The following is a 57,671-nucleotide window of genomic DNA, read 5'->3' as shown; positions in this document are numbered from 1 at the left end:
CTGCAGGGGTGTTTACTGTTAAATTATATGAATTATTTAAAGGTCAGTTTACATCACCAATTAAATCAAGTAGCGCAACTTCAACTTTAGATGAGTTTGTAAAAGTAGCTACAAGTTACGATTATTTTGTAACCTATGCGGATGAGGCTGTATTTACAGACATCACATTAGATGCAAATGGAGTGTTAACTTACAAAGTAAATCCAAACGCTATTATAAAAACAGGTTCTTTCATGAATATTGTATTAAAGGTTAAGTAATTAACAACGGTTAATCATTTATAAATCTTTAAAATACTACAATATGAAATTTAATATAAAAAAACAATTTATTACCCTGCTTGGCTTGGTTGCGTTGCAACAAACTAATGCTCAGGTAATATTTAAAGAAGATTTTGGAACCGTTACAGGAACGGAGAGAAGATCTTCTCCATATGTGCCTCAAACAGGTAAGGATACAGGATTAAATAAATTTGATCACGGAACCGCTTTTTACAAATTTGCTCAATATTTTACAGGAACTGGTCTTTCAACTGGGCAAACACAATCAAATCAGGTTCACGATGGACATTATGCAATTTTAAAACCTTATGGCAATACTACATTGCCTAATTGGTTTCCTACAAATGTGTACGACCATACTATAGGTAATACAGGTGCAAAGAATGGAGGTTTAATGGTTGTAAATTGTGGCGGAACGTTTAATCAATACTACAGAAGGGCAGTGTCTTTGACTTCTGGTAAAACATATAAATTATCTATATGGATATTTAATATTGCAGCTGGAAACGGAGCACATAAGTTTAAAATGGAAGCTCAGAACATTTTAACAGAAACAGTTCTAGGCTCTTCAGGTGTTCAAACAGCTACTACAACAGGTAGTTGGGTACAATATTCTTTTAAATTCAAAGTGCCCGATAGCGCTTCTTGTAATTCGGATGTGGCCGTTTCTTTTAGAAATCAGTCAACAGTTACTTCAGGAAATGATATTTACATTGATGATATTTCTTTAGAAGAAATTCCCGACGAAAACCTTACACCAATTGATTGTAATAATGATCCTTCTACAATGGATAGTATCATTAAAGCAAATGATGATGCAATTACAACAACATTACTTGGTGGTACCTATTCTATTCTTACAAACGATTCGCAATCAAATGCAGTGGGTACAGTAGTGGTTAGCGGCACAGGTGTTAATGCTTCAATTGTTCCTGTGGGAACATGGCCAGTAGGGTATAGTATTGATGCAACAGGTAAATTAGTGGTTGCACCAGGTGCTGTCCCATTAACACAACCTTTACAGTATCAAATTACTAATTTATTGGGAGTATCATCTATTGCAAATATTACCATAACTTATGATTCTGGTACGCCTATTAAAGGAAATGCAGATGTATATAACTGGCAAACAGGCTCAGGAACAAAAACATATCCTAGTGTAATTATTAATGATAGTTATAATAATGGAGCTGCAGGGCAAGGATTTGTTCTTACCGGAACTGGTAAAAACACAACCATTTCTCAAAAAGGAACATGGCCTACTGGTATTACATTAGATCCTAACACAGGTGTAATTACTGCTACATCGAATGCTTCAAAACCAACAACACCAATTTATTACACTATTTGTAATATGGCGGGCGTATGTGAAGATGTTGCAGTAACATTTTTAGGAGTCGAAGGGGTTTTTAATCCTGGTACTATTTCATTATCAACACCTATAGTGTGTTTTGATGGTTCGGCAACAGTAACAAGTACAAGTAAAGCTAATTCTGGACCGTTAGATCTTTATGCGTATTCTTATGATTGGCAATTTAGCTATAATAATGGAGTAACATGGACAAATGTTGGAGATGCTGCAGAAGGAAGTGACGGATCTACGGGGGATTTTGGTGAGTTTAATGTAGATGGTAGTAATAGTATCACAGTAGGTAGTTTAAAAAAGCCTATTTTAATTCGTAGAAAAGCGAAACGTTGGTCTATTCCCCAAGTAAATGCTTTCACAGCTCCTGTGTTAATAACTCCGCAAACCGAGAATATAATTATTTTTCCAAATAATATCAATGCGTTTACAGTAGAACAAGGCGGTAGTTTTACATTTCCTACATTCACATCAACTCATGCGTCAACATATACAATTACCGATACAAGTGGAAATACAGTTGCCAATACACTAACAAATCTGCAAAAAGGTGAATACTACTTCACAATAAAAGCAACTACAACATCTGGTGTAACAGGCTGTGTAAGTTATGCAACTATTCAATTGATTGTTTATGATTTAGCAGATTGTAACATATCAGTTAAAAAACACTATGCTACCCATAAACAATCTTGGACATCTGGTTTATCTGGTGTGGCAAATCCTGAAAAGGCCGTAAATGGAGATCGTTCGCAATATGCAACTATTACTGGTGGTGTAGTAATTTTAGGTATTGGTACAGTAGGTATTGATTTGTATTTTACTAAACCTGATGGTACTTTATATACCGGAGCTGAATTAAAAGGTAAAAAAGTAACTGTAAAATTAGGTGAGCAATATTCGGGCTTAAAACTGGCTGGTGGTGTAACCATTGTAGGTCGTAAAATTAATAGTTTAAGCGATATATCTGGTACAGTTCCTCCATTAGCTAATGTGGGTAAGACATTTGGTGTAAAAGGTGGTGTGTTAGATTTGTTAAAAGGAGATAATGTGTTTGAATTTTCTTTTACACCAACAAATAACTCAGGGGCAACAATTGATTACAATGGTATTCGCGTTCAGTTAGGATCTTTATTAGGAGTAGCCGATTTAGCAACAGTGTTTCATGCGTTTGTTGAAGAAGAAATAACAGTTGATCCGTTAAACAACCCGTGCACAAATGGAGGAATAATTACGGTAACACCAGCTGCGTCTTTAGTGTATCCTACTACACAAAAAGGTCATACAGTTTCAAATAATCCAATTACCTTAAATCAGTTTGCCGAAGATGCAACTTGGGGTAATTATACTGAAGTTTTAAATGTTGCAACAGGTTTATCATCAGTTACATTTCCTTATTATGCCATTGATAATAATTACAATAGTTATGCAATTTTTAATACAACAGCTGGGGTTTTAAATAAGCAATTTTTAAATGCTCGTTTACGTCAAAAAGCACGTCCAGGTGATCAAGTTCAAATTACTTTAGGTACAGAAAATGTAAATGTTTTAAATTTAGGTCTTTTAAATCTAATTGATTATAAAATCAAATATTACTTAGGAGATACCAAAGTGGGTGAGCAAACCTTAGATCGTTTTAAAGTTCTTGATTTAGGTTTGTTAAATTTTAGTAACGAACAAAAAGTTGTAATATCTACCCCAATTACAGTTCCGTTTGATCGTGTTCAATTAGAACAATGGAATACAGTAAATGTAAATTTAGGAAACCAATTATATATTTATGATATTCGCGTAAATCCGCAAATGTTGTTTGAAGGACAGGTAGATACCAAAAATAAAGTAACACTTTGCGCTGCCGACTTCCTAGGCATTCAAAAAATGGATTTATGTACAACTTACGAAGTTTCATTTGCTAAAGTTATAGAATATGGAGATCAATTACGTGATGAAAAAGGAAAGTTAATGGTTGATGAACAAGGAAATCCTGTTTTAAGTATCAAGGCGGTAGCAGATATTACAAATTCACAATTAGCTTTTAGTCATTCTCAGAACAAGGTTGATTATTACGAAATCAATAAATTATACCCAGAGCACGGGAATGATTTGTTAGTGAAAATTCAAACAAAACGTCAAGGTTGTAGTTATGGCGATGCACAATATTTAAGAGTAAAACTTGAAAATTGTAACGATGCTATTGTGAATCCAGTAATCAAGTCGGGTGCTAAAAAGTAATTCAATAAGTATGAAAAGAAACGTGTTAAAATTAATAGCAGCTTTAGCTCTATTTATTGGTTATAATAGTTTTTCCCAAACCACGAACCACGGCAATTTAAAGGTAAGTTCAGGAACAGAAGTATCCACTTATTTTGATTTTGTCAACACCAAGGACGGGAATGTTTTAAACGATGGCTCAATGTACTTTTACGGCGATTACCAAAACCAAGGCTTGTTTAGTTACACAACCAACAGTCGTACGGGTTATGTAGTTTTCGAGGGTAAGAACAAAGCTATTCAAAGCATCTCGGGTAGTTCACCAAGTAGCTTTTACGATGTTTTGTTCAACAAAAGCGGAGGCGATTATGCCTTTCACTTAACCAACGATATCGCTACACAAGGCACAGTAAACCTGGCCGATGGTATCGTGTATATGGACAAAGCCAACGGCGGTGCCTTTGTATTCTTAAAAGGCGCAACCCATGTAAGCACCAGCGATAAAAGCCACGTAGACGGAGAAGTAACCAAAAAAGGTACCGATGCCTTTAAATATCCAATAGGCGATAAAGGCTACTACCGTTTTGCCAGCATTTCCGCACCAGCACAAGAAGCCGAAATCTATACAGGCGAGTATCTTTTAGAAGATTCCAACAACAAATACCCACACGCTAGTCGTACAGGGGTATTACAAGCTATAGACAACAAAGAATATTGGGTGATCAACCAAAGCGAAAAAAGCAACAATTCAGTAATTGTTAGCTTGTCTTATGACAAACGCACCACCCCGCAAGACTTTGTAAACAATGCAGAGCTTTTGCACGTAGTACGTTGGGACGAAAAACAAAAACTTTGGGTAGATGAAGGCGGCGTGGTTGATTTAGCCAATCAAACCGTAACCACCCCTGTAAAAGTAGAAGGCTTTGGTATTTTTACCTTAGGTACGGTTAAAAAACCATTACTTAACCCAGGCGATGTGGTTATTTACAACGGGGTAACCCCAGATGGCGATGGCATGAACGATTATTTCATCATTGATAACATCAACTACTTCCCAAACAACCACGTAAGCATTTACAACCGTTGGGGAAGAAAAGTGTATGAAACTCAAGGCTATGACAGCAAAGGCAATGTGTTTAAAGGCATGGCCGAAGGCGTAGACGTAGTAGGCAAAGGCGAAAAACTACCAACAGGTACCTACTATTACGTAGTAGAATACTTGTACGATAGAGATGGTCAAAGCCAATGGGTTAAAAAAGTAGGGTATTTACATTTAGAAAATAACGACTAAACCTAAAAAGCAATGAAAACAACAAAAATCATAGTGGCTTTATTAGCTTTAGTAAGCCTTACAGCCACCGCGCAACAAGACCCACAGTACACCAATTATATGTACAACACCATTAACATCAACCCCGCGTATGCAGGTAGCCGTGGATCGTTAAGCATCTTTGGATTACACCGCAGCCAATGGGTAGGTATTGATGGCGCACCAACAACGAATTCGTTTTCAGTAAACACACCACTGGGCGATAACAAAGTAGGATTAGGAGTAAGTTTTGTAAACGATGCCTTAGGTGTAATGGATGAAAACACCATTAGCGTAGATTTCTCGTACACCTTAGATCTAAACAACCAAGGCAGCAAATTAAGCTTTGGATTAAAAGGATCGGCAAATTTACTAAGCGTAGCCTATTCCGATTTAAACAAGTACAACCCCAATGATCCACAGATATTAAACGATATCTCAAGTGAGTTCACGCCCAACATAGGTGCAGGTATCTATTGGCATAATGAGAAAAGCTATTTAGGTTTCTCAGTACCCAATTTCCTAGAAACCACGCGTTATGACAATAATGTACAAAGTACCATGCAACAAAAAATGCATTACTACTTAATGGGAGGTCATGTATTTGAAATCAATCCAACCTTGAAATTCAAACCCGCGTTTTTATTCAAGGCAGTAAGTGGAGCACCATTACAAGCTGATGTCACTGCGAATTTCCTAATTCACGATAAGTTTACCTTAGGAGCGGCTTATCGATGGGATGCCGCATGGAGTGCCTTGGCTGGCTTTCAAATCACCAACGGATTGTTTGTAGGCTATAGTTATGATAACGATATCAAAGCGTTATCCAACTACAACAGCGGCTCACATGAGATCTTTTTACGCTTTGAATTGTTTAACAAATACCGTCGCGTGAATTCGCCACGCTTCTTCTAAAACCACAAGGACATGAAAAAAGGAATCAGCACAATTGCCCTGGTATCCGCCTTATTTTTAGGGAATACCGTGGCACAAGCACAAGCCGGTTTAAAGAAAGCCGACAAGCAGTATGATCAATGGGCGTATGTAGACGCATTGGATATTTATGAAAAAGTAGAAAATCGTGGTTACAGCAGCCAAAGCTTGCATGAAAACTTAGGCAACGCCAACTATTTTAATGCCCGCTACACAGCAGCAGAAAAGCAGTATGAGCGTTTGTTTGCAGAATACAGCAATGAAGACATAGCCCCAGAGTATTACTACCGCTACGCGCAAACCCTACAACACGTAGGTAAGGAAACCGAAGCCAAGCAATACTACAACACCTTTGTAAGCAAAGTAGGTAAGAGCCAAATAGGTGAAATACGCAAAAACGAAGCCGAATTAAAAGCACAAATTCAGGCCAATTCGGGTCGTTACAGCCAAATAACCAATTTAAGCATCAACACACCTTTTGCCGATTATGGTAGCTATGTACACAACAACAATTTGTACTTTACCAGCGCACGCGATACCGGTAGTTTAAGCAAAAAAGTACACACCTGGACAGGCGCAGCCTTTACCAGTTTGTACCAATATTCATTGCAAAACGAAACCGATAACGGTAAAAATCAAAAAGTACAACGCATTAAAGGCGATGTAAAAAGCAAGTTAAACGAGTCTACGGCAGTTATCACCAAAGACGGGCAAACCATGTATTTTACAAGAAACAACATTGTAAAAGGTACCCGTAAGTACGATGCCGACAAAAACACCCGTTTAAAAATATACCGTGCTGAGTTGCAAAACGGCAAATGGGTAAAGGTAACCGAATTGCCTTTTAACAGCGATGATTATTCTACCGCACACCCAACGCTAAGCGCCGATGAACGCACGATGTACTTTGCATCCGATCGTCCAGGAGGCTTTGGTGAAAGCGATTTATGGCAAGTAAGCATCAATAACGGTAGCTTTGGCACCCCTCAAAACCTGGGGCCACAAATCAATACCGAAGCTCGTGAGAGCTTTCCGTATATGAACGATGCCAACGAGTTGTATTTTTCAAGCGATGGCAGAGTAGGCTTAGGTGGTTTGGATGTGTATGCAACCAAATTAGACAAAAACAATCAGTTTGAAGCCGTACAAAACCTAGGTGCACCAGTGAACTCTAACGCAGACGATTTTGCGTATTACATCAACCACAGCACCAAAGAAGGCTTCTTTTCATCAAACAGAGAAGGCGGAATGGGTAACGATGACATCTACAGTTTTGTAGAAGACAAAGAAATCAATCGTTGTCAGCAAGATTTGGTAGTAACAGTGGTAGATGCCAAAACGCGCAATATTTTAACCGATGTTGAAATTACCTTGTACGATAGGCTGTACAACAGCTTAGGCACATCGCATCCAACCAGCAAAGGCAATCAGTTCACAGCCGATTATGTTTGCGGTGAAATGTATCGTTTAAAAGTAGCAAAAGCCGATTATATCATCAAAGAAGAAACGGTAACGCTAGACACAACAACGGGCATTACAGAGAAAACAGTTGTTTTAGAGCGTAAGAAAGTAGAAGTGAAAAAGAACGACGATTTGTTTAAAGTACTTCAATTAAACCCAATTTATTTTGATTTAGACAAAGACAACATCCGTCCGGATGCAGCAGTAGAGCTAGCCAAAGTAGTAGAAGTGTTGAAAGAGTACCCACGCATGAAAATAGATGTACGTTCACACACCGATAGTCGCGCAAGCGATGCTTACAACTTAAAACTATCTCAGCGTAGAGCCAAATCAACCGCTAATTGGATGATTGCTCAAGGCATAGACGCTGCAAGAATTACCTACAAAGGTTATGGTGAAACCCAATTAGAAAACCGCTGTAGCAACGGTGTTAAATGTTCTGAAGAAGAACATCAACAAAACCGTAGATCTGAATTTATTGTGTTGGATATGTAGGCTTATTTAAGTAAGAACAGAGTTAGTAAGAAACGGGGAGTAATCCCCGTTTTTTTAATCAAAGGGATATGAATTTTAAAGACATACATATTTAGGATGTAAATTTTAAAATTTATATTCAAATACTTTTACAGTTATTATAAATTAAAGACTTGTGTAAGTAAAATCAATCTTCTTTCAACTTGAAAAAAAAAGTTAAGGAATCATTAAAAATAATAAGGAGTTTGGGTATGTTAAAAAAAGCTTTTAAATTTGTACCACAAGTCTTATAAAAATGAGAAAACTAAGTTTAAATACTAAAATGTGCATGTGGTCTTTTTCTGATTAAAGGAAAAGTAACCGTTTTATTTATTTAAATGTCCGGCGAACTTCCTATAGTAGGAGGTTTTTTTTGTATCAAATTTTAAAAATACGATGTTATCAAAAAAATGTAAATATGCATTAAAAGCAATGGTAGGTTTGGCGACTGTATATCAAAAAGGTCACTTAACAACGGCTGCTATTGCTGAAAATGAAAACATACCCAGAAAATTTTTAGAACAAATTTTGTTAGAACTTAAGCGCCACAAATTAGTAAACAGCAAACAAGGAATAGGTGGGGGCTATTATTTATTAAAAGATCCCAACGAGGTTTCATTAGCTGATTTGTACCGTATTTTTGACGGACCTATATCATTGGTTCCTTGTATATCAATGAATTATTATGAAAAATGTAGAGATTGTGAGGATGAAGTTAAGTGCTACCTTAGAAAACAATTGACAGAAGTACGCGATAAAACACGTTTAAGTATGATGGAGGCTACGCTTCAATCATTTTTAAATGATAAATAATATTTTTTTTAATCAAAACACTACTAGTTAGATAGAATTTATATAGTATTAGTTTTTTAAGATTAATTAAAAAGAAAAATGTTTAAAATATAAAAAAAGATAGCGTTATAAATACTGTCTAAATAATACATTATGATAGAAAATATTTTTAATAAAAAGCAACAATTTAAAATTCCGAATAAGAAAAAGGTCGCTTCATGGGTTGATGATTTATTTGAATGGCTTTTTTTAAATGAAAGTCAAGTTACATTCACCAGTTTTAATGAGAAAGCAAAAGTATTACAAGAAAATTTAAATGAAATTATTAGCACTACAATTGATTCAGAGCAAGCAACACAAATTGTAACGCGCCTTTTTTCAAAAATGGATGCTTTGTATAAAAATTTAATTGAAGATGCCGAATATATTGTGCAATACGATCCTGCTGCAAAATCAATTAATGAAGTTTTAGTTGCTTATCCGGGGTTTTATGCAGTTACTTTTCATAGAATAGCTCATATCCTTTGGAAAGAAGAAGTGCCTATAATTCCCAGATTAATATCAGAATATATTCACAGTAAAGCAGGAATAGATATTCATCCAGGTGCAACCATTGGTATGCATTTTATTATTGATCACGGAACCGGTGTTGTTATAGGAGAAACTGCTGTAATTGGCAACAATGTAAAAATTTATCAAGGTGTTACGCTGGGTGCTTTAAGTGTAAGTAAAGAGGAAGCCGAAGTAAAAAGACATCCAACCATAAAAAATAACGTAACCATTTATGCCAACGCAACAATTTTAGGGGGTAATACCATTATTGAAGATCATGTGGTTATTGGTGGTAATGTTTGGGTTACATCATCTATTGCTGCCCATGCTTTAGTATATCATAAAAGTGAAGTGGTTATTAAACACAAACAAAAATTTCCAGAACCTATTAATTATGTAATATAAATAAAAATGAAAGCAAATAACATTTTAGAAACAATAGGAAATACACCTGTTGTAAACCTTAAAAAATTGTATCCAACTGTTAAAAACGTATGGATAAAATTAGAGCGTACCAATCCAGGCAGTAGTATTAAAGATAGAATTGCCTTAGCAATGATTGAAGATGCAGAAGCAAAAGGGTTGCTAAAACCAGACAGCGTAATTATTGAACCTACATCGGGTAATACTGGTATTGGTTTAGCTTTAGTTGGTGCTGTAAAAGGATACAAAGTTATTTTAGTAATGCCTGAATCAATGAGTATTGAGCGTAGAAAGTTGATGGAAATTTATGGAGCAACTTTTGAATTAACACCTCGTGAAAAAGGAATGAAAGGAGCCATTGAAAAAGCAAACGAGCTTGTAAAAAGTATTCCTAATGCATGGTCGCCTCAACAATTTGACAATCCTGCAAATGTAGCTGTACACGAGAAAACAACGGCTCAAGAGTTAATTAACGATTTTCCTGAAGGAATAGACTATTTAATTTCGGGTGTAGGTACAGGCGGTCATTTAACCGGTGTAGCTAAGGTTTTAAAAGTAACGTTTCCCAATATAAAAATTATTGCGGTAGAGCCTGAATTATCACCTGTTTTAAGTGGAGGACAAGCAGGTCCGCACCCATTACAAGGGATAGGAGCAGGCTTTGTACCATCAATCTTTCAACAACAATTAATTGATGAAGTAGTACAAATTAATAAAGATGAAGCTTATGAATTTGCCCGAAACATTGCAAAGAAAGAAGGTATTTTGGTGGGTATTTCTACAGGAGCTTCTTTAGCTGCCGTTGCAAAAAAAATGAACGAAATTCCTACAGATGCTACTGTTGTTACGTTTAATTATGATACAGGAGAGAGATACCTTTCTACTGAAGGTTTGTTTTAATTAAATAGCGAAGATTCGCGGAGATGAATAAAATTTATAATTATTTAATTCCGACGAATCTTCTTTTAAATTTATATAATGTTTAATCTACTATTTTTAAAAGAGTTTTGTATTCTTCAAAACGATGTTCGCGAATTGGTTTTATAAATGGTTCTGTATCAAAATACAAAAGCAAACAAGGACTGATATTTTTGTACTTTTCAACAAACTCATAACGCACTAACTCGCCATTTTTGATTCGTTGTCTTATTTTATTATGATACGGATACATAAAAACTAATTACAAACTACCTTCAACAGGTTCATTTAAAACTCCTTTTACATCATAAATAACGCCGTGAGGTTTTAAAAAGCTTCTAATTGATGCATCTAAAAACTGATCATGTGCAACGGCTAAAACAACCGCATCGTACGTATTCAATTCTAAATGAGTTGCAACTTGAATTCCCTCTGGAACTCTTCTTTTATTCCAATCAACCCAAGGATCGTATACATTTAACTCACAGCCATAATCGGTTAATCTATTTACAACATCCCAAACCTTAGAATTACGCATATCAGGGCAATTTTCTTTAAAAGTAACTCCCATAACCAAAATTTTGGCATCTTTGATTTTTAAATCGTTTTGTATCATCAGTTTTATAACCTGAGCTGCTACAAAAGATCCCATAGAATCATTTAAACGGCGCGCTGATAAAATAAGCTCAGAATAATAACCAATTTCTTGCGCTTTTTGAGCTAAATAAAAAGGATCTACACCAATACAGTGTCCACCTACTAAACCTGGCTTAAAAGGCATAAAATTCCATTTTGTCCCTGCGGCAGCCAAGACTTCCTTAGTATCAATATTCATTAAAGCAAAAATCTTAGCCAACTCATTCACAAAAGCAATGTTGATATCTCGTTGCGCATTTTCAATTACTTTAGCAGCCTCAGCAACTTTAATGGAAGAAGCCAAATGCGTACCAGCTGTAATAATGTTTTGATATAATTGATCAATTTCTTGAGCGATTTCAGGAGTAGAACCCGAAGTTACTTTTTTAATTTTATCGATTGTTTTTTCTTTATCGCCTGGATTAACTCGTTCAGGAGAATATCCAGCAAAAAAATCTACATTGAATTTCAAACCTGAAACGTTTTCCAAGACAGGAGCACATTCTTCTTCGGTAACACCCGGATATACTGTAGATTCATAAATAACTATATCTCCTTTTTTTAAGACTTTACCTATGGTTTCCGAAGCTTTTTTTAAAGGAGTTAAATCGGGACTGTTGTTTTTATCTACAGGTGTTGGTACCGTTACAATGTAAACATTTGCTGTTTGCAAATCTGATGCATCTGATGTAAAAAACAATCCATTACTATCTAAATTGTCGATTTTATGTACTTTTTGTAGCTCTTCTGTACTAACCTCTAAAGTTCCGTCATTACCATTCTTAAGTTCTTCAACTCGTTTTTGGTTAATATCGAAACCTATAACCGAATATTTTGAAGCAAACAATGTGGCTAATGGTAACCCTACATAACCCAAGCCTATAACAGCTATTTTATATTTTTTATTCATCTTTCTTTTTTAATAGCTAAACTACTTTTTTACTCAATTAAAACTTTATTGATTATAATAAAATTAACAGACAGTAACTTGAAAAAATATATAGTTAGTATTAATTATCCTTTAAAAACAATTCTATTTGAGTAACCAACTCTTTTAAACCAATATCTTTATTGTTAATTTTTTGAGCTTGTTTATAATAGTTTAAAGCATTATTGTAAACTGTTTTTTTACTTTCCATTAAGTCATTGCGCTTTTTGTTTGAAGAAGTAGTATTTGGCAATGCGTTTATTTTATTTGTAATATCGGCATCTTTTTGTAATTCAATGTTACCTAAAGCTTTTAACGATTCGAAATGATTTGGGTTATTTTTAATAATTTTCTCAAAATAACTTTTAGCAAGTTCTAATTTGTTGTTTTCAAAATGAATTACAGCCAAATTGTATAATAAAGTTTCGTTATCAGGAAATTGCTCCAATCCTTTGTTTGCAAATTCCTCGTATTTATCCATACGATTCGTCTTATAATACAGCAACAACACATTCATTAAAGTGTTGATATTGTTTTTATCTAAACTATAAGCTTTTAAAGCAAAAGATTCGGCTTCTGAATAGTTTTCTTTATTCAAAAGAATCAATGTAATGTTGTTGTAAATTTCAGGTTTTACACTTTTTGTTGTAATGGTTTCAGGTTTTACATGAGTACCATTTTTAATGGCTAAATCTCTAGCTTTTTTATCAATTCCGAACGATTGCGCTTTACCTGTTATTTGAGATGTAGCGACATAAGTTTCTGATTTTCCATCATAATTTAGTTTAGCTAACTCTTTGTATTTACTCTCGGCATAGTCAAAATCTTTTCCGTTTGAAGCATCGCTTGCTGCATAAAAAAGATAAACTGTATCGGTTGGGCTTATTTGATAAGCTTGTTCAAATAAACGACTTGATTTATTAAACTCTTTTTTTTGATTATTTTCAACAGCTTCGTTTACAAGCATTGCTAAAAAATCGTTTTTTAAAGTAGTAGCTTCTGTTGTATACTTTTTGGTCTTGGTTTCGTTTTCTAAGGCAAATAACTTTTTTAAGGTTTCAATAGCCTTTGATCTATTTTCAGAAATATTAGTACCATTGTTTGCTAAAGTAATCTCGTTTTGAGCTTTAAAGTAGTAAAAAGCAGCTTTTTGATCATCAGTTGCGCTAGCCATTAAAGGATCTAATTGTACTAAAAGAGAGGTAATTTCTTCCGTATTGTTCTTTTTTATAGCTTTTTCAAGATCTTTTAACTCGTTTTTTTGAGCAAAAGAAAAGCATGTTAAAAAAAACATGCTTATCAGTATTAATTTATTCTTCATTTGTTTCATCTTCTTCTTGATCGATATCATCATCGTCATCTTCTTCTACATCATCCACAACATCTTCTAAAATGTCGTTTTCATCAACAGCTAATAAATCTTTTTTCAATTCATCATCCATTTCTTCCTCATCTTCATCGCGCATTACTTTAGCAACTGCAGCAATAGAATCGGTTCCTTTTATGTTGATTAAACGAACACCTTGCGTATTACGACCCATTACACGTAAATCAGATACTCGTAAACGAATGGTTAAACCTGATTTGTTGATAATCATTAAATCATCGGTATCGGTAACAGAATTAATTGAAATTAAAGCTCCTGTTTTATCAGTAATATTCATTGCTTTAACACCTTTACCACCACGATTTGTTTCACGGTAAGCGTCTAAAGCAGAGCGTTTTCCGTAACCGTTTTCTGAAACAACTAAAATTTCAGAGTTTAAATCAGACACGGTTACTAAACCAATAACTTCATCTTTTTCATCGGCTAATTTAATACCACGAACTCCAGATGCTGTTCTACCCATTGGGCGGGTTTTAGACTCATCAAAACGAACCATTTTACCATTACGCGCAGCAATTAAAACTTTAGAATTACCATCGGTTAATTTAGCTTCTAACAACTCATCGCCTTCTTTAATAGTAATAGCGTTGATACCATTTTGGCGTGGACGAGAATATTGGTCTAAACCTGTTTTCTTAACCTGACCTTGTTTTGTACACATAACAATGAAGTGGTTTTTGATGTACTCTTCATCGCGTAAATCTTGCGTACAAATAAATGCTTTTACTTTATCATCGTTTTCAATGTTGATTAAGTTTTGAATAGCGCGACCTTTTGCTTGCTTGCTTCCTTCAGGAATTTCATAAACACGCAACCAGAAACATTTTCCTTTTTGTGTAAAGAATAACATGTATTGATGGTTGGTTGCCACATACATATGCTCAAGGAAATCTTGATCACGTGTACCTGCCGATTTTTGACCAACACCACCACGGTTTTGTGTTTTGTACTCGCTTAAAGGTGTACGTTTGATATAACCAGCATGAGAAATTGTAATAACTACTTGATCATCAGCAATTAAATCTTCAATATTCATTTCACCACCAGCATACTCGATATGAGAACGACGTGCATCTCCGTACTTATCACGAATTTCGTTTAATTCCTCTTTAATCAAGTTCATTCGCATTTCTTTGCTAGCCAATAATTCTTGTAAATGAGCAATTAATTTCATGATTTCATCAAACTCTGCACGTAATTTTTCTTGTTCAAGACCTGTTAACTGACGTAAACGCATCTCAACAATAGCACGCGCTTGAATTTCTGATAAAGAAAAACGTTCAATTAAGCGTTCACGCGCTTCATCAGCATTTTTAGAGCTACGAATAATGGCAATAACTTCATCAATATTATCAGAAGCAATGATTAATCCTTCTAAAATATGCGCACGTTCTTGTGCTTTACGTAATTCATACTCTGCACGACGCGTAACTACTTCATGACGGTGCTCTACAAAGTAATGAATTAAATCTTTTAAATTTAAAATTTGCGGACGTCCGTTTACCAACGCAATATTGTTGATACTGAAAGATGATTGCAATTGCGTGTATTTGTACAACATGTTTAAAACGATGTTAGGCACAGCCTCACGTTTTAAAACATACACAATACGCATTCCTTTACGATCAGATTCGTCACGGATAGTTGAAATTCCTTCAATTTTTTTATCATTAACCAACTCAGCCGTTTTCTTAATCATTTCGGCTTTGTTTACTTGATAAGGAATTTCAGTTACAATGATGCATTCTTTGCCATCAATTTCTTCAAAATTAGCTTTTGCACGCATAACCACACGTCCACGCCCTGTTTTGTAAGCTTCTTTAACGCCTTCGTAACCGTAAATAATTCCTCCAGTAGGAAAATCAGGAGCCTTGATGTGTTGCATTAACTCATCAATCTCAATATCATTATTGTCTATATAGGCTAAAGTTCCATCAACAACTTCGGTTAAGTTATGTGGTGCCATATTAGTTGCCATACCTACAGCAATACCAGAAGCTCCGTTAACAAGAAGTGTTGGTATTTTGGTTGGCATTACTTTAGGTTCTTCTAAAGTATCATCAAAGTTTAATTGAAAATCGACTGTTTCTTTGTCAATATCTGCTAAAATTTCTTCAGATATTTTTTTCATTCTAGCCTCGGTATAACGCATTGCTGCAGGGCTATCACCATCAACAGATCCAAAGTTACCTTGCCCATCAACCAATAAATAGCGTAAACTCCACTCTTGTGCCATACGCACCATAGCATCGTAAACAGAAGAATCTCCGTGCGGGTGGTATTTACCTAAAACTTCTCCAACAATTCTGGCAGATTTCTTATGCGCTTTACTAGCAGTTACACCTAATTCATACATACCGAAAAGTACACGGCGGTGAACAGGTTTTAAACCATCGCGAACATCAGGTAATGCTCTGGAAACAATAACAGACATTGAATAATCAATGTATGCCGATTTCATTTCGTCTTCGATGTTAATAGGAATTAACTTTTCTCCTTCAGACATCATATATTTTATGTTTTTTTGTTTCTAAAATTAAACGTGCTAATATACGTTTATTTTAAGGGTTTACCTAATCTATCTTACTATACATTTAAATTTTAATTGAGAATTATTCTAACAATAGATTTAATAATTTTTTACTTTTTAATTAAACCTAATTCAATTAAACGCTCTGTTAAAAATTCCCCAGCTGTTATATCATCGTACATTTTAGGATGTTCTTCATCAATACAGTTTTCTAAACAATTTAAAGGCATTTCACTTATAGGATGCATAAAGAAAGGAATAGAAAATCTAGATGTTCCCCATAACTCTCTTGGTGGATTTACAACCTGATGAATGGTAGATTTTAAACGATTGTTTGTATGTCTAGATAGCATATCGCCTACATTAATAACCAACTCATCATCTGCGGCAATTGCATCAATCCATTCGCCATTATTGTTTTGAACTTGCAAGCCTTTACCTTGCGCACCCATTAATAAGGTAATCAAATTAATATCACCATGAGCTGCTGCACGTACCGCATCTTTAGGCTCATTTGTAATAGGCGGATAATGTATTGGTCGTAAAATTGAGTTTCCGTTTTTTACATAGTTGTCAAAGTAAAACTCATTTAAACCTAAAAATAAAGCAAGTGCTCTTAATACATAAACTCCCGTTTTTTCTAACATTTTATAGGTTTCTTTACCCGTATTGTTAAATTCAGGTAATTCATCAACTGTTACATTTTTAGGATATTCTGCTTCTAATTTAGGATTATTATCAACATATTGTCCAAAATGCCAAAATTCCTTTAAATCGCCCGTTGTTCTTCCTTTAGCAGATTCTTTTCCAAATGATACATAACCACGTTGACCACCAATTCCAGGAATTTCGTACTTCTCTTTTACTTCAAGAGGCAAATTAAAAAAATTGCGTACTTGTTTATAAAGATTTTCAACTAAATGATCACTTAAAAAATGACCTTTTAGCGCTACAAAGCCAATTTCTTCATAAGCTTTACCGATTTCATTTACAAATTTTTGTTTGCGTACCGGATCATCCGATAGGAAATCACGCAAGTCAACACTTGGTATGTTTTGCATTGTGCATTAGTTTAATAAACAAATTTAATTATTTTAACTTGAAAGGAATGTTAAAAACTACTAATATAGATAAATGGAAGGCTTATATTATATTTTTTTCAAATAAGATGTAGTTACTATATATTTAATTGCCTCTTCAATTCTTTTTTGACCTTCATTTGTGTTTAGGTCAATACCACAAAATAAGCTTCCGTTTGTTTTTCCATGAAGAACTAAATAATAAATTCCTGCTACTAGAATAGCCAAAATAGCACGAATATCTGTACTTGACTCAAGAAACTGCGGATCTATATTTTTAAAAATTTCTTCGCCAATTAATTCTCGTTCATCAGATAAATTTCTTAAGAAATCTTTTTTTTCGCTAATACCCCAAAGCATAATACGTTGTAGTGTTTCATCTTCTAAAAGTGCTTTAAACTGAAACTGTAATAAGGCAGTCATTTCAAACTCACTAACCTCTTTAGGTACATTTATAAGGCTTTCAATAGAATCTTTTGCTTTAAATTTCCAAAAATCTCTTTGTGCTATATATTCTTCAACTAAACTATCAAGGCTCCCAAAATAGGTCCAAACCAATCTTTTGTCCACACCAGCTTCTTTACTAATACTCGTTGCATTTAAACCAGTGTATCCTTTTTTAAGAAGTACTTTCCCTACAGCTTCAATCATTTTAGCTTTGGTTCTTTCTTTATCCTTTAAAACTCCAGAGGTTCTTTTCCGACTCTTATTTTCATCGTCTTTCATAAAGTAAAGTTACTACAATTCACGTTAATGGTGCAATAAACATGCGTTGATTTTGAATCAATTATAATTAACAAAACCACTGCTAGTTATGAAACAAACAGTGGTTTTTAAATTCTTAAATGTTTTTCTTTGATTAAGTGATGTGGCAAAAGTATAAAAAAAAGTCAGGTTTACAAATAAATTTCACGCATAAGAGAAAAAATATAGTGGCAATTATATTTGATAAAGATTTAGGAGATCTTATTTGTGAAACAGATAAATTTAGTATTTTAGATGCCGTTTAACAAAAACCAAATTTATGGACCTTCAAAGCCCAATTTTAACTTCTGAATTATTAATTGATTTATATAAAAAGCTTTTAAAACCTCGTTTAATTGAAGAAAAAATGTTGATTCTTATCCGTCAAGGAAAAGTGTCAAAATGGTTTTCAGGTATGGGGCAAGAAGCTATTGCTGTTGGTGTAACATCTATTTTACATAGCGATGAATACATTCTGCCTATGCACAGAAATTTAGGTGTATTTACCTCACGTAATATTCCTTTAAGTAGGTTGTTTTCGCAATGGCAAGGTAAACCAAACGGATTTACAAAAGGTCGTGATCGTTCTTTTCACTTTGGTACACAAGAATTCAATATTGTGGGAATGATTTCGCATTTAGGTCCGCAATTAGGTATTGCTGATGGTATTGCTTTAGCGCATAAATTACGTAAAGAAAATAAAATTACAGCTGTTTTTACGGGTGAAGGAGCTACTTCAGAAGGAGATTTTCACGAAGCTTTAAACGTAGCTGCTGTTTGGGATTTACCTGTAATGTTTATTATTGAAAATAACGGTTACGGGTTATCAACACCAACTCGTGAACAATACAAATGCGAAAATTTGGCTGATAAAGGCGTAGGTTATGGTATTGAAAGTTATATTTTAGATGGTAACAATATTTTAGAAGTTTATACAAAATTATCTGAAATAGCAGAGGAAATGCGTGCAAATCCGCATCCGGTTTTAATTGAAATGAAAACGTTTCGTATGCGTGGTCACGAAGAGGCGAGTGGAACTAAATATGTACCTCAAGAACTTTTTGACGAATGGAAAATTAAAGATCCAATAGCGCGTTTCAAAAATTATTTAACCGAGGAAGGATTTTTATCTGACGAATTAGATGAGCAGATAAGAAAAGAATTGAAGGAAGAAATTGATACACACTGGAAAATTACTCAAGATGAAGCTGGTTTAGAAGCAGTTTTAGAAACGGAGTTAAATGATGTTTATAAACCTTATGAACATCAAACATTTGAACCAAGTGCCGAAACAAAAAATATTCGTTTTATTGATGCCATTTCCGAAGGTTTAAAACAATCTTTTGAGCGTCATCAAAACTTAGTAATTATGGGGCAAGATATTGCCGAATATGGTGGTGCCTTTAAAGTAACCGAAGGTTTTGTGGATGCTTTTGGCAAAGAGCGTGTACGTAATACACCTATTTGCGAAAGTATTATTGTTTCAGCAGCCGCAGGTTTATCTATTAATAAACACAAAGCAATTGTTGAAATGCAATTTGCCGATTTTGTTTCAACAGGTTTTAATCCTATCGTAAATTTATTAGCAAAGCAGCATTACCGTTGGGGTGAACATGCCGATGTGGTAGTGCGTATGCCTTGTGGCGCAGGTTCTGGTGCAGGTCCGTTTCACTCACAAACAAATGAAGCTTGGTTTACCAAAACACCTGGTTTAAAAGTGGTTTATCCTGCATTTCCTGCCGATGCTAAAGGCTTATTAAATACCGCAATTAACGATCCAAATCCTGTGATTTTCTTTGAACATAAAAATTTATACAGAAGCAAAACACAAGAAGTTCCAACAAATTATTATACCATTCCGTTTGGAAAAGCATCCTTAATTAAAGAAGGAAACGATGTAACCGTTATTTCTTACGGAGCTGGTGTACATTGGGCATTAGATACTTTGGCTAAACATCCAGAAATCAATGCAGATTTAATTGATTTACGTTCATTACAACCTTTAGATTACGAAACCATTCAAAAATCGGTAGAAAAAACTAATAAAGTAATCATTTTACAAGAAGATTCTTTGTTTGGTGGTATTGCAAGTGATTTATCGGCTTGGATTATGGAAAATTGTTTTACGCATTTAGATGCTCCTGTAAAACGTGTAGGAAGCTTAGAAACACCAATACCTTTTATGGATAATTTAGAAGCGCAATATTTGCCAAAAGAACGATTTGAAAAAGAATTATTAGTACTTTTACAGTTTTAAAATAAACACACAACAAACAATGAAAACCATCACTTCTTCAGACTTTAACTTTCCAGGTCAAAAATCAGTTTACAAAGGAAAAGTACGCGAAGTTTATAATATTAATGATAATTTATTGGTAATGATTGCAACAGACCGCTTATCTGCTTTTGATGTAATTATGCCAAAAGGAATTCCTTACAAAGGACAAATTTTAAATCAAATTGCATCTAAATTTATGCAATTAACAGAAGATGTTGTTCCAAACTGGTTGGTTGCCAATCCAGACCCTAACGTTGCAGTAGGTTACTTGTGTGATCCTTTTAAAGTAGAAATGGTTATTCGTGGGTATTTATCAGGACACGCAGCGCGTGAATATGCTTTAGGTAAGCGTACAATTTGTGGTGTTGCAATGCCCGATGGTTTAAAAGAAAACGATCAATTTCCTGAACCAATCATTACACCAACTACTAAAGCTGCTGTTGGTACACACGATGAAGATATTTCGCGTGAAGCTATTTTAGAGCAAGGAATTGTTTCTAAGGAAGATTACGAAGTTTTAGAAAAATACACGCGTGCTTTATATGCAAAAGGTTCTGAGATTGCGGCTTCTCGTGGCTTAATTTTAGTTGATACTAAATATGAATTTGGTAAAACCAAAGACGGTAAAATTGTATTAATTGATGAAATTCATACGCCTGATTCTTCTCGTTATTTTTATGCAGAAGGATATCAAGAGCGTCAAGATAAGAATGAAGCGCAGAAACAATTATCAAAAGAGTTTGTACGTCAGTGGTTAATTGCAAATGGTTTTCAAGGACAAGAAGGGCAACAAATTCCTGAAATGACAGATGAATACATTGATACTGTTTCAGACAGATATATTGAATTATACGAAAACATCATTGGCGAAAAGTTTGAAAAAGGAGATGTAACCAATATTCAAGAGCGTATTGAAAAAAATGTAAATGCTTTTTTAGCATCTTATAAAAAATAAAATTATGAGCATTATTCCCGCATTGCAGTGGCGTTACGCTACTAAAAAAATGAACGGCGAAAAGGTTTCTCAACAAAATATAAACAGTATTTTGGAGTCGGCACGTTTAGCGCCGACTTCTTCTGGTTTACAACCTTTTGAAATGATTGTCATTTCAAATCAGGCGTTAAAAGAAAAAATAAAACCATTAGCATATAATCAATCGCAAATTACCGATTGCTCTCATTTAATTGTATTTGCTGCTTGGAATCATTATTCTATTGATCGCATCAATCATTATTTCGATCATTACGAAAAAGAGCGCGATTTACCTAAAGGTTTTTCTGAAGGATATAAAAATGGAGTTACAAAGCAATTAACTGCAATGACTTTAGAACGCCAATTTGAGCATGCTGCAAGACAAGTTTATATTGCTTTAGGTATGGCTTTAACCGAAGCGGGCGCTTTAGAAGTAGATTCAATTCCTATGGAAGGTTTTGTAAACCACGAATTAGATTTACTTTTAGATTTGGAAGCAAAAGGATTAAAAAGTGTTGTAATTATGCCTGTTGGTTACCGCGATGCCGAAAATGATTGGCAAGCCGAACAAAAAAAAGTTCGTAAAACTTCTGAAGATATGATTACTTTTATAGAATAGTTTATATTTTTGAAGAGATTTATACAAGAAGAACAGAAACTATTTTAGTATTCGAATAAGAATTTAACAATCATAGAAAAATGAAAAATTTAATTGCTTTATTATTTATTGTTTTTACAACAATTGCATCAGCACAAACCAAAGAATCTGGAAAAGCTGAAATAAAAGTATCAATAGAATGCGACCATTGTAAAGTTTGTGAAACGTGCGGGTTGAATTTTAAAGAAAACATGCTTAAAGTAAAAGGAGTGAAAATGTACGAGTTAAACGAAGAAAAAAAGACGCTTACGGTATATTACAATCCTAAAAAAACAAATGTAGCAACTATTAGAACAGCTATTTCTAAATTAGGTTTTGATGCCGATGATGTAAAAGCTGATCCTGCTGCTTATGAAAAATTAGACGGCTGTTGTAAAGCCTAAAAATAAAAATCCTCCAAATTTGGAGGATTTTTTTGTATTTTCCATTTGTGAAAAAAATGTACTATATACCAGGAATATTCTCAATTATACTTTTACCATTTTTAGGTATTTGGTACATGAACAAGTATGATTATTTTGCAAAACTATCTGCGCACCAATTTTATAACATGGATTTTGCAGAAATGAAAAGGATAAATAAAAAATATTTTGAAAATTCTGGAAAGATAAATGAATTTGAAAAACGTACTTATAAAGATGTTTATTTGAATAATGATATAAATGCAAAAAATACATTTAAATATATTAATCAATTTGTACATTACGTTATTCAATCAAAAGACACCATTAACGGATTGAAAATTCATTTTGAAGAAAAGGCAATTTATAATGAATTTATTGAAGTGTTGAATATATTTAATGAGCGCGAAGCTGAGCTATATATTTTAGATAATAATACTATGTATTTTGTTGGGAGAGATTGGGAACCAAAATCTGAAGAGTCGGAGATTGATAGTCTTCCCTTTTTGATTTGCACAAGTGGCTATGATCATGAAGAGGTATCTAATTTTGAAACTTTTATTAAAAACTTTAAACAGCAATTCAATCAAAACAAAATTATATATAGTGCTTATATCTTTTTATTTCTTTTAACTATTGTATCAATAATTTTAAAAAACAAAAAGCTTCCAAAATAGGAAGCTTTTATAATATTACGATTTCTGTTCTTTATTAAAATATACTAAGTAATAGTACATTTGTTTTTCTTCGTCCCAACCTTTTTCAATGAATTTTTCAGCAGATTCTGGGTTAATAAAATCTAACTTAATTTGTACGTTGGTATCTAAATTAATTACGTTTTTAATTTTTTTACGCGCATCGCTCACGGCATTGTTAGCAATAGGGAAGTTAGAAACATCTTCAATACTGTATTTTTCGCCTCTATCGGTTTTATAACTTTTAAATTCCGATTGTAAATCTGGGTTATCAATTACTTCGTTTATAAAACCTTGCTCTTCAAACTCATCATTTTTAGCAAAATAGTTTACAGAGCGGTTCATAAACATAACCTCTTCTTTTTTATCTTCGGCAGGTAAAACAACATCTTTAGCAAAATCCTGAACAAATTTCAAGTATTTTTTGGTCATGTAATTTTCGTCTTGAAAAGCATCTACATTTAAAAAATGCTCTAACCAATAACGCGCATCGTAACGGTTGCTATCTACCGTTAAAATTTTGTATCCTTCTTCTTTTTTATAATTAAAAATAATACAACCTTTATCTAACTTATTTAAGTTGATGCCTTGTTGAAGCACCATTTCTAAATTGCTGTTGTTTTCTTCAAACTGTAAAAAATCGGCTTTTAACTCACTTTTAAAAATACCAATAGCATCAACCGGATTGTTATCAATGGTTAAATGGGTAAGATGCGTTACATATACCTCTCCGTTTTTAATGTGCGGATGATTAGACTGCTCGTATAAATGTTTGGTAATTTTTTTAGAAACTTCGTGAATAGCACTTGGGTTTGCAAAAATTTCGCTTGCAAAGTTGTACATTTCATTGTAATCTAAATCAACATCGTGCGCAAATTGATAGTAATTTTCTTCTTTTTCACGAAAAGGTTTAAAGAAATACTCTTTTAATAAAGGCGTGATTTCATCGTTGATGTTAAAGGTGTTTTCCGATAAAAAAATAGCTTCGGCACGACTTTTATTTCCAACTCTGTGAATAGATAACGACTCAATGTGCGTATTAAATAGATTAATCATAATCGCTTTTTCAAATTTTATTAGGTAAAAAAAAGAAAACCTTTCAGCTTTCTTTTATAATGTTTCTTGTTTTTATTTAGTAACGATCGTCGTAATCAAAATCGTTAAATCCTTCGTCTCCTTCAAACATATCAAAGTCTTCCTCATCATAATCATCATCAAAATCACCGTAGATATCGTCTTTAGAAATAGGATCGTCGTAATTTTTTGCAGGAGCCTCAGCAGGCAAAACGCCATGTGCAAAAAGCAAAGTTGGTAATTCTTTTTCGTCAGAATCTTCTTCTTTTTCAATGGCTGCTAATTCAACAAAAAACGTCCAGTTTACAAACGGATCGTAGATGTATAAAATCTTAGTTTGGTCTTCATATAAAAGATCGCTCAATTTAAAATCGGCCATAATTTTATCCTCACCTGGTACATCACCCATATCAAATAACGGAATTTCATCTTCTTGATTCCAGTTATCATCACATAAAAAGAAAGAACCGCCTTCAGTTCCATCAAAACCAAAAGAGTTGATAATTACATTGTGTAAATCTTCTAACGTATCTGTATCTAAAATGGCGATGTCACGTAAAACATCATCTTCAGCATCTAAAATAACGCGAAATTTATAAACCATGATTTGTTTGTTTTGATACAAATGTACCATTTAAAAATGATTTTATTTTGATTTTAAAATTGCTTTTTTTTGATTATAGCATTTCAATTTACAGTTCATCGGTAAAAATCTACAACTCGGCAGATTTAAATTTTTTTGTGTTTTTTCTTGTTCTATTTTTGACCTATAAAAATAATAGAAATGGAAACTTTTATAAAAACACTTATTTATATACACGCCTTTTTTGGCGGTTTAGGTTTAACCGCAGGTATTGTTAGTATTGTAGTACGCAAAGGAGGAAAGGTGCATAAATTATGGGGAAAGATATTTTCTTATGGAATGATTATTAGTAGTTTACTATCGTTAATTGTTGCTTGTATGCCTCATCACGAAAATTCATTTCTTTTTTTAATTGGTATTTTCACTATTTATATGGTTTTGGCAGGAAACAGAGCATTAACATTAAAAGCATCTATTAAAAAATCGGCCGATGCAATTGATAAAAGCATTTCTTACACGATGAGTTTTATAGCTCTTTTAATGATTGGCTTTGGTGTTTATTGTTTAATAAATGACAACAATTTATGGACACTGTATTGGTTTTTTGGTGGTATTGCATTGTATATGACGTACCGAGATTTTAAAACTTTTAAAACTTTTAAAACTTTTACAACCAATAACAAAATTGCCATAGTAAGCCATATTGGTAGAATGGTTGGTGCATTTATTACATCAATTACCGCTTTTTTAGTGGCGGGCTTAAGCATTAGCAATTTAATAGTTTGGTTGGCGCCAACCTTATTAGGAATACCTTATATTATTTATTGGACACGTAAAATGAAATCTTAAATTATAAGTTATGAAAGAATTTTTAAGACATTTAAAGCAATTCAGTATTATTTTAATAATCTGTTATATTTTAATGATTGGTCTGAATTACACATTCAGTAAACATTTTGAAGGGTTTGATTTTTTATCTGCATTTATAATTGTTTTTACTTATACATTAAGTATTTATGTTGCTAACACTTTTATTCTATCTGATTATTATTTAAAAAGAGAAAAAAACAAGAGAAACATCTTAATGGGAGGGTTTCTAGTTAATATCCTTACACTATTTGTTGTTTTTGTTATAAATATTATAGGCAATTTAATTTATAGTGATTCCGAAATAATAACATCTTTTAAATCATCGCTTAGAACTGCTGTTTTTTCTGGTTGGTTTTCAATGACCATTACTACCATAGTTTACATTGTTTTATTAATTCGTAGAAAAGATAAAATTGAAGTTAATCAACAAAAAACAATTGCAGTTAAAGCAACTACTTCATTTGAATCGTTAAAAAATCAACTCGATCCTCATTTTTTGTTTAATTCTTTAAATGTTTTAAGCGCTTTAATTGAAGAAAATCCTGCAAAGGCGCAAGAGTTTACTGTTTCATTATCAAAAGTTTATCGATACGTTTTAGATCAAAAAGATAAAAACTTAATAACAGTTGAAGAAGAACTTAATTTTGCGAAATTATATGTTTCTCTTCTAAAAGTTCGTTTTGAAGATGCAATATTGGTTCACTTTTCTGACGTTTCCATTTTTACAAATTATAAAATTGTACCACTTAGTTTGCAATTGTTGTTAGAAAATGCTGTAAAACACAACATTATATCAGATCAAAAACCTCTTAAAATTGAAATTTTTAAAGAAGGAGAGTTTATTGTGGTACAGAATTCTTTCCAAAAAAAGCAAACTTTTGAAAAAACAAGTGGCATTGGTTTGCAAAATATTATCAATCGATATCAATTGGTTTCTAATGAAGAAATAGAAATTTTACAAACCAATGAATTCTACAAAGTGAGACTTCCGTTGCTTTTAAGCGAAGTAATTTTTGAACATCAAGAGGATTTAATTACCGAAGAACTTTTTAACAATGCTTATGCTAAAATGCATCAGTTAAAAGAGTTTTACATTACACTTTGGTCAACCATCACAGGTATTCCGTTATTTGTAATTGTAAATATTTGGTTTTTTCCTCAATACAAATGGTCATTAGCATTAAGTTTCTTTATGGTTTTTGCATTGGTAATAAACAGTTTAAAGACGTTTAGTTTCTTACAAAAATGGGAACAAAAAATGATTAAAAAACAAATTAATAAAAAATAATTATGGAAAATTATAGTCAAATCGAAATTTTAAAAGCAAAGAAAAGAGTCAAAAAAGTAAAAGGATTTTACATTCATTTAATCACTTACATTTGTGTAAATTCGTTCTTCATCATTATAAATTTATTAAAACCAAATGATGGTTATTGGTTTATTTTTCCACTTTTGGGTTGGGGGATAGGTTTGTTTGCTGATGCTGCAGGAACTTTTAGTTTTATTCCTTTTTTGAACAGAGATTGGGAAAATAGAAAAATTAAACAATTTATGGATGAAGAACGCAAAGCTTTAAAATTAAAGTAGATGAAAGTTGTAATTATTGAAGATGAAAAACCAGCAGCACGATTGTTAAAACGAAAGTTAGAGTTGTATCAATGCGATGTTGTTGCAGTTTTAACATCGGTTACCGAAAGTATTGAATGGTTTTTATCCAACCCACATCCCGATTTACTTTTTGTTGATATTCAGTTATCTGATGGGTTATCGTTTGAGATTTTTGAGCAAGTTACCATTAATAGTTCTATCATTTTTACTACAGCGTATGATGAATATGCGCTAAAAGCTTTTAAATTAAATAGTATTGATTATTTATTAAAACCTATTGATGAGAACGAATTAAAAGCTGCTTTGGATAAATTTAGATCCATACATAACAAAGTGGTTCTTAATCATCAAATTTTAAACACTATTTATGAAAAAGAATTCAAAAAACGATTTGTTGTTAAAGTAGGTAACATTATTAAAATTGTTGATATTAATGATGTAGAATGTTTTTTAAGTTCGTTTAAAAGTAGTTATTTAATTACAAACGAAGGTAAATCATATCCTTTAGATGAGAGTTTGGAAACTATTGAAAACGAATTAGATACATCTGTTTTTTTTAGAACTAACCGTCAGTTTATCATTGCAATGCAAGCTATAAAAGAAATCAGTATTTACAGTAATTCACGACTCAAAATATCGTTGAATAATTATAAAGAAGAAGAAATTATTGTTAGTAGAGAAAGAGTACAGTCTTTTAAACAATGGATTAATGAGTAGCACAGTTTTTGATAAAAAATAAGTAATTTTATCAATAAATAATTTAAAATGAAAAAATACTTATTAGCCCTTTTAATAGCGGGAAGTGCATTTACATCTGTACACGTAAATGCCCAAAGCAGCGTAGCAACAGAAAAGAAAACACTTGAAAAACCATATAATCCTAGTGATAACGCGCAACAAAAAATTGATGCATTGATAAAAAAGGCTAAAAAAGAGAAGAAGCACATCATTCTTCAAGCAGGTGGTAATTGGTGTGGTTGGTGTTTGTTATTTAATGATTTTATCAAAACAAACGCGAATGTTAAAAAGAATCTTGATAAAAATTTCCTTTATTATCATTTGAATTTTTCTAAAGAAAACAAAAATGAAGCAGTTTTTAAAAAATACGCTCCAAATGGTGATAAATTAGGCTATCCCTTTTTTATTGTTTTAAATAGTTCAGGAAAAGTGGTTAAAATTCAAGAAAGTGGAAGCTTGGAACAAGGAAAAGGTTACAACGAAGAGAAAGTATTGGATTTTTTAAAGAATGTTAAGTAAAATTAAACCTTAACACTCTTTAAAAAGTTGTATTACACCCAAAAACCTAAAGCTATTCCTAAAATAATTGCCAATAATTTAGCAGAATTGAATTTATGTCCTTCACTGCTTTCAAAAATAATGGTTGATGAAATATGAAACAAAATACCTATTACAAAAGCTGAAATTTGAGCATAATAATCTACCAAGAAAGGCAAAGAATTTGATAAATAGGTTCCTAATGGTGTCATAAAGGCAAAAACAATCATAAATAAAAAGATCATTTTTTTACTTAATTGCGCTTGTAAAAAGAATAATGTCAAAATGATGGCTATAGGAAAGTGATGAACTGCAATTCCCCATGCCAAATGATCATGCTGGCTAATAGGCATTCCTTCAAACAAGGCGTGTAAGCACAAACTTCCAAATAATAACCAAGGTAATGATGTTATTTTTTCATGAACATGTACATGTCCGTGTTCTGCACCTTTAGAAAAGTATTCTAATACAATCTGAAAAACGATTCCCAACATGATAAACAAACCTATAGTTTTCATTGCACTGTGATCATGATCATGTGAATCATGCGCATGATCATGATGAATACTTGCCGATAAAACATGTTCATAAACTTCTGGTAGCAAATGAGAAACAGTCATTGTTAATAGAAAAGCACCACTAAAAGCTAATAATAATTTAATAACTTTTTTGTTTTTTGGCTTTACTAAAACAGCAACTAAGTATCCTAAAACTACTGATATGAAGGGAAGTAAATACGTTATCATTTTTATTTAAAAATCATGATTAAACGGTCAGACTCTTGTTTATAATATTTTTGTAATTTATAATCACCAAAAGTTTCTAATAAATAAATACCTGCTTCATTCATCATTTCTTCAAAATCTTCTAATGTTAAGGCTTTTACTTTTTCGGTGAAATCATAAGATTCATTTTCGTGTGTAAACTGTATATTTTTGTAAATATGATTATCAGCAAACCAACGTTTAATTTCAAAGGTAATTCCATCTACAACTTTAGTTTCTTCGGGCACTAAATTAGCAAGCACTTTATGAACATTCATAAAATCTAAAACAGCAAAACCATATTCATTTAAACTATCATGAATGGCTTTTAACGCAATTTTATTATCGTTATCATTAGGAAAATAGCCAAAACTGGTAAACAAATTAAAAATAGCATCAAACTTTTGCTCAAAAGGCTCACGCATATCTTTTACTTCAAATTTAAGCGATTCATTCTCAAATTCTTTAGCAAATGCAATGCTGTTTTTAGACAAATCGGCTCCAGTTACTTCATATCCTAATTTGTTTAAATAAATAGAATGTCTTCCGCGTCCGCAAGCCAAATCCAAAACCTTAGCGTTTTCAGGTAAATTTAAGTATTCAGTAATGTTATCAATAAACAGTTGCGCCTCATTATAGTCGCGATCTTTGTATAAAATATGATAAAATGGCGTATCAAACCAGTTGGCAAACCATGTTTTTTGAGTTTCTTGCATTTTAGAAAATTTGTGAAAGCAAAAATACGTTATTTTTGTAGAAATATTTGAATTTAATCGTTCCTGAGGGAAAGGAATTGTATATGGAAAATTTTAAAATGGTTGCCAAAACTTTTTTTGGCTTTGAAGATGTTTTAGCAGATGAGTTAGTAAAATTAGGCGCTCAACGTGTTGAAAAAGGTACCAGAATGGTTAGTTTTTATGGCGATAAAGGTTTTATGTACAAAGCTAATTTGGCATTGCGTACGGCTTTAAAAATCTTGAAACCTATAAAACAGTTTAAAGTTCACAATGAAATAAGCTTGTATAAAGGTATGCAAAGTATTGATTGGAGTAATTATTTACGCGTGCACCAAAGCTTTTTAATTGATGCTACCATTTTTTCAGAGCATTTTAATCATTCGCAATTTGTTGCTTTAAAATCAAAAGATGCTATTGTAGATCAATTTAAGGAACTACATAATGATCGACCAAGTATTGATAAAGATCATCCTGATTTACGAATTAACATACATATTCAGAACGATTTATGTACGGTTTCTTTGGATACTTCAGGCGCTTCACTTCATCATAGAGGTTACAGAACCGCAACCAACATTGCCCCAATTAACGAAGTTTTAGCCGCAGGAATTTTACTTTTGAGTGGATGGGAAGGTCAATCTAATTTTTTAGATCCAATGTGCGGATCAGGAACATTTTTGGTTGAAGCTACCATGATTGCTTGCAATGTTCCGCCAAATATCAACAGAAAAGAATTTGCTTTTGAAAAATGGAGCGATTGGGATAATGATTTATTTGAGAAAGTAGAAGATTCACTTCTTAAAAAAATCAAAGAATTTCATTATGATATTTTTGGATACGATAAAGCGCCATCGGCAGTATCAAAGGCAAAAGATAATGTGCGTAATGCCAATTTAGAAGAATATGTAAAAATTGATTTACGTAATTTCTTTGAAACTGAAAAAGAAACAGAAGGACCATTACATATGGTTTTTAATCCACCATACGGAGAACGATTGGATATTCAGTTAGAGCGTTTTTATCGTGAAATAGGTGATACTTTAAAACAGAATTATCCAGGTACTAATGCTTGGTTTATAACAGGAAACCTTGAAGCTTTAAAGTTTGTTGGTTTAAAACCATCGCGAAAAATTAAATTATTCAATGGTAAATTAGAGTCGCGTTTGGTAAAATATCAAATGTATGAAGGTAGTAAAAGAACAAAATTTCAAAATAAATTAGATCATGAATAAAGCAACAAAAATACTAATTGTACAATTTGCATTTTTTGCTAGTATTTTCTTAGCAGCTCGCTTTTTAATTGTTCATTTTAACTTATTATCAGGTTTATGGATTCCTATAGTTAGTGGTTTGCTAGCAGTTGTTTTGGCGCCGCAGTTCAAAGTTTTTAAGATTGATGGAAAAGAAACCGTTTTTATGGCTTGGTTGTTTAGTAAAAAAGGAAAGCCAATTACGTGGTTGTAGTTGTTGTATTTTTATAGAAGATTTTTAAACACGTTTCGTTCTGAAGCGTGTTTTTTTTATATTTGAGAAAAACACTTTTATGATTAATTACTATGTTGTTTTAGAAATTGCCAATTTTTCTGATGAAGCTATTATAAAAACGGCATATAGATTATTATCTAAAAAATACCATCCTGATGTTAACAAGGATCCTTTTGCGCATGATTACTTCTTAAAAATTAATGAAGCCTATGATTTTTTAATGAACGCTAACAAACGTTTATTGCTTAATCAGTTTTTAAAAAGTATTGAAGACGCACAAAAAGTTGACACTAATCAAGCTAGAAATACACAGTCTAGTGTTGCTCCTAATATCCATGCTTTTTATTGCGATAGAAATAGTTTTACATTAAATGATACTATTTGTTTAACATGGCATGTTAGTAATTGTAAGCATGTAAGTATAAATATTTTAGGAGATGTAGTAAATCAAGGCTATCAATATTATAAAATTAATTCTTTTTTGGAAGAATTAAAAATTGTATTAACAATAATAGGAGTTGATGATCAGATTTATACTAGTGAAATTGTTTTAAAATATTACAATGAAAATCCTGCAAAAAAGGAATTTCATAAAATGCTTTTAAAGAATCCTTCAACAAAAGAAATCCATTTCAAAAAAGAAAAGTTCTTTCATAGTCATTCTCGTATTAGTAGGTTGACTTTTATAAATAGGTTTGTATTGTTAACTTTAATACTAGCTTTAAGTGTTTTTTTGTTTACAAAAGCTACATACCCACACTTGTTATTTATTATCATATGTTCTTTATTATTAACTATTTGGGTGCAAATAATTAAACGTTTACATGATGTTGAAAGATTTAGAAATAAATTTTGGGCACTTTTAATACCTTTTTACAATATATATGTTGTGATTAAGTTATTTAGAATTGAGAGTGAGAACACGGTAAATGAATATGGAGTTTATCCAAGACAGGAAAAGAAGAGATTTTTCAATTGGTTGATAGATCATGTTAAAAAAATAATTGAAAAATTGAGCATTTTCGAAAAGATGTCAATAGGTCTATACATATTAATTTTGTTGGTAAACGGCTATAAAATGTTTAAGAATTTTCCTGAGTACAATGTAACTTTAACTAATAATCATATTGAAAGTCATAGAGCTACAACTAATAGTAGTGCACAGAAAGAGTATTTTTTAGAGTTTAATAATGCTTTTTGGATTGAAGTAACAGAGTACGAGTTTGATGATATTATTTATAAAAGAAAGTTTAATGATTTTGTAATGGGTATTAACAAAGAAAACGAAGTGCAATATGTAAAAGGAATAAACACTGAAAATAAAACAGAAAAAAGAATAAATTCAGGACTTTCTAATAATGCAAACCCCGCAATTATTATACTAAGTTTGTTTTTCTTAGGACAAGTGTATACAATATCAAACCTAAGAGCACCTAAAGAAATTATTTTTGCTAAAGGATATTCAATATTTTGTTTGTTAGCCTATTTAGCTACATTATACTTACTTATTCTTTAAAAAAAATATTAGTTTTTAACTTGAGGAATAGTTATAACACGTTGTTCTTTTAACTTCTTTTTAAACGGAATTAAATAACTAATGCTATAGCCAAAGCCTACACCAATGTTTCCACTATATTTTTGACCAAAGCCTGGATAATATAAATTTTCAAATCCTTCGGGTTGTTTTTGATAAAAAAGCCCTTTCATACTTACATGACTGCCAAGAAATAGATTTCTTGATATTTCTACTTTTATACCCACCACTAACTCTAACCAATGAGCCATTAAACCAGTAGATTTTAATTCAGGATATTGCATTTCTTCTTCAAAATAAGCATTTCCTGTATTAACTCTATAACTATGTAAGGTTTGGTTATGTAAACTTAGTCCGTATCTACCACCAACATAAATTAGATTATTCATATCCAACCAATTTTGATGAAAGTTTTTTTCAGCTCCAATTTTTAAAAACATACCACTTGTAGTATAGGATAATTGATCGTCTTGTTTAAAACGATCTTCAAAACCTGCCTCGGCAGCTATGTACCAATCTTTATTATATCGATAATCAGCACTAAACTCAAAACCTTTATAATTATTGTCCCAAACATTTCTACTTGCTTTAATTAAATCAACACCAATACGCAAACCATAAGTTTCTGGGTATTTTAAAGAAAGGGTATCTTGAGCAAATAGGCTACTAGAACCTAGAAAAATACTAATAAAAAAGCTGAATATGCGCATTATTCTCGTTTGTAATTTCGTTGGTTAAAGTAAAAATGTTTTGTATCCAAGCATCATTTGTGGTATTGGCTTGTTTTGATGCATTAAAGCCGTTAAAAGTTACTTTATAGCCACAAGCCTTAGATACATAAATAGATTCTGGTTTATTATAAGTAAACCTTAAAACATCGGATTTATAAATAGTATCACCAACTTTTGTAGGATTAGGTTCAAACAAAACTAGTTTCCAGGTAGTTTCTGTTTTGGTAATTTCTAAAGGAATTTCAATTTTAGACGTATTCTTAAAAACCAAAGTATCTTGGAAGCCTTCTGCAATTAAACATATTTTTACCGCAGGTTTTAAGACATCAGAATCATTATTATTATACATATTTATAATAACATTTGGTGTTTCAGAATCGCCACCATCACAAATATCGTCTTTCTCGCAAGCTAAGAATGTAAAAATTGCCAAACCAGCAAACCAAAATTTTTTCATACCTTTTTTATATCGATTCAAAAGTACAAAATCATTTTGTAAAAAGTAAGCATCTCCTAAGAGATGCTTTTCAAATTTATTTCTTTTCTAAAAGAACTACATTTTCTACGTGGTGAGTTTGCGGAAACATGTCAACAGGACGCACGCGTACTACTTTATACATTTCATCTAACAAAGCCAAGTCACGTGCTTGTGTTGCCGAATTACAGCTTACATAAACAACACGCTCTGGAGCAATTTTTAAAATTTGGGCTACAACATCTTTATGCATACCATCTCTAGGAGGGTCGGTAATGATAACATCTGGTTGACCGTGTTGTGCAATGAAATCATCATTAAACACATTTTTCATATCACCTACATAAAATTCACAATTGGTAATATTGTTACGTTCAGCGTTCAATTTAGCATCGGCAATAGCTTCAGGAACCGCCTCTACACCAATTACTTTTTTTGCTTTTTTAGATACAAATTGTGCAATGGTTCCGGTACCCGTATATAAATCGTAAACCAATTCTTCGCCTGTTAATCCAGCAAAATCCCTTGTAATTGAGTACAATTCATAGGCTTGTGCCGAGTTTGTTTGATAAAAAGATTTAGCATTGATACTGAATTTTAAACCTTCCATTTCCTCTAAAATATAATCGCGACCATGATAACAAATTACGTTTTGATCGTAAATAGTATCATTTAATTTGCTGTTAATTACATATTGAAGTGAGGTAATTTCAGGAAAACGAGTTTTTAAGAATTCTAAAAGTAACTCGCGTTTTGCTTTATCCTCCTTAAAAAACTGAATTAAAACCATGATTTCGCCCGTTGATGCAGTACGAATCATTAAGGTTCTTAAAAAACCAGAAGTTTCTCTTGGATTAAAAAACTCTAAGTTATTTTCATTAGCAAAATCACGAATTTCATTGCGAATAGCATTCGATGGATCTTGCTGCAAATAACACTTTTTAATGTCTAAAATTTTATCCCACATTTTAGGTATGTGAAAACCTAAGGCATTTTCTTTTCCTAATTCTTCGCCCGATTTAATTTCATCGTCGGTTAACCAACGAGCGTTCGAAAAAGAAAACTCCATTTTATTGCGGTAAAAAAACTGCTCTTTCGATCCTAAAATAGGTTCAAAAGTAGGAAGGGCTACTTTACCAATTCTTTTTAAATTATTTTCAACTTCTTGGTGTTTGTATTTCAATTGAAATTCATACCCCATATTTTGCCATTTACAGCCACCACAAGCACCAAAATGCTCGCAAACAGGTGCTACGCGTTCTTGCGATAATTGATGAAAGGCTACTGCCTTACCCTCATAATAAGCTTTACGCTTCTTAAAAGTCTGTACATCAACCACATCACCTGGAACTACGTTAGGAATAAAAATGACTTTACCATCAGGAGCTTTTGCTACCGAAACGCCTTTTGCACCAGCATCAAGGACTTCTACGTTTTCGAATACGATTTTATCTGTTTTTTTTCTTGCCATAATGCAAAAATACTAATTGTTTGTAATATAAATGAAGCTGTTATATTATTTAGATTGTTTATAAAAATAACACGTTATATTTTTAGTAAAAAGATGTTTTTAGTAACTTGCAGTCAATTCGGATGATTTCTCTCCATTAAGAAGGAATGGCTTATTTTATAACAATAAACTAATAATTAATGAGTAGTTTATCAAGTAAAGATGCAATTGCATTAGAAGAAAAATACGGAGCACATAATTACCATCCACTTCCCGTGGTTTTAACAAAAGGTGAAGGCGCATATGTTTGGGATGTTGAAGGAAAGAAGTATTATGATTTTTTATCAGCTTATTCTGCTGTAAATCAAGGTCATTGTCATCCTAAATTAGTAAGTGCACTTGCAGAGCAAGCTAATAAACTTACATTAACATCTCGCGCATTTTATAATGATCAGTTAGGTGTTTATGAAGAAAAAATAACCAAACTTTTTGGTTTTGATAAAGTTTTACCAATGAATTCAGGTGCCGAAGCTGTTGAAACTGCTATTAAGTTAACGCGCAAATGGGCATACGAAGTAAAAAATGTAAAAGAAGAAGAAGCGGTTATAATTGTATGTGAAAATAATTTTCACGGACGTACAACAACCATCATCTCTTTTTCAAACGATCAAGAAGCTCGTAAAAACTACGGTCCGTATACCGAAGGTTTTGTGAGAATTCCTTACAATAATATCGATGCTTTAAAAGATGTTATCACAAATAAAAATGTAGCAGGCTTTTTAGTAGAACCTATTCAAGGTGAAGCAGGTGTGTTTGTTCCAGATAATGGTTATTTATCAACAGCGTATGCATTATGTAAACAAAACAATGTATTGTTTATTGCCGATGAAGTACAAACAGGAATTGCACGTACAGGAAAAATGTTAGCTATTGATCATGAAAATATTAAGGCTGATGTTTTAATTTTAGGTAAAGCACTTTCTGGTGGTATGTATCCTGTTTCTGCTGTTTTAGCAAATGATGAAATAATGAACGTTATTAAACCAGGGCAACATGGTTCTACTTTTGGAGGTAATCCTTTAGCTGCTGCTGTTGCTATGGCTGCTTTAGATGTAGTTGTTGATGAAAAGTTAGCAGATAACGCGGAGAAATTAGGTGTTTTATTTAGAAGTAAATTAAACGACTATATTCAAAATTCAACTATTTGTACATTGGTTCGTGGTAAAGGATTATTAAATGCTATTTTAATTAACGATACAGAAGAAAGTGAAACCGCTTGGAACATTTGTTTACGTTTACGCGATAATGGTTTACTAGCAAAACCAACGCATGGTAACATTATTCGTTTTGCACCACCTTTAGTGATGACTGAAGAACAATTATTAGATTGTGTGCGTATTATCACCGAAACTTTAAAAGAGTTTGAAAAATAAGCTAGAAATTCATTTTAAAATGCCCAAATAATTTTAAATTATTTGGGCATTTTAATTTTTAATGTAAATGAGTATTAAATTGACTTTCTGTTAAATAAATTGTAAAATTTAAGTAGTGAAGCTTACTTGATTTCCAAAAAAGTTGTAAAAATTGTATTTTCGTAAAAATCGAAAAATTATTATATGCCTTACAACAACTTTTTAAGCAAAAAATTCAATATTTCATTACCAACTTGGTCAGTTATTTTACCTCTTTTGGCTGGTTTACTATTAATTTGTCAAGCAGCATTGCCAAGTTCCAATATCATCGATTTAATATTAGGAGTTGTTTTAATTACAGCTGTTTTATCAGCAGTTCATCATGCTGAAGTAATTGCGCATAAAGTAGGCGAACCATTTGGAACATTAATACTTGCTTTAGCCATTACTATTATTGAAGTTTCATTGATTGTTTCTTTAATGCTTTCTGATACTAACGAAGGACCGTCTGCCTTAGCAAGAGATACCGTTTTTGCTGCAGTAATGATAATACTTACAGGTATTATTGGTTTGTGTTTGTTGATTGGAGGTTTTCGTTTTAAAGAACAAATTTTTGTGAAACAAGGTGTAAATGCATCATTAATTACCCTAATTGCAATATCGGTGTTAACAATGGTGCTACCTAATTTTACAACCAGTGGGGTAGGTAATCAGTATTCAAATTCGCAATTAATTTTTGTTGCTATCGTTACTTTGGTTTTATACGGTGGTTTTATTGCAGTACAAACTTTTAGACATAGAGATTACTTTTTACCTGAAAAAACGGATCATGGGAATCACCAAAATATGCAAATGATTTATGAAGATGAATCAGATCATCATATAGATCATGCAACACCACCAAATTTAAAAACAGTTATCATTAGTTCTATCATGCTGTTTGTGGCTTTAGTAGCGGTTGTATTATTATCTAAAAAATTATCACCAGCTATAGAAGATATTGTTGTTAGCTTAGGTGCTCCAAAAAGTTTAGTAGGTATTATTATTGCCGCTGTTATTTTGTTGCCCGAAGGTTTGGCTGCAATTAAAGCAGTTCGTCAGGATCGTTTGCAAACAAGTTTAAATTTAGCTTTAGGATCTGCTTTAGCATCTATTGGTTTAACAATTCCTGCAGTTGCTATTGTTTGTTTTATGACCGATATGCAAATTAATTTAGGAATTGATGGTAAATCAACCATACTCCTTTTAATTTCGCTGTTTATTATTTCAATTTCGTTTAATACAAATAAAACCAATATACAGCAAGGTATTGTGTTGCTGGTTATTTTTGCAACCTATTTGTTTACAACTATTGTTCCTTAAAGATTAAGCAATATTGAGTTAATACTGAAGCGTTACTTTTACAAGAAAATTAAAAATGAAGTACGTTTTTTTATTATTTTTATCAAGTTTCTCTTTAATGGCTCAACAAATGCAAACCAAAGTAATTGCTCATAGAGGTGCTTGGAAAGAATTCAATGTACCCCAAAATTCAATAGCTTCTTTAAAAAATGCGATTGATCTTAAATGTTTTGGATCTGAGTTTGATGTGCATTTAACTAAAGATGATATTGTTGTGGTAAATCATGATCATGATTTTTACGGATTGGATATTGAAACCCATAATTATCATGATTTATTACAGCTAAAACATCCAAATAATGAACAAATTCCAACTTTGCAGGAATACTTTGCTGTTGGTTTGCAGCAATCAACAACAAAATTAATCCTTGAAGTAAAATCGTCTAATTTAGGGATTGATCGAACTAAAAAAATGATTGACGTTATAGTAGCTATGTTACCTAACAACGCTAATTCAGAAAACTTGGAGTTTATTTTGTTTGATTTTGAAGCGGCTTTGTACACAAAAAAAATGCTTCCTAAATTTAGTGTGCATTATCTAAATGGAGATAAAACGGCTCAGGAAATTAAAACAGTTGGTTTAAATGGCATGGATTATCATTACAAGTTGTTGATAGAGAATACGAATGTTGTACCTTCTTTTAAAAAATATTCTTTAAAAACAAATTCATGGACCGTTAACGATTTAGAAGTTGGGCAACAATTAATTCAGCAAGGAATTGATTATTTAACAACAGATACCCCTCGTTTTTTTATAGAAAAGGGCTTATAGTTTTAAAAGTTTATCAACTAATATAGGTAAGCCTATTGTTGCTTTTTCTGCAATTACATGAATGTTTTTATTAAAATGACTTGCAGTTGCGGGGTTTTGATCAATATAATAAATTTCTTGTGCTTTACTAGCATAGTCAATTAAACCCGCTGCAGGATATACTTGTAACGAAGTTCCTATTATTACTAAAATATCTGCATTTTGAACTATTTTTATGGCGTTATCCATTTCAGGAACAGCTTCTCCAAACCAAACAATATGAGGTCTTAATTGATGATTTTGATTGTTTTTTGTACCCATCACAATGTCATCTTTCCAATCGTAGATCAAAGAAATATCATTTAAACTTCGTGCTTTGAATAATTCGCCATGTAAATGAATTACTTGTTTGCTACCCGCACGTTCATGCAAATCATCAACATTTTGAGTAATAATTTGTACATTAAAGTAAGTTTCTAATTCAGTTAATAATATATGCGCTTTATTGGGGCTTACCTCATGTAATTGTCTTCTTCGTTGGTTGTAGAAGTCTAATACTAATGTTGGGTTTTTAAGAAAACCGTCAAAACTTGCAATTTCCATAATATCATGTCCTTCCCATAATCCATCAGCATCTCTAAAAGTTTTTAATCCACTTTCAGCACTAATTCCGGCACCTGATAAAACCACTAAATTTTTCATTTTTATAAATGTTATCTTTGTAACGAATTTAGCAAAAACAATGAATATACCCGATTTATATAGTAGCAAAGAATATCTTTTATATTTAGAAGATTTTTTAACTGAAAATAGGAGAGATGGTTTTGACCGTGTATTAACTAACCGCACCAATCATTTTTGTGTAGTTGTTGAAGATGTTTACCAAATGCATAATACAAGTGCTGTAATGCGTAGTTGCGAGGTTTTTGGAATACAGAATTTACACGTTATTGAACAAAAAAATGGTAAAACAATAGACAAAGAAATTGCTTTAGGTGCAGAAAAATGGGTAGATATTCACAGACATGCCAATAATCAAGTTTGCGTTGATTCATTAAAAAAGCAAGGATATCAAATTGTAGCAACAACTCCGCATGCTAAAGCTAGTAATTTAGATGATTTTGATGTATCAAAACCATCGGCTATTTTTTTTGGTACAGAAAAGTCAGGATTATCTGATGAAGTTCTAAATCAAGCCGATGCTTACATTACCATACCTATGTTTGGTTTTACAGAAAGTTTAAACATATCGGTATCAGCAGCTATTATTTTAAATACAATTATAACTCGTTTAAGAAATACTAATGTTGATTGGAAATTAACAGAACAACAATTATTGATGAAGAAAATTGATTGGGCTAGAAAAAGTATCAAAGATATTGATTTTGTAACCCAACGATTTTTGGATAGGCATAATAAAAAAGTGGGTTTACCGAAATAAACCCACTTTAATAACCAAAAAAAACACTTATGAAAAACTCAAAAATTCTAAAACATTCAAATTACTTTGCGTTGTAATAGATGAGTTATAGTACAAATGTACAATACATTTATTAATAAACAAGCATATTGTGTGTTATTTTTTTAATAGTAGGTAAAAAGTTATTTTTTGTCGGTAAAAATGGCTAAAACATCATTTTTATATGTGTCTCCAATAGGAAATTCAAGCTCATTAATAAATACAGATTTACTTTGTATAGATGATATTTTTTGAATAGGCACTATAAAAGAACGATGTATGCGTAAAAAATCGTTTTTAGGTAATTGTTCAACAATATTTTTCATAGACATACGCGCAACAATTTTAGGTTTTCCAGCAATATGAATTTGAATGTAATCATCTAAGCCTTCAATAAACTGAATATCTTTTAAATAAATTTTGTTCAACTTATAATCGGCTCTAATTAAAATGTAAGCATCATCTAAACTGTTATTTCCTATTTGTTTGATGTTTTTTACCTTTTCTATTGCTTGTTCAAAGCGTTCATAAGCAATTGGTTTTAACAAATAATCAACCGCATTTACATTAAAACCTTCTACGGCGTAATGATCAAAAGCAGTGGTAAAAATAACCAAAGGTTTATTGATTAACGATTTAAAAAACGAAACACCATCTTTATCGGGCATTTGGATATCAAGAAAAAGTAAATCAACCGGATAAGCTTCTAAATAGTGCAACGCATCTTGAGGCGATGTAAATGTTTTTTCAAGCGTTATATCTTCATTTTTTAAACATAAATGTTCTAATATGGTCAAAGCCAAAGGTTCATCGTCTAAAGCAATTGCTTTTATCATATCAAATTAATTTTTAGTTGCACTTTATAATTTGTTTCCGAATTTTCAATATGTAATTTGTAATTGTTAAGGTACAAAATTTCCAATCGTTTTTCAGTATTAGCAATACCTGTTTCGGTTTTTTCAAGCTCGCTGATGTTTTTTGCTATTTTTGTGTTGATGGTTTCTAATGATATTTGATTTTCTTGAACCGAAATATGGATTTGAATAAGAGATTTTTCGGTTTGACTTGCACCGTATTTAAAGCAATTTTCAATAATTGAAATGAATAGGAGCGGAGCAATTTTTTGCTGATTTACATTACCCAATACTTTATAATCAATTTCTGTTGCCAATGTTAAACGAATTTTTTGCAAATCAATATAATCGGTAATATAATTTAGTTCGTCTTTTAAAAGTACTTTTTCCTTAGAACTTTCGGTTACTACATACCTCATTATAGCCGATAATTTTAAGATTACGTTAGGCGTATCGTCTGATTTTACTAATGATAAAGCGTAAATTGAGTTTAAAGTGTTAAATAAAAAATGAGGATTTATTTGAGCTTTTAAATAAGAAACTTCGCTTTTAAGCATGTCTTGCTCAATACTATTTATATATTGGTTTGTTTTTAATAAAATACCAATTGATAGCGCTAAATAAAATTGATAAGCAGTTTTATCAATAAAAAATTGCATAACTAAAGGATATTCTGGTCTTGGTCCTTTCATTCTAAAACCAGGAGTATTCTGCTCTTTTAAAGCATTGTAAATATCAGTATTGGTAATAATTAAATCGGGTACTTTAATTGCAATTACTAAACAAATAAATGTAATGATTGCAAAAAGGATGTACTTTTTCTGATGATAAAATTTAGGAACTAATATGAAATAGTTAAGATAAAAAAAGACCACTACAAGCGATGTTTCTATGCATCGTTTATAAAAAATAAGCGAGTTAAAAAGAGTATTGTTATTTTGAAAATCAGGTAAACTAATAAATGGAATTCCAAAAAAAAGTATAGAAACAACTAAAACAATTGCAATTTGTTGATGTTTTTTAAACATTGTATGAATAATTACATCACAAATATATATTAAAAGACTTTTCTTTTTTAATTATTGAGGTTAACAGCTTGTTTTTAAAAGGAAAAGCCAACCTTTTTGGTTGACTTTTCTATTATTTTTTAATTAAACCTAATTTTTAAGAAATTAGGTTATAGTAATAATTATAGTTCAAACAACAACTTAATATTTTGATAAGAATTCTTTAAAAGTTCTGGAATGTCCTTTTTATCAACCCACACTACTTTTTCAATACCTTCTTCTAATTGACCTTGAAGTTCACCTGTATAGTCAGTTGTCATGGCAAACCAAAAAGTGACTTTTAATTTATACTCACCATTACGTTTAAAAATATGATAGGTTTTTTGCAACGGATTTGTAATTTTTAAATATTTACAACCTGTTTCTTCTTCAACCTCTCTGATAGATGTTTCTTCAATAGTTTCGTTTTTTTCAATTCCTCCTTTTGGTAAATCCCACTTTCCGTTGCGGTAAATAAACAAAATTTGTCCTTTGTTGTTTTCAACCAAACCGCCACCAGCTTTATTTATCGTGATTTTTTCTTTAAAGTTTTGAATAAGTAAATTTTCATCTGGGTGATACAAACGAGCATTTGTAATTTGACCAGCAAAATATTGTGCTATTAATTTTTGCATATCAACAGTATCTAGCAAAAAAAATTGAAAATCGGTTTCTTTTTCTAACACACTAGTTAAAAAAAGTGGCTTATCATTAATAAAAACTTTATACATTTGTAACTATGATTTTTAACGACAACACAGCACAGAAAACGGCGGAATTGCTTTTACAAATTAACGCAATTAAATTAAATCCTAAAAATCCTTTTACGTGGGCTTCAGGATGGAAATCGCCAATTTATTGCGATAATCGCATAACTCTTTCTTTTCCAGAGATTAGAACGTTTTTAAAAAATGAATTTGCAACCAATATTGTAGAAAAATTTGGTAAACCAGATTATATTGCAGGTGTTGCTACCGGTGCCATTGGTATTGGTTTGCTAGTTGCCGAAGCTTTAGAATTGCCTTTTATTTATGTACGTCCAGAAGCTAAAAAGCACGGTCGTCAAAATCAAATCGAAGGTCAGTTTGAAGAAGGAAAATCGGTAGTAGTTGTAGAAGATTTAATTAGTACAGGTAAAAGTAGTTTGCAAGCAGTTGAGGCTTTACGTGAAGCAAATGCTAATATTTTAGGTATGGCAGCTATTTTTACGTACGGATTTGATGTTGCTTCAGAAAACTTCAAAAACGCTGATATTAAATTGGTTACTTTAAGTAACTATCCTACTTTATTAAAAACGGCAGTAGCAAAAGAATATATTTCACAAGAAGAGGTAGAAACATTATCAACTTGGAGCGCTTCACCATCAACTTGGGGCGTTTAACATATTAAAAAACTGAAATTATGAATTTAGAAAGTCCGGTTGTTCCCGTATCAAAATCTTCAGCATATTTATTTGAAGCATTATCAGATATTAAGAATTTTGAAAAATTAATGCCAGAAAACATAGCTAAGTTTGAAGTAATTGATGAAAACTGTTTTGAATTTGGATTAAAAGGAATGCCCGAAATTAAATTGGTAAAAAAATCGGCTACACCAACATCTGAAATTGTTTTAGGTGCAGCAAGTAGTAAATTACCATTTACATTAACGGCAAAATTAAACGAAAAATCAGCTGAAGAAACAGATGTACAATTGTTTTTTGAAGGTGATTTTAACCCAATGATGGCTATGATGATAAAAGGTCCTATTGGTAAATTTATTGAAACATTAGCCACTAATATGGTGAAATTATAATTTTGAAAAAGACCACTTTAAAGGTCTTTTTTTATTTATTTTTTAGCAAGAGTCTTTATAAATAATTGTACTTTTGTAACACATTTTAATTTTATACTAAATAATATAAATATGAATTCATTTGACGTAGTTGTAATAGGTTCTGGACCTGGTGGTTATGTAGCGGCTATCCGTTGCGCTCAGTTAGGAATGAAAACTGCAATCATTGAAAAATACTCTACTTTAGGAGGAACTTGTTTAAATGTAGGATGTATTCCTTCAAAAGCATTATTAGCTTCATCTCACCATGTAGATGAAATCAAACATTTTGCAGATCACGGTATTGAATTACCAGGTGACGTAAAAATCGATTTAGAAAAAATGATCGCTCGTAAACAAGCTGTTGTAGATCAAACTTGTGGTGGCGTTAAGTTTTTAATGGATAAAAACAATATTACCGTTTTTGAAGGTATTGGATCTTTTGAAAATGCTACTACTGTTAATGTAACAAAAAACGATGGTACTGTAGAACAAATATCTGCTAAAAACACCATTATTGCTACAGGTTCTAAGCCGTCTTCTTTACCATTTATTACAATTGATAAAGAGCGTATTATTACATCAACTGAAGCATTAAAATTAAAAGAAATTCCTAAACACCTAATCATTATTGGTGGTGGTGTTATTGGTTTAGAATTAGGTCAGGTTTACTTACGTTTAGGTGCGCAAGTGTCTGTTGTTGAGTATGCTGATCGTATTTTACCTACTATGGACGGAGCTGTTTCTAAAGAATTAACAAAAGTTCTTAAAAAGGCTGGAATGAAGTTTTATACTTCTCATAAAGTTCAAAAAGTAGAAAGAAACGGAGAAACTGTTTTAGTAGAAGCTTTAAACGCTAAAGGAGAAGTAATTTCTTTAGAAGGTGATTATTCTTTAGTATGTGTAGGGCGTCGTCCTTACACAGATGGATTAAACGCTGATAAAGCAGGTGTTAAAATTACAGAAAGAGGTCAGGTTGAAGTAAACGATCATTTACAAACTACTGCTTCAAATATTTATGCTATTGGTGATGTTGTTCGTGGTGCAATGTTAGCACATAAAGCAGAAGAAGAAGGAGTTTTAGTTGCTGAGCAATTAGCAGGTCAAAAACCTCATATCGATTATAACTTAATTCCAGGTGTTGTTTATACTTGGCCAGAAGTTGCTGCAGTTGGTAAAACCGAAGAGCAATTAAAAGCTGAAAATAAAGAGTACAAAGTAGGTCAATTCCCTTTCAAAGCCTTAGGACGTGCTCGTGCAAGTGCCGATTTAGATGGTTTTGTTAAAATATTAGCTGATAAAGCTACAGACGAAATTTTAGGTTTTCACATTGTTGGAGCTCGTGCTGCAGATTTAATTGCTGAAGCAGTTGTTGCTATGGAATACCGTGCATCAGCAGAAGATATTTCTCGTATGTCTCACGCACACCCAACTTTTGCTGAAGCAATGAAAGAAGCTGCTTTAGCTGCTACAGAAAATAGAGCTTTACACGTATAATAAAGTAATTATTTATAGTAAAAAACCGCTTTTTAAAAAGCGGTTTTTTTATTGGCATAAAGATTGACACTTTAAGTGTTTATCTTAAAATAGAAATAAATTAAAATATTAAAGTGTTATTTAATTTGAATTAATGACATTTTGACCTATAAAACATATATGGCACACGAAAAAATAATTTCAATGGACAATTTGTCACTTCAAGATTTAGATCCGAATGCAGAATTTATTCCTTTGTTTTCTCAAGATGATGAAAATGAAATGAATAAAGAGCAATTACCTGAAGATATTTGTATTTTACCGTTACGCAACATGGTTTTGTTTCCTGGTGTTGTAATTCCTATTACCGCTGGGCGCGATAAATCAATTAAGTTAATAAACGATGCAATTGCCTCTGATAAAACCATTGGTGTGGTTTCTCAGATAAGCGAAGATGTTGAAGTGCCAGGTGCAACTGATATTTATAAGTTTGGTACAGTTGCAAAAATTCTTAAAACGCTTAAATTACCAGATGGCAACATTACGGTTATTTTGCAAGGAAAAAAGCGTTTTGAAATTACAGAAGTAGTTCAAGAAGAGCCTTATTTAAAAGCGAAAATTAAAGAGGTTGAAGAAGTTAAACCAGAGGCAGATGATTTAGAATTCAATACAATTATTGAATCAATTAATGAAACGGCACAAGAGATTATCAGAGAAAATCCAAATATTCCTTCTGAAGCTGCTTTTGCAATTAAAAACATAGAAAGCGATTCTTTTTTAGTCAATTTTGTATCTTCAAATCTAAATTTACCAGCTTCAGAAAAGCAAACTATTTTAGAAATCAACAATTTAAAAGATCGTGCTTTAGAAACACTTCGAAGAATGAATATGGAACTTCAGCGTTTAAATTTGAAGAACGATATTCAAACAAAAGTACGTGTTGATTTAGATCAGCAACAAAAAGAGTATTTTTTACATCAACAAATAAAAACCATACAAGAAGAATTAGGTGGTTTTTCGCACGAACAAGAGTTTGAGGAGTTACGTAAAAAAGCGTTAGATAAAAAGTGGGATGCTAAAGTAAAAGAACATTTTGACAAAGAATTGAGCAAAATGCAACGTATGAATCCACAAGTAGCTGAGTTTTCTATTCAAAGGAATTATTTAGAATTGCTTTTAGAATTGCCTTGGAATGAATTTACTAAAGATAAATTCGATTTAAAAAATGCTAAGAAAATTCTTGATAAAGATCATTATGGTTTAGAAGATGTAAAACGTCGTGTAATTGAACATATAGCGGTTTTAAAATTGAGGAATGATATGAAATCGCCTATTTTATGCTTATACGGACCTCCAGGTGTTGGTAAAACTTCAATTGGTAAATCGGTAGCAAAAGCATTAGGTCGTGAGTATGTTCGCATATCGTTGGGTGGTTTACGCGATGAAGCTGAAATTCGTGGACATCGTAAAACCTATATTGGCGCTATGCCCGGACGTATTATTCAATCCATCAAAAAAGCCAAAACTTCGAATCCTGTGTTTGTTTTAGATGAAATTGATAAATTGTCAAGCAGTAATCAAGGCGATCCTTCAAGTGCCATGTTAGAAGTGTTGGATCCAGAACAAAACAAAGAATTCTACGATAATTTCTTAGAGTTAGGCTTTGATTTGTCTAAAGTAATGTTCATTGCCACCTCAAATAGTTTAAATACCATTCAGCCAGCGTTGTTAGATCGTATGGAAATTATCGAGATGAGCGGTTATACGATTGAGGAAAAAGTTGAAATTGTAAAACAACATTTACTACCTAAGCAATTAAAAGAGCATGGTTTAGACAGTAAAGTAGTTGCGTTAAGTAAAAAAGTAATTGAGTTTATTGTAACGAAATATACACGTGAATCGGGAGTTCGTAAATTAGATAAAGAAATTGCTAATGTAATTCGTTTTATTGCAAAATCTATCGTTTTAGAAGAAAGTTTTAATGAAAAGTTAACCGAAGAAGATATCATTACCATTTTAGGCGCTCCTAAGTTTGATAGAGATAAATACGAGTCTAACGAAGTGGCAGGTGTTGTTACTGGTTTAGCTTGGACGCGTGTAGGTGGTGATATTTTATTTATAGAATCAATTTTATCTGAAGGAAAAGGAACACTTACCATGACAGGTAATTTGGGTAATGTAATGAAAGAATCGGCAACTATTGCATTAGAATACATCAAATCAAACAATCATTTATTTGGTATTGATGCTAAGGTTTTTGATAAATATAAAATTCACGTTCACGTACCAGAAGGCGCAACGCCAAAAGATGGTCCGTCTGCAGGTATTGCCATGTTAACGTCTATGGTTTCTAGCTTTACACAACAAAAAATAAAGAAAAACTTAGCCATGACAGGTGAAATAACTTTACGAGGAAAAGTGCTTCCAGTAGGTGGAATTAAAGAAAAGATTTTAGCTGCTAAACGTGCAAATATCAAGGAAATTATTTTATGTAAAGATAATAAACGTGATATCGATCAAATTAAACCAGAGTATTTAACAGGTTTAACGTTTCATTATGTTGATAAAATGACCGAGGTTATTGATATTGCTTTAACAAACCAAAAAGTAAAGCACCCAAAAGAGCTTGTTGTTAAAGAGGCTTAAAAAGAAATATAATTGATACAAAAGCTGATACAGAAATGTATTGGCTTTTTTTTGTTATTTTTATCTTTCTAAATGAAATTCTCTAATGACAAAAAATATCATAATTATATTATTCATATTACCAATGATGTGTTTTGGACAGCAAGAAAAAGATTTAAAGAAAAAATTTAAATCTCTTTTTAGATTAGAGAAACCAAGTGATATTAGATGGATAGCTATAAATAAAGAATATATGTATTTTGAAAATGATACTTTAGTTTTTTTTAGACATAAAATTCCTGAAGATCAAAAAATAATTACATGGAATTTTTCTTCAGCCAAGTATTTTTATCAAGGTTGGGGTTTCCATAAAGAAGGAAGTTTTGCTATGAGTTCTGTGTCACCACCAAAGAATTTACCACATAAACTAAAAATCATTAATGAAAAAGAAAATACTTACTTTAAAGTTTTCTATGATAATCGATTAGAAACAGTTTATAAAGTGTTGAACATTGAATTTTTAGAAGGCAAAGATTATAAAGTAACTTTAGTTAGAGAAAATTGAACGAAATTTCTGTGCAAAAACATACCAATTTCTTTATTCTATCGTTATAAAGTTATATATTCGTTTTCATGTAATTCAACTAAACATGCGTAAACTATTAACCTTAGTTTCTTTCATAACATTAACAACTGCAACTGCCCAAGTAGGTGGTAAAGATGCGTATCAATTCTTACAAATGCCTACATCGCCCAAACAGGCGGCATTAGGCGGTAGCAATGTTACCATTACAGGAAACGAAGTAAATCAGGTGCTATACAATCCTGCTTCTTTAAATACTGAAATGAACAATATGTTGGCAGTAAATTTTGGTCGGTTTTATGGCGATGTAAGTTTAGGTTCTGCTTCTTATGCACACACCTTTAAAAACGGACGCAGTTTTCACATTGGCGCTACTTTTTTAAATTATGGTAGTATGGAAGGATATGATGAAAACGGAACTACAACTGGTTCTTTTTCTGGAAACGATGTAGCGCTTTCGGTTGGTTATGCGCATCCTATTGAAAATACCAATTTTGTAATTGGAGCTAATTTAAAAGCCATTGCTTCTAGTTTAGAAAGCTATAATTCGTTTGCTGTTGCTGCCGATATTGGTGGTTTGTATAACGATGTTGAAACAGGTTGGACAGCTGGTTTAACTTTTAAAAATTTAGGTGGACAATTATCTAGTTATGAAGATATAAGAGAAACACTTCCTTTTGAAGTAGTTTTAGGTGTAAGTAAACGATTAGAAAATGTACCTATTCGTTGGCATTTTACTTTAGATAATCTTCAAAAATGGAACATTGGTTTTTCTAATCCTAACAGAGCTCAAATTGATTTGGAAGGAAAAGCTACCGAAGAAAAAGTTGGTTTTGGCAATACGTTGTTACGACATGTTGTTGTTGGTTTTGAGCTTTTTCCTGAAAAAAACTTTACCATACGTTTAGGATATAATTTTAAAAACGGCGAAGAAATGAAAATTTTAGAGCAAAGACATTTTGCAGGTATTTCGGCTGGTTTTGGTTTAAAAGTCAAACGTTTTAAAATTGAATACGCTTACAACAGATTTACTTTAGCAGGAAATACTAATTTGTTTGGTTTGTCCGTAAAACTATAATAATTTTGTTTCCTAAAACAATTGGTTTGGAAAAAATCACAATAGCTATTGATGGACATTCATCAACTGGGAAAAGTACTTTAGCAAAACAACTCGCAAAAGCATTGAATTATATCTATGTAGATACTGGCGCTATGTACCGTGCCGTAACTTTATATGCTATGCAGCAAGGTATTATTAAGGCAGATTACTTTAATGAGCAAGAATTAATCAAACAGTTAAATCATGTTTTTTTAACCTTTGTTTTCAATCCTCATTTGGGTTTTGCAGAAATGTATTTAAACGATGTAAATGTTGAAAACGAAATTAGAACTTTAGAAGTTTCTAACTTTGTAAGTAAAATTGCTGCTGTTTCAGAAGTCCGTTCAAAATTAGTTCAGCAACAAAAAAAATACGGTATTGATAAAGGTGTTGTTATGGATGGAAGAGATATTGGTACTGTTGTTTTTCCTAATGCCGAACTAAAAATTTTCATGACCGCTTCTGCCGAAATTAGAGCGCAACGTAGGTTTTTAGAATTAAAAGAAAAAGGAATGAATACTTCTTTTGATGAGGTTTTAAAAAATGTTACCGAACGCGATACTCTTGATTCTAATAGACAAGATTCTCCCTTAATAAAAGCGCAAGATGCAATTGTTATTGATAATTCTGAATTATCAAAAGAAGAACAATTTCAAATGATTCTAAACTTAGCAAATCAGCGCTTAACAAACTAAAATTCTACTTTTTAAAATATATTGATAATGAGCTTAAAATTACGATTAACCATTATGAGCTTTTTGCAGTTTGCTGTTTGGGGCGCTTATTTAACCTCAATGGGTAACTACTTGGCTTCAATAGGAATGGCCTCAAAAATTGGTTTATTTTATGCTGTTCAAGGAGTTGTTTCTATTTTTATGCCTGCCATTATGGGTATTATTGCTGATAGATGGATTCCTGTACAACGTTTATTAGGATATTGCCATGCCTTGGCTGCATTGTTTATTATTGCTGCAGGCTATTATGGAGCATCATCAGGTGAAGCAGCCGATTTTTATACACTTTTTACGCTTTATACTTTAAGTGTAGCATTTTATATGCCAACTATTGCGTTGTCTAACTCGGTTTCTTATACCGTTTTAACCAATAATAATTACGATACCATTAAAGCGTTTCCGCCCATACGTACATTAGGAACAGTAGGTTTTATTTGTGCTATGTTGTTTGTGAATTTTAGTGGTTTTACATTAGGAAATTTCGATTTTAATTTTTCAGCTAACAATGACTTTGTTAGTTTCCAAAATACCTATCACCAGTTTTATGTTTCTGGTTTTTTAGGAATCGTATTGTTTTTATATTCATTTACGTTGCCTAATTGCGAAATCAATAAAACCGAAGGTAAAAAATCATTAAGTGATGCTTTAGGCTTAAAAGCTTTTGCACTATTTAAAGAACGAAAAATGGCTGTATTTTTCATTTTTTCGATGTTATTAGGTGTTTCGTTACAAATTACAAATGGTTATGCCAACCCTTTTATAACAAGTTTTAAAGATATTCCCGAGTTTGCTTCAACTTGGGGTGCAAATAATGCCAATGCGCTTATTTCGTTATCTCAGGTATCAGAAACACTTTGTATTTTATTAATTCCTTTTTTCTTAAAACGATTTGGAATTAAACAAGTTATGTTATTAGCTATGTTTGCTTGGGTGCTGCGTTTTGGACTTTTTGCAACAGGAAATCCTGGAAATGGCGTATGGATGTTTATTTTATCAATGATTGTTTACGGTATTGCTTTTGATTTCTTTAATGTATCAGGATCTTTATTTGTAGATCAAGAAACCAATAAAAGTATTCGTTCATCGGCACAAGGTGTTTTTATGATGATGACCAATGGTTTTGGTGCCACTATAGGTATGATTGGTGCGCAGGTTGTTGTAAATCATTATGTGTTTAATCAAACCGATATTACATTGCAATTAGAAGGCTGGCGTACGTCTTGGTTTATTTTTGCTGCTTATGCATTAATTGTTACCATACTGTTTGCGTTGTTGTTTAAATACAAACATAAAGTAGAAAATAAATAAAAAAAGAGGAAGTAATTCCTCTTTTTTATGCTAATAAGTTAGTTAAGGTATAAATAAGTAAACCAACCAAACCGCCAACTAAAGTACCATTAATACGAATGTATTGCAGGTCTTTACCGACTTCAAGTTCTAGTTTTTCGCTCATTTCTTTACCATCCCATTTTTGTACCGTATTGGTTATGATGGTGCCCACTTCTTTACTGTTTTTAAGAACCAATTTATAAACATATTGCTTGGCATATTTATCAATGTTTTCTTTCATTTCTGCATCTTCTTGAAACAACACTATTGCTTTTTCTATGTTTTGTTTAATATATTTATTAAATGTAGCGTTTTCATCATCTAATTTCTCAAGCATATCTTTTTTCAAACGTAACCATATATCTTCAGCATATTCTAAAATACGTTCCTGGGTAATGAATTGTTCTTTTATATGTTCAAATTTATCTTTCCAATCGTCTTTTTCATTTAAATCAGCTACAACTTGATATAATTTTGATGTAAGTTCTTTTCTAATAGTATGATTTCCGTTTGTTTCAATTTCTTCAAGAAAAGTGGTGATACCCGAAATTAATTGATTTGTAACCGATTTTCCACCAATTAAGCCTAAAATAGGCTGCTTTTCAACTACTTTCTTGTAAATAAGTTCTCTGTTGTTTTCTACATAGTTTTTAGCCTGAGGTAAAATAATAGAAAGCAACCTATCGTGTTCATTTTGTTCTAAAAGATAGAGTAGGGCAGTGCTAGCAAGCTTTTCAAGTTTAATTTCGTCGGTTAGTTCAAATCCTTTTTTAGCTAAAAAGTTAGCAATTGATGCATCGTCTAAATTATTTACAATGCGTTTTAGTAGGTGGTTGCATTCTTGTTGAATAATTTGTTGATTTTTCTTTTTACTTAACCACTCATTCAAATACTCACTAATAGAAAGTTTATCAATATATGGGCGTATGGTATCAGCAGTTAAAAAATTAGTACTCACAAAAGTGCCTAAATTACTACCTAATGCATCTTTATTGTTGTTTATTAAGTTTGTATGCGGAATTTTTAAACCCATAGGATATCTAAATAAAGCAGTTACTGCAAACCAATCGGCTAAAGCACCAACCATACCTGCTTCGGAAAATGCTTTTACATATCCCATCCACGACATTGGATTTTTCTTTTGTAAATAAATCATTAAAACGTAAACAATTGCCATAACAAGTAATAAGCCGAGTGCTAATTGTTTGTGTTTTTTTAATTGTATTTGTTTTATTTCGTCGTTCATTTTTAGAAATGTTTTATTGAAGATACAATTATATTGTGATAAAAAATGGTTTAATAAGTTTGTTTTTTACAAATGGTTTTCAACTTTTTTTAAATACAAATTGTTTTATGGATGTTTAAAAGCTTAAATATTTACTGCTTTTTTTGGTGTGCTAAACTAGATTTTGTTGTATAAAAAGTGTAATTCTATAAATTCACTTTAATTAAATTTTTAGTTTAAGTAATTTTTTATAAAATATTGATAAATAAATATTTATGTTTCAATATAGATTTTATCTATTTGTTAATTTGTGTACACTTTTATTGTTTTGCAATCAATTAAATTATATATTTTTTGATGCTGTTTTTTTAAACATAAAAAAAGGTGTCAATTCAAATAGACACCTTTTTCATTACTATTTCAATATTATTAAATACTAGAAACGTTTACAACTTCGTTTACGTCAGCATCATAATCTATAGTATCAAAGTTAAATCCAAATAAATTAAAGAAATCATTTCGGTAACCTTGAATATCTGAAATCTGTTCTAAATTTTCAGTTGTAGTTTCTTTCCATAATTTGTCAACTTCGGCTTGGACATCTTCACGCATTTCTAAATCATCAATACGAATTCTTCCTTCAGCATCAACAGGAATTTTACCATCGGCAGTATACAAACGCTCTTTAAATAAACGATACATTTGCTCGATTGTTCCTTCGTGAATACCTTTTTCTTTCATTACTTTATATAATAACGAAATGTATAAAGGCACTACCGGAATTGCAGAACTCGATTGCGTAACTAAGGCTTTATTTACAGAAACGTAAGCTTCACCATTAACCTCTTTTAAAATTGTATTAATAGTTGCTGCTGTAGCTTCTAAATCATTTTTTGCCTGACCAATAGTTCCGTTACGGTAAATTGGGAACGTTAATTCAGGTCCAATGTAAGAATAAGCAACTGTTTTAACGCCATCTGCTAAAACACCCGCTTTTTGTAAATCTTCCATCCAAAATTTCCAATCTTCACCACCCATAACAGCAATGGTATTGTCAATATCCTCTTGAGAATCAATTGGAGCAATTGAAATATCACTTACAACACCTGTGTGAAAATCTACTGTTTTATTGGTAAAAGGTTGACCTATAGGTTTTAAAACCGAAGCATAAGCAACACCTGTTTTTGGATGCGTTCTACGAGGCGATGCCAAGCTGTAAACAACCAAATCAATTTTACCTAAATCTTTCTTAATTAGTTCAATAGTTTGTTGTTTGATTTCATCTGAAAAAGCATCACCATTAATTGATTTTGCGTATAAACCAGCTGCATGTGCTTCTTGTTCAAATGCTGCAGAATTATACCAACCTGCAGTACCTGGTTTTCCTTCAGTAGCAGGTTTTTCAAAGAAAACACCAATTGTAGCAGCATTAGAACCAAAAGCAGCAGATATTCTTGATGAAATTCCAAAGCCTGTTGAGGCACCAATTACTAATACTTTCTTAGGTCCGTTTGTAACTTCTCCTTTTGATTTTACATATTCAATTTGGTTTTTAATGTTTGTAGCAGTTCCATCAGGATGCGATGTTAAACATATAAAACCTCTTGTTCTTGGTTTAATAATCATCTTTCTATATTATATTACGTTCATCAACTATTTAAGAATCAAATTTAACTATTTAAATCCTTATTTTAAAATTATATTTTAACAAGAAAAAGGTTGCTTTTTATCAATTTTTAATGATTAATTGATCGGTTTGTTTGTTAATTATTTTGTTTTCTTTTTAATAAATGATAATTTTAGTGTAAATAATGGATTAATTGTGTGTTTATGAAAAAGAGTTTTTGTTTTTTACCCGTTTTTATGTTGCTAGGTTTTTTCTCTTGTAATGATGATGCTAGTCCTGTTAAAGATCAAGAGATAGTTCTTGGAAATCCTGTTGAAACAAACCCACCTAATACTAATTATAAACCCGCTTTTGCTGGGCAAACGCGTATTGGCAGTGTAAAAACTACAACGAAGATTAAGGTTGAAGAAATAGCTAATAACATAGGCAGACCTTGGGGAATTATTAGTATGCCTAATGGAAATTTGTTGGTGACAGATAAAATGGGTTTTATGCAAATTTTCTCTGAAAACGGGCAAAAGATTTCTAAAGTAGAAGGTTTTCCAACTGTTGATTCTGGTGGGCAAGGAGGTTTGTTAGATGTTGCTTTAGATCCTGAATTTGCTACAAACAGAATGATTTTTTGGACGTTTTCTGAACCTTTTGGAAATGGCAATTTAACATCGGTGGCAAAAGGTAGGTTAGCAAATGATGAAAAATCTATTGAGAACCCTACTGTAATTTATAGAGCAGAACCTTCATACAATGGTAGTTTGCATTATGGAGGACGATTGGTGTTTGATGAGAATCAAAATTTATTTGTAAGCACTGGCGAACGATCAGATTTAACTACGCGTCCGCAAGCGCAAGCACTAAATTCAGCTTTAGGAAAAATTGTACGTATTACCAAAAATGGACATCCTGTTGCTGGAAATCCATTTGAATCAACTAGCAATGCTAGACCTGAGATTTATTCTTATGGTCATAGAAATGTACAAGGATTGGCTTTTCATCCTGTTACAAAACAATTATGGGAAACCGAATTTGGTGCTCGTGGAGGCGATGAAGTGAATTACATACAAACAGGTAAAAATTATGGATGGCCTGTTATTACGTATGGTTTAGAGTATAGTGGTGAAAAAATTGGCGATGGAATTACTCAAAAAGATGGGATGGAGCAACCTGCTTATTATTGGGATCCTTCTATTTCGCCAAGTGGTATCGATTTTTACACAGGTAATGCAATACCAGAGTGGCAAAATAATTTATTTATAGGTGCTTTAAGCGGTCAACACATTATACGATTGGTAATAAAAGATAATAAAATTGTTGGAGAAGAGCGTTTGTTAGCAGAAAAAGGAGAACGTTTTAGAGATGTTTTAGCATCGCACAACAATCAATCGTTGTATGCTATAACCGATAGTGGTAAGATTTATAAAATATCAAGAGAATAGATTTAGTTTTTATTCCAAATCTTTTAATTCTTTGTAGTTTTTATTTAATTTCTTTAGTAATCTACCATAAATCAATTTATAAAACGACCATATGATTAACATAAAAATGACTCCTACAAAAATACAACTTAAAACAACTATTATGTTATATGTGAAAGCACTTACTCCTGTTGGTTGAGCTATCCTGTCACTATTTAAAGCTTCAAAGATGCCCGTATATAAGATAATTAAAAAAATACACACATTTAATATAATGTAAACATTAAGTAATTTTCTTGCCCTAAATATATTTTTTAATAGTAACGAAATTGAATCGGTTGTATGAATGTTTGAAATTAAATATAGATACACTATTGAAAAAATAATGGGCAAACTAACTAAGAGATAGTCTAAGATATAGGTTACTTTTATTATTATAGGGTTTTTAATAGATACGTTTGCATCACTACTAAAAATAAAAGGTAGCAACAAGAAAAAGCTTAATTCAAAAATATTGGCAGCAATAAGCCACTTTAATATGTTTGATGAGCTTTTTTTAATCATTTTATGAAGCTCTTCTCTAGAAACAACTTGAAAGTCATCCTGTTTGCTCCAATGTTCTTTTAACAATTCTAATTCTGTCATAAATTAAGAATTAACAATTTTTGATAATCGTGTTTTTATTCGGTTCATTTTAACTCTAACATTACCTTCGTTTAAACCTAAAGTTTCGGCTATTTCTGTATAGTTTTTATCTTCTAAATATAAAAAAACAAAAGCTTTGTCAATATCGTTAAGTTGATGAATAGCTTGGTACATCTTTTTTAATTTTACTTCTTCTTCTTCATTGTATTCATCATATTTAAATTGAATGAATGCAAAATCAACTGATGTAGTATTAATGTTTTTAGAACTTTTTCTAAACAAAGAAATGGCAGTATTAAGGCTTACTTTATAAGCCCAAGTACTAAATTTTGATTCTCCTTTAAAAGTTTTATAAGCTTTCCATAGTTGAATAGAGATTTCTTGAAACAAATCATTATGTTCATCTAAATTGTTTGTGTAAATTCTACAAACCTTATGAATAATGTTTTGGTTTTTCTCTAATTCTTTAACAAATTCAAGCTCTAAATTTTCATTCATTTGTTTAGCTATCCAATGTTACAAATAAACAA

At 31.8% G+C, this 57,671-nt stretch carries 55 protein-coding genes (1 of these 55 running past the window's edge); 34 read left to right on the top strand and 21 right to left on the bottom strand.

Annotation, left to right across the window (positions count from 1 at the left end):
- The 8 genes from H1R17_RS12730 to cysK form a co-directional block, all read left to right on the top strand.
- Positions 1-260 carry the 3' portion of a hypothetical protein gene (locus H1R17_RS12730; RefSeq protein ID WP_163430936.1) on the top strand. The gene continues 2,401 nt to the left of window position 1, outside the view, so the window shows 260 of its 2,661 coding nt (coding positions 2,402-2,661); its start codon lies beyond the left edge, outside the window; its stop codon occupies positions 258-260.
- Between the two features lie 43 nt (positions 261-303).
- Entirely contained in the window at positions 304-3,876 is a 3,573-nt protein-coding gene (locus tag H1R17_RS12725) for a hypothetical protein (protein ID WP_163430937.1), read from the top strand.
- 10 nt (positions 3,877-3,886) lie between these two features.
- Positions 3,887-5,146 (top strand): gliding motility-associated C-terminal domain-containing protein, encoded by a 1,260-nt coding sequence (locus tag H1R17_RS12720; RefSeq protein ID WP_181729230.1) that lies wholly within the window; start codon positions 3,887-3,889, stop codon positions 5,144-5,146.
- A gap of 12 nt (positions 5,147-5,158) precedes the next feature.
- The gene (locus H1R17_RS12715; RefSeq protein WP_181729229.1) at positions 5,159-6,079 is read left to right on the top strand and encodes a type IX secretion system membrane protein PorP/SprF; all 921 of its coding nucleotides are present in this window, start codon (positions 5,159-5,161) and stop codon (positions 6,077-6,079) included.
- A gap of 12 nt (positions 6,080-6,091) precedes the next feature.
- Entirely contained in the window at positions 6,092-8,053 is a 1,962-nt protein-coding gene (locus H1R17_RS12710; protein ID WP_181729228.1) for an OmpA family protein, read from the top strand.
- Between the two features lie 414 nt (positions 8,054-8,467).
- Positions 8,468-8,884 (top strand): Rrf2 family transcriptional regulator, encoded by a 417-nt coding sequence (locus H1R17_RS12705; protein ID WP_163432939.1) that lies wholly within the window; start codon positions 8,468-8,470, stop codon positions 8,882-8,884.
- A gap of 132 nt (positions 8,885-9,016) precedes the next feature.
- Positions 9,017-9,820: a serine O-acetyltransferase gene (locus tag H1R17_RS12700; RefSeq protein ID WP_163432938.1), complete on the top strand. Its 804-nt coding sequence runs from the start codon at positions 9,017-9,019 to the stop codon at positions 9,818-9,820.
- Between the two features lie 6 nt (positions 9,821-9,826).
- The gene (gene cysK / locus H1R17_RS12695) at positions 9,827-10,738 is read left to right on the top strand and encodes a cysteine synthase A (protein ID WP_163432937.1); all 912 of its coding nucleotides are present in this window, start codon (positions 9,827-9,829) and stop codon (positions 10,736-10,738) included.
- 82 nt (positions 10,739-10,820) lie between these two features.
- Here cysK and H1R17_RS12690 read toward each other — a convergent pair whose 3' ends face one another.
- From H1R17_RS12690 to H1R17_RS12665, 6 genes are all read right to left on the bottom strand, one after another.
- Positions 10,821-11,009: a hypothetical protein gene (locus tag H1R17_RS12690; protein WP_163432936.1), complete on the bottom strand. Its 189-nt coding sequence runs from the start codon at positions 11,007-11,009 to the stop codon at positions 10,821-10,823.
- A 9-nt stretch (positions 11,010-11,018) separates the two neighbouring features.
- On the bottom strand, positions 11,019-12,302 hold the full coding sequence (locus H1R17_RS12685; RefSeq protein WP_163432935.1) for a nucleotide sugar dehydrogenase: 1,284 nt from the start codon (positions 12,300-12,302) through the stop codon (positions 11,019-11,021).
- A gap of 100 nt (positions 12,303-12,402) precedes the next feature.
- A complete protein-coding gene (locus tag H1R17_RS12680; RefSeq protein WP_163432934.1) occupies positions 12,403-13,641 on the bottom strand; it encodes a tetratricopeptide repeat protein in 1,239 nt (412 codons plus the stop codon).
- The gene (gene gyrA, locus H1R17_RS12675; protein WP_163432942.1) at positions 13,631-16,213 is read right to left on the bottom strand and encodes a DNA gyrase subunit A; all 2,583 of its coding nucleotides are present in this window, start codon (positions 16,211-16,213) and stop codon (positions 13,631-13,633) included. The genes H1R17_RS12680 and gyrA overlap by 11 nt, the downstream gene beginning before the upstream one ends.
- Before the next feature lie 134 nt (positions 16,214-16,347).
- A complete protein-coding gene (locus H1R17_RS12670; RefSeq protein ID WP_163432933.1) occupies positions 16,348-17,298 on the bottom strand; it encodes an isopenicillin N synthase family oxygenase in 951 nt (316 codons plus the stop codon).
- Positions 17,299-17,385: 87 nt separating this feature from the next.
- Positions 17,386-18,042 (bottom strand): TetR/AcrR family transcriptional regulator, encoded by a 657-nt coding sequence (locus tag H1R17_RS12665; RefSeq protein ID WP_163432932.1) that lies wholly within the window; start codon positions 18,040-18,042, stop codon positions 17,386-17,388.
- A gap of 298 nt (positions 18,043-18,340) precedes the next feature.
- Here H1R17_RS12665 and H1R17_RS12660 point away from each other — a divergent pair, with 298 nt between their 5' ends.
- The 5 genes from H1R17_RS12660 (at position 18,341) to H1R17_RS12640 (ending at position 23,047) form a co-directional block, all read left to right on the top strand.
- Positions 18,341-20,317 carry a thiamine pyrophosphate-dependent enzyme gene (locus H1R17_RS12660; protein WP_163432931.1) on the top strand — a complete coding sequence of 659 codons (1,977 nt, stop codon included), beginning with the start codon at positions 18,341-18,343 and terminating at the stop codon, positions 20,315-20,317.
- Between the two features lie 19 nt (positions 20,318-20,336).
- Positions 20,337-21,293 (top strand): phosphoribosylaminoimidazolesuccinocarboxamide synthase, encoded by a 957-nt coding sequence (locus tag H1R17_RS12655; protein WP_163432930.1) that lies wholly within the window; start codon positions 20,337-20,339, stop codon positions 21,291-21,293.
- A 4-nt stretch (positions 21,294-21,297) separates the two neighbouring features.
- Complete coding sequence (locus tag H1R17_RS12650) at positions 21,298-21,930, top strand: NAD(P)H-dependent oxidoreductase (RefSeq protein ID WP_163432929.1); 633 nt, start codon at positions 21,298-21,300, stop codon at positions 21,928-21,930.
- A gap of 80 nt (positions 21,931-22,010) precedes the next feature.
- Complete coding sequence (locus tag H1R17_RS12645) at positions 22,011-22,352, top strand: cation transporter (RefSeq protein WP_163432928.1); 342 nt, start codon at positions 22,011-22,013, stop codon at positions 22,350-22,352.
- 167 nt (positions 22,353-22,519) lie between these two features.
- A complete protein-coding gene (locus H1R17_RS12640; RefSeq protein ID WP_163432927.1) occupies positions 22,520-23,047 on the top strand; it encodes a hypothetical protein in 528 nt (175 codons plus the stop codon).
- Between the two features lie 15 nt (positions 23,048-23,062).
- Here the strand turns inward: H1R17_RS12640 and H1R17_RS12635 are convergent, their stop codons facing one another.
- Positions 23,063-24,121: a nucleoid-associated protein gene (locus H1R17_RS12635; protein ID WP_163432926.1), complete on the bottom strand. Its 1,059-nt coding sequence runs from the start codon at positions 24,119-24,121 to the stop codon at positions 23,063-23,065.
- 76 nt (positions 24,122-24,197) lie between these two features.
- The gene (locus tag H1R17_RS12630) at positions 24,198-24,743 is read right to left on the bottom strand and encodes a plasmid pRiA4b ORF-3 family protein (protein ID WP_163432925.1); all 546 of its coding nucleotides are present in this window, start codon (positions 24,741-24,743) and stop codon (positions 24,198-24,200) included.
- Between the two features lie 180 nt (positions 24,744-24,923).
- On the opposite strand from H1R17_RS12630, the gene H1R17_RS12625 reads away from it, so the two are divergent.
- From H1R17_RS12625 to H1R17_RS12605, 5 genes are read left to right on the top strand one after another with little or no spacing between them, the layout of a single operon-like run.
- The gene (locus H1R17_RS12625) at positions 24,924-25,571 is read left to right on the top strand and encodes a hypothetical protein (RefSeq protein WP_163432924.1); all 648 of its coding nucleotides are present in this window, start codon (positions 24,924-24,926) and stop codon (positions 25,569-25,571) included.
- A 10-nt stretch (positions 25,572-25,581) separates the two neighbouring features.
- Positions 25,582-26,880 (top strand): histidine kinase, encoded by a 1,299-nt coding sequence (locus H1R17_RS12620; RefSeq protein ID WP_163432923.1) that lies wholly within the window; start codon positions 25,582-25,584, stop codon positions 26,878-26,880.
- A gap of 2 nt (positions 26,881-26,882) precedes the next feature.
- A complete protein-coding gene (locus H1R17_RS12615) occupies positions 26,883-27,179 on the top strand; it encodes a 2TM domain-containing protein (RefSeq protein ID WP_163432922.1) in 297 nt (98 codons plus the stop codon).
- Positions 27,180-27,917: a LytTR family DNA-binding domain-containing protein gene (locus H1R17_RS12610; protein WP_163432921.1), complete on the top strand. Its 738-nt coding sequence runs from the start codon at positions 27,180-27,182 to the stop codon at positions 27,915-27,917. It abuts the gene before it with no gap.
- A gap of 48 nt (positions 27,918-27,965) precedes the next feature.
- Positions 27,966-28,457: a thioredoxin family protein gene (locus tag H1R17_RS12605; protein ID WP_163432920.1), complete on the top strand. Its 492-nt coding sequence runs from the start codon at positions 27,966-27,968 to the stop codon at positions 28,455-28,457.
- A 32-nt stretch (positions 28,458-28,489) separates the two neighbouring features.
- Here the strand turns inward: H1R17_RS12605 and H1R17_RS12600 are convergent, their stop codons facing one another.
- Complete coding sequence (locus H1R17_RS12600) at positions 28,490-29,218, bottom strand: ZIP family metal transporter (RefSeq protein WP_163432941.1); 729 nt, start codon at positions 29,216-29,218, stop codon at positions 28,490-28,492.
- A 5-nt stretch (positions 29,219-29,223) separates the two neighbouring features.
- A complete protein-coding gene (locus H1R17_RS12595; protein ID WP_163432919.1) occupies positions 29,224-29,955 on the bottom strand; it encodes a cyclopropane-fatty-acyl-phospholipid synthase family protein in 732 nt (243 codons plus the stop codon).
- Between the two features lie 83 nt (positions 29,956-30,038).
- On the opposite strand from H1R17_RS12595, the gene H1R17_RS12590 reads away from it, so the two are divergent.
- The 3 genes from H1R17_RS12590 to H1R17_RS12580 all read left to right on the top strand — a co-directional run bounded on the left by H1R17_RS12590 (position 30,039) and on the right by H1R17_RS12580 (position 32,977).
- The gene (locus tag H1R17_RS12590; RefSeq protein WP_163432918.1) at positions 30,039-31,208 is read left to right on the top strand and encodes a class I SAM-dependent RNA methyltransferase; all 1,170 of its coding nucleotides are present in this window, start codon (positions 30,039-30,041) and stop codon (positions 31,206-31,208) included.
- Complete coding sequence (locus H1R17_RS12585) at positions 31,201-31,440, top strand: hypothetical protein (RefSeq protein ID WP_163432917.1); 240 nt, start codon at positions 31,201-31,203, stop codon at positions 31,438-31,440. The genes H1R17_RS12590 and H1R17_RS12585 overlap by 8 nt, the downstream gene beginning before the upstream one ends.
- A 79-nt stretch (positions 31,441-31,519) precedes the next feature.
- Complete coding sequence (locus H1R17_RS12580; protein WP_163432916.1) at positions 31,520-32,977, top strand: DUF805 domain-containing protein; 1,458 nt, start codon at positions 31,520-31,522, stop codon at positions 32,975-32,977.
- Between the two features lie 8 nt (positions 32,978-32,985).
- Here the strand turns inward: H1R17_RS12580 and H1R17_RS12575 are convergent, their stop codons facing one another.
- From H1R17_RS12575 to rlmD, 3 genes are all read right to left on the bottom strand, one after another.
- Positions 32,986-33,705: a DUF6048 family protein gene (locus H1R17_RS12575; protein ID WP_163432915.1), complete on the bottom strand. Its 720-nt coding sequence runs from the start codon at positions 33,703-33,705 to the stop codon at positions 32,986-32,988.
- On the bottom strand, positions 33,680-34,183 hold the full coding sequence (locus H1R17_RS12570; RefSeq protein WP_163432914.1) for a DUF6452 family protein: 504 nt from the start codon (positions 34,181-34,183) through the stop codon (positions 33,680-33,682). Before H1R17_RS12570 ends, H1R17_RS12575 begins: the two co-directional genes overlap by 26 nt.
- Positions 34,184-34,259: 76 nt before the next feature.
- Positions 34,260-35,672: a 23S rRNA (uracil(1939)-C(5))-methyltransferase RlmD gene (gene rlmD, locus H1R17_RS12565; RefSeq protein ID WP_163432913.1), complete on the bottom strand. Its 1,413-nt coding sequence runs from the start codon at positions 35,670-35,672 to the stop codon at positions 34,260-34,262.
- 179 nt (positions 35,673-35,851) lie between these two features.
- Between rlmD and rocD the strand changes: the two genes are divergently transcribed.
- The 3 genes from rocD to H1R17_RS12550 all read left to right on the top strand — a co-directional run bounded on the left by rocD (position 35,852) and on the right by H1R17_RS12550 (position 39,236).
- A complete protein-coding gene (gene rocD / locus H1R17_RS12560; protein ID WP_163432912.1) occupies positions 35,852-37,084 on the top strand; it encodes an ornithine--oxo-acid transaminase in 1,233 nt (410 codons plus the stop codon).
- Between the two features lie 183 nt (positions 37,085-37,267).
- A complete protein-coding gene (locus H1R17_RS12555; protein WP_163432911.1) occupies positions 37,268-38,425 on the top strand; it encodes a calcium:proton antiporter in 1,158 nt (385 codons plus the stop codon).
- A 55-nt stretch (positions 38,426-38,480) separates the two neighbouring features.
- Positions 38,481-39,236: a glycerophosphodiester phosphodiesterase family protein gene (locus tag H1R17_RS12550; RefSeq protein WP_163432910.1), complete on the top strand. Its 756-nt coding sequence runs from the start codon at positions 38,481-38,483 to the stop codon at positions 39,234-39,236.
- Here H1R17_RS12550 and H1R17_RS12545 read toward each other — a convergent pair.
- Positions 39,231-39,917: an NAD-dependent deacylase gene (locus H1R17_RS12545; RefSeq protein WP_163432909.1), complete on the bottom strand. Its 687-nt coding sequence runs from the start codon at positions 39,915-39,917 to the stop codon at positions 39,231-39,233. The two genes, H1R17_RS12550 and H1R17_RS12545, sit on opposite strands and share 6 nt — an antisense overlap.
- A gap of 40 nt (positions 39,918-39,957) precedes the next feature.
- Between H1R17_RS12545 and H1R17_RS12540 the strand changes: the two genes are divergently transcribed.
- The gene (locus H1R17_RS12540) at positions 39,958-40,656 is read left to right on the top strand and encodes an RNA methyltransferase (protein ID WP_163432908.1); all 699 of its coding nucleotides are present in this window, start codon (positions 39,958-39,960) and stop codon (positions 40,654-40,656) included.
- 161 nt (positions 40,657-40,817) lie between these two features.
- On the opposite strand, the gene H1R17_RS12535 is transcribed toward H1R17_RS12540, so the two are convergent.
- The 3 genes from H1R17_RS12535 to H1R17_RS12525 form a co-directional block, all read right to left on the bottom strand.
- Entirely contained in the window at positions 40,818-41,510 is a 693-nt protein-coding gene (locus H1R17_RS12535; protein WP_163432907.1) for a LytTR family DNA-binding domain-containing protein, read from the bottom strand.
- Positions 41,507-42,556, bottom strand: coding sequence for a sensor histidine kinase (locus H1R17_RS12530; protein ID WP_163432906.1), 1,050 nt, complete (start codon positions 42,554-42,556; stop codon positions 41,507-41,509). Before H1R17_RS12530 ends, H1R17_RS12535 begins: the two co-directional genes overlap by 4 nt.
- A 161-nt stretch (positions 42,557-42,717) precedes the next feature.
- The gene (locus H1R17_RS12525) at positions 42,718-43,305 is read right to left on the bottom strand and encodes an NUDIX domain-containing protein (RefSeq protein WP_163432905.1); all 588 of its coding nucleotides are present in this window, start codon (positions 43,303-43,305) and stop codon (positions 42,718-42,720) included.
- Between the two features lie 8 nt (positions 43,306-43,313).
- Between H1R17_RS12525 and pyrE the strand changes: the two genes are divergently transcribed.
- The 8 genes from pyrE (at position 43,314) to H1R17_RS12485 (ending at position 52,211) form a co-directional block, all read left to right on the top strand.
- Positions 43,314-43,955 carry an orotate phosphoribosyltransferase gene (gene pyrE, locus H1R17_RS12520; protein ID WP_163432904.1) on the top strand — a complete coding sequence of 214 codons (642 nt, stop codon included), beginning with the start codon at positions 43,314-43,316 and terminating at the stop codon, positions 43,953-43,955.
- A 20-nt stretch (positions 43,956-43,975) separates the two neighbouring features.
- Positions 43,976-44,368, top strand: a complete 393-nt coding sequence (locus H1R17_RS12515) for an SRPBCC family protein (protein WP_163432903.1) — start codon at positions 43,976-43,978, stop codon at positions 44,366-44,368.
- 111 nt (positions 44,369-44,479) lie between these two features.
- Positions 44,480-45,883, top strand: coding sequence for a dihydrolipoyl dehydrogenase (lpdA, locus tag H1R17_RS12510; RefSeq protein WP_163432902.1), 1,404 nt, complete (start codon positions 44,480-44,482; stop codon positions 45,881-45,883).
- A gap of 159 nt (positions 45,884-46,042) precedes the next feature.
- Positions 46,043-48,508 carry an endopeptidase La gene (lon, locus tag H1R17_RS12505; RefSeq protein WP_163432901.1) on the top strand — a complete coding sequence of 822 codons (2,466 nt, stop codon included), beginning with the start codon at positions 46,043-46,045 and terminating at the stop codon, positions 48,506-48,508.
- 85 nt (positions 48,509-48,593) lie between these two features.
- A complete protein-coding gene (locus H1R17_RS12500; protein WP_163432900.1) occupies positions 48,594-49,052 on the top strand; it encodes a hypothetical protein in 459 nt (152 codons plus the stop codon).
- Between the two features lie 85 nt (positions 49,053-49,137).
- On the top strand, positions 49,138-50,148 hold the full coding sequence (gene porQ, locus H1R17_RS12495; protein WP_163432899.1) for a type IX secretion system protein PorQ: 1,011 nt from the start codon (positions 49,138-49,140) through the stop codon (positions 50,146-50,148).
- Between the two features lie 26 nt (positions 50,149-50,174).
- Positions 50,175-50,864 carry a (d)CMP kinase gene (cmk, locus tag H1R17_RS12490; protein ID WP_163432898.1) on the top strand — a complete coding sequence of 230 codons (690 nt, stop codon included), beginning with the start codon at positions 50,175-50,177 and terminating at the stop codon, positions 50,862-50,864.
- Positions 50,865-50,891: 27 nt separating this feature from the next.
- The gene (locus H1R17_RS12485; RefSeq protein ID WP_163432897.1) at positions 50,892-52,211 is read left to right on the top strand and encodes an MFS transporter; all 1,320 of its coding nucleotides are present in this window, start codon (positions 50,892-50,894) and stop codon (positions 52,209-52,211) included.
- A gap of 25 nt (positions 52,212-52,236) precedes the next feature.
- Here H1R17_RS12485 and H1R17_RS12480 read toward each other — a convergent pair whose 3' ends face one another.
- Positions 52,237-53,478, bottom strand: a complete 1,242-nt coding sequence (locus H1R17_RS12480) for a DUF445 domain-containing protein (protein WP_163432896.1) — start codon at positions 53,476-53,478, stop codon at positions 52,237-52,239.
- 408 nt (positions 53,479-53,886) lie between these two features.
- Positions 53,887-55,083 (bottom strand): enoyl-ACP reductase FabV, encoded by a 1,197-nt coding sequence (gene fabV, locus H1R17_RS12475; protein ID WP_163432895.1) that lies wholly within the window; start codon positions 55,081-55,083, stop codon positions 53,887-53,889.
- Between the two features lie 204 nt (positions 55,084-55,287).
- On the opposite strand from fabV, the gene H1R17_RS12470 reads away from it, so the two are divergent.
- Complete coding sequence (locus H1R17_RS12470) at positions 55,288-56,517, top strand: PQQ-dependent sugar dehydrogenase (protein ID WP_163432894.1); 1,230 nt, start codon at positions 55,288-55,290, stop codon at positions 56,515-56,517.
- A 9-nt stretch (positions 56,518-56,526) separates the two neighbouring features.
- Here H1R17_RS12470 and H1R17_RS12465 read toward each other — a convergent pair whose 3' ends face one another.
- Positions 56,527-57,141: a hypothetical protein gene (locus H1R17_RS12465; RefSeq protein WP_163432893.1), complete on the bottom strand. Its 615-nt coding sequence runs from the start codon at positions 57,139-57,141 to the stop codon at positions 56,527-56,529.
- A 3-nt stretch (positions 57,142-57,144) separates the two neighbouring features.
- Entirely contained in the window at positions 57,145-57,639 is a 495-nt protein-coding gene (locus H1R17_RS12460) for an RNA polymerase sigma factor (protein ID WP_163432892.1), read from the bottom strand.
- Positions 57,640-57,671 lie beyond the last annotated feature (32 nt).

It is taken from the genome of Flavobacterium sp. xlx-214 (assembly GCF_013874595.1).
Lineage (GTDB): Bacteria > Bacteroidota > Bacteroidia > Flavobacteriales > Flavobacteriaceae > Flavobacterium.
The sequence above is the reverse complement of the archived record's forward strand: the minus strand, read 5'-3'. Positions and strand labels throughout refer to the sequence as shown.

Coding starts and splice junctions, on each gene's coding strand:
- H1R17_RS12665 (WP_163432932.1), bottom strand. CDS start 18,042: ATGAAAGACGATGAAAATAAGAGTCGGAAAAGAACCTCTGGAGTTTTA.
- H1R17_RS12555 (WP_163432911.1), top strand. CDS start 37,268: ATGCCTTACAACAACTTTTTAAGCAAAAAATTCAATATTTCATTACCA.
- H1R17_RS12645 (WP_163432928.1), top strand. CDS start 22,011: ATGAAAAATTTAATTGCTTTATTATTTATTGTTTTTACAACAATTGCA.
- H1R17_RS12550 (WP_163432910.1), top strand. CDS start 38,481: ATGAAGTACGTTTTTTTATTATTTTTATCAAGTTTCTCTTTAATGGCT.
- H1R17_RS12640 (WP_163432927.1), top strand. CDS start 22,520: ATGGATTTTGCAGAAATGAAAAGGATAAATAAAAAATATTTTGAAAAT.
- H1R17_RS12725 (WP_163430937.1), top strand. CDS start 304: ATGAAATTTAATATAAAAAAACAATTTATTACCCTGCTTGGCTTGGTT.
- H1R17_RS12715 (WP_181729229.1), top strand. CDS start 5,159: ATGAAAACAACAAAAATCATAGTGGCTTTATTAGCTTTAGTAAGCCTT.
- lpdA (WP_163432902.1), top strand. CDS start 44,480: ATGAATTCATTTGACGTAGTTGTAATAGGTTCTGGACCTGGTGGTTAT.
- H1R17_RS12700 (WP_163432938.1), top strand. CDS start 9,017: ATGATAGAAAATATTTTTAATAAAAAGCAACAATTTAAAATTCCGAAT.
- pyrE (WP_163432904.1), top strand. CDS start 43,314: ATGATTTTTAACGACAACACAGCACAGAAAACGGCGGAATTGCTTTTA.
- H1R17_RS12630 (WP_163432925.1), bottom strand. CDS start 24,743: ATGGTTTATAAATTTCGCGTTATTTTAGATGCTGAAGATGATGTTTTA.
- H1R17_RS12590 (WP_163432918.1), top strand. CDS start 30,039: ATGGAAAATTTTAAAATGGTTGCCAAAACTTTTTTTGGCTTTGAAGAT.
- H1R17_RS12650 (WP_163432929.1), top strand. CDS start 21,298: ATGAGCATTATTCCCGCATTGCAGTGGCGTTACGCTACTAAAAAAATG.
- H1R17_RS12670 (WP_163432933.1), bottom strand. CDS start 17,298: ATGCAAAACATACCAAGTGTTGACTTGCGTGATTTCCTATCGGATGAT.
- H1R17_RS12595 (WP_163432919.1), bottom strand. CDS start 29,955: ATGCAAGAAACTCAAAAAACATGGTTTGCCAACTGGTTTGATACGCCA.
- H1R17_RS12705 (WP_163432939.1), top strand. CDS start 8,468: ATGTTATCAAAAAAATGTAAATATGCATTAAAAGCAATGGTAGGTTTG.
- H1R17_RS12535 (WP_163432907.1), bottom strand. CDS start 41,510: ATGATAAAAGCAATTGCTTTAGACGATGAACCTTTGGCTTTGACCATA.
- H1R17_RS12655 (WP_163432930.1), top strand. CDS start 20,337: ATGAAAACCATCACTTCTTCAGACTTTAACTTTCCAGGTCAAAAATCA.
- cysK (WP_163432937.1), top strand. CDS start 9,827: ATGAAAGCAAATAACATTTTAGAAACAATAGGAAATACACCTGTTGTA.
- H1R17_RS12480 (WP_163432896.1), bottom strand. CDS start 53,478: ATGAACGACGAAATAAAACAAATACAATTAAAAAAACACAAACAATTA.
- porQ (WP_163432899.1), top strand. CDS start 49,138: ATGCGTAAACTATTAACCTTAGTTTCTTTCATAACATTAACAACTGCA.
- H1R17_RS12545 (WP_163432909.1), bottom strand. CDS start 39,917: ATGAAAAATTTAGTGGTTTTATCAGGTGCCGGAATTAGTGCTGAAAGT.
- H1R17_RS12690 (WP_163432936.1), bottom strand. CDS start 11,009: ATGTATCCGTATCATAATAAAATAAGACAACGAATCAAAAATGGCGAG.
- H1R17_RS12635 (WP_163432926.1), bottom strand. CDS start 24,121: ATGATTAATCTATTTAATACGCACATTGAGTCGTTATCTATTCACAGA.
- H1R17_RS12615 (WP_163432922.1), top strand. CDS start 26,883: ATGGAAAATTATAGTCAAATCGAAATTTTAAAAGCAAAGAAAAGAGTC.
- H1R17_RS12470 (WP_163432894.1), top strand. CDS start 55,288: ATGAAAAAGAGTTTTTGTTTTTTACCCGTTTTTATGTTGCTAGGTTTT.
- H1R17_RS12465 (WP_163432893.1), bottom strand. CDS start 57,141: ATGACAGAATTAGAATTGTTAAAAGAACATTGGAGCAAACAGGATGAC.
- fabV (WP_163432895.1), bottom strand. CDS start 55,083: ATGATTATTAAACCAAGAACAAGAGGTTTTATATGTTTAACATCGCAT.
- lon (WP_163432901.1), top strand. CDS start 46,043: ATGGCACACGAAAAAATAATTTCAATGGACAATTTGTCACTTCAAGAT.
- H1R17_RS12485 (WP_163432897.1), top strand. CDS start 50,892: ATGAGCTTAAAATTACGATTAACCATTATGAGCTTTTTGCAGTTTGCT.
- H1R17_RS12620 (WP_163432923.1), top strand. CDS start 25,582: ATGAAAGAATTTTTAAGACATTTAAAGCAATTCAGTATTATTTTAATA.
- H1R17_RS12500 (WP_163432900.1), top strand. CDS start 48,594: ATGACAAAAAATATCATAATTATATTATTCATATTACCAATGATGTGT.
- H1R17_RS12710 (WP_181729228.1), top strand. CDS start 6,092: ATGAAAAAAGGAATCAGCACAATTGCCCTGGTATCCGCCTTATTTTTA.
- H1R17_RS12570 (WP_163432914.1), bottom strand. CDS start 34,183: ATGAAAAAATTTTGGTTTGCTGGTTTGGCAATTTTTACATTCTTAGCT.
- H1R17_RS12610 (WP_163432921.1), top strand. CDS start 27,180: ATGAAAGTTGTAATTATTGAAGATGAAAAACCAGCAGCACGATTGTTA.
- H1R17_RS12585 (WP_163432917.1), top strand. CDS start 31,201: ATGAATAAAGCAACAAAAATACTAATTGTACAATTTGCATTTTTTGCT.
- H1R17_RS12575 (WP_163432915.1), bottom strand. CDS start 33,705: ATGCGCATATTCAGCTTTTTTATTAGTATTTTTCTAGGTTCTAGTAGC.
- rocD (WP_163432912.1), top strand. CDS start 35,852: ATGAGTAGTTTATCAAGTAAAGATGCAATTGCATTAGAAGAAAAATAC.
- H1R17_RS12720 (WP_181729230.1), top strand. CDS start 3,887: ATGAAAAGAAACGTGTTAAAATTAATAGCAGCTTTAGCTCTATTTATT.
- H1R17_RS12660 (WP_163432931.1), top strand. CDS start 18,341: ATGGACCTTCAAAGCCCAATTTTAACTTCTGAATTATTAATTGATTTA.
- H1R17_RS12605 (WP_163432920.1), top strand. CDS start 27,966: ATGAAAAAATACTTATTAGCCCTTTTAATAGCGGGAAGTGCATTTACA.
- H1R17_RS12680 (WP_163432934.1), bottom strand. CDS start 13,641: ATGAAGAATAAATTAATACTGATAAGCATGTTTTTTTTAACATGCTTT.
- H1R17_RS12525 (WP_163432905.1), bottom strand. CDS start 43,305: ATGTATAAAGTTTTTATTAATGATAAGCCACTTTTTTTAACTAGTGTG.
- H1R17_RS12580 (WP_163432916.1), top strand. CDS start 31,520: ATGATTAATTACTATGTTGTTTTAGAAATTGCCAATTTTTCTGATGAA.
- H1R17_RS12530 (WP_163432906.1), bottom strand. CDS start 42,556: ATGTTTAAAAAACATCAACAAATTGCAATTGTTTTAGTTGTTTCTATA.
- H1R17_RS12625 (WP_163432924.1), top strand. CDS start 24,924: ATGGAAACTTTTATAAAAACACTTATTTATATACACGCCTTTTTTGGC.
- gyrA (WP_163432942.1), bottom strand. CDS start 16,213: ATGTCTGAAGGAGAAAAGTTAATTCCTATTAACATCGAAGACGAAATG.
- rlmD (WP_163432913.1), bottom strand. CDS start 35,672: ATGGCAAGAAAAAAAACAGATAAAATCGTATTCGAAAACGTAGAAGTC.
- H1R17_RS12515 (WP_163432903.1), top strand. CDS start 43,976: ATGAATTTAGAAAGTCCGGTTGTTCCCGTATCAAAATCTTCAGCATAT.
- H1R17_RS12540 (WP_163432908.1), top strand. CDS start 39,958: ATGAATATACCCGATTTATATAGTAGCAAAGAATATCTTTTATATTTA.
- H1R17_RS12460 (WP_163432892.1), bottom strand. CDS start 57,639: ATGAATGAAAATTTAGAGCTTGAATTTGTTAAAGAATTAGAGAAAAAC.
- H1R17_RS12685 (WP_163432935.1), bottom strand. CDS start 12,302: ATGAATAAAAAATATAAAATAGCTGTTATAGGCTTGGGTTATGTAGGG.